A 57,671-nucleotide genomic window follows, 5' to 3' on the forward strand; every position below is an offset into this window, starting at 1 on the left:
TGAAAATCACCTCAATACATAGACTTCCGGCATCGATGGCCTGGTGGCTATGGCGAGGGGCCTGCACCCGATCCCATCCCGAACTCGGAAGTGAAAACCCTCAGCGCCAATGGTACTGCATCTTAAGGTGTGGGAGAGTAGGTCGCCGCCAGGCCTTCCATGTCGGAAGACTATGCAATGAGAGACAAGGGATACAGATCCCGTCACCACAACACTTGTCCAGGATACCTCTCTCTCCCCTATACATCACAGAGGTATCCAACCACCCAACGCGGGGTGGAGCAGCCCGGTAGCTCGTCAGGCTCATAACCTGAAGGTCGTAGGTTCAAATCCTACCCCCGCAACCAATACTATCAAGGCCTTAGCGCATTCCACGCTAGGGCCGTTTTTGCGTCTGGAAGCAGTTTGGAAGCAAGAAGAGGGTGAGACTTCTGAAGGTGATCAGATTTTGCTCAAGGAGGTTGAGCGCCATATCTATTTTCTGAACCGATCCCAACCAGATAACTATCAGAAGCATCTGACCTGAATAGAGCGTTGCTTGCATTTTGGGAAAAGCAACCTTGAAAACTTCTAGTCCAACAAGTTTTGCTTAATCTTCATTAGAAGTTTTTAATGCCTCATGATGGCAGCAATTCTTTTTGAAGGATGCATTTATGTTTTTATCAAATGATGATCTTTCCCGGAAGATAAAAAACCTTGTCGCTGAGGGCGGCAGTCGATGTGCGGTTGCTTTTGTCGGGAAGGAGGCTTTGGAGATTATCCCAAAATATCCGGCTAGGAATACACAGGTAATCTGCAATCTACTTAGCGGTGCTACCAACCCATATGCAATTGTAGAACTGATGAAACGCAGAAATTGTGAAGTCCGGCGGGTCGATGACCTTCACGCTAAGGTATATCTTGGCGATACAAGAGCCATAATCACGTCAGCTAATCTATCAGCTAATGGCCTTGGCTATGAGACAGTCAATGGAATTAGCGGTTGGCAAGAGGCTGGCTATGAGGTCACGGATGAGAACAAGCTTAAGGAAATCCGAGAGTGGTATAAGGCCTTGTGGAGCGATTCTTTAGAGATCAGTGATCGTGACATTGAAGAAGCGAAAGAGAGATGGTTTAAGCACCAAGGCTCTCGGCCAAGCAATAAGAGTTTTGAGGACTATGTGAGTAGTGGAGGGGGCAAGATCATGCTCGCCTGGGCAACCACAGAACGAGCATGGGAGGTTACAGCTTCAGGTCGGCTAGCTGCTAAAAAACTAGGTAAGCAGGAAGAGAAAATTAGCGCTTTTATTGATGATGCAATTGAAATAACGAAAGAAGATAAGGGGCTGTTTAAAACAGGAACATGGGTGCTTTGGTTTAGTATTGATGAAGGTGATAAACCTCAAGTCCGGGGTGAGACACTGGAATGGTTCCAATGCGGACAATACATTCATAATGCCTATAAATTTTCAGATGACGACTATGAAAGGCCTGTCGTGACTCGGCTGTCCTCGAAAGGAGCCCAACCTTTTATTCTCGATAAAAAATTCAAGAAGAAATTTGTCATTAAAATGAATAACAAGATCAAGGTGGACCATGCCAGAATGTGTGATGATTTCATTGGAGGTTTTTATAAAAAGTCAAAAGATGAATTTGAGCTTCTGAACTTTATGAAGGATGAATCCTGAATATTGTCACAAGAAGAGTATTGTAAAAAAATCTGTTTGTGTCTGAAAATATAGCAAGAAATTGGGAGTGGAAAGATGTAAGTATTTCTATTATTTGGGGTGATTATCTTCGTTGTTGTCGTGTTTTTAATATTGTCGAAATTTGGAAAAGACCCGTCTCGAAAAACAAACGCAATGTTGGAAAGAGAACTTGATCTCCATGATCGAGTTATAGCGAATTCCGATGTGGGGTCGTCTTCCTATTTTCGACAGTTGGAAGCACGAAAAAGGGTAGCGACGAATTGGAGCGACGTGGCGCTGCAGAACGTAAAAGCGGTGTTTCGGAAAATTCCGAACTGACGGATGACGAGATACGAAAGTTAGTAACAGCTGGATATGAAGAGGGGTGGCGGCGATCAAAACTCAAACTGAAGGATGATGAAGACGCCCATGAGACTGCGTTGTTATCTGGGTTACTGGGTCGAATTTCAGGACCTAATGAATGGTCCTCTATCCCACATGAGATAGCTCAAGCGATAATGATGGAGACCTTGCCATTTAAATTCTCCGGTTCTCACGCTGAGGGGCGTCTAGCTCTGATAGAATATGCTGTATGGCGTGAGGTCCCTTCTCAAGCTGATGCTGCGTTGGTTCAACGTTCTGTCACCGCCATGGTTGAAAATATGAAGAATTCTGGTGATACGGATTTCCTTTTATCAGTTAAAAAGATGCCGCTTCCTTGGATCAAGTTGTTGCCGGAGGGCGTGCTTAATTCTCAGTGAGTTATATTGAGAAATTATGTTTAAAACTGCGATTTCAAGAAAATGTCGAAGTCGTCCTTGCGGCCCGTGCGAGTACGAGATCAGCAAGTCTTATATTTAGTTAATGTGAGGCTTTGACCTGTGATCTGGCTATGAGCCGCTAAACAGTGACTGTATTATCCGAGACTGGTCCAAACACAATTGTCAGAGTTGTTCTGCGCAGTAATCTTTGACGTAATAAGAATGTACCTAGATCAACGATACATATCGTTTTGGGGCCAGCTTGAATGGATGATTTTACCATGGATCGTAGCCAGTTAGATGAATTTATCGAACGCTGGAAATCTTCTGGCGGAAGCGAGCATGCGAATTATCAGTTGTTCTTAGTTGAGTTGACCGAGCTACTCGGTTTGCCTCGACCAAATCCTGCTGCTGACAATAATGACAACGACGATTACAGGTTCGAACGTCCGGTAAAGTTCACGCATACAAGCCGAACGAGTGTAGGATTTATTGATCTGTATCGCAGTGGTTGCTTTATCCTCGAAACGAAACAGGGCGTAGATGCCAAAACCACGAAGCAGGCCGATTTGTCGAAGGGGACGCCGGCACCGAAACAAACACGTATCGGTCATGGTGTGAGAGGGACTGCTGCATGGGATGACACCATGCTCAAGGCGCGCAATCAGGCCGACAACTACGCTCGTGCAGTATCAAAAGAAGATGGCTGGCCCCCGTTCCTTATAGTTGTCGATGTCGGTCATGTTATTGAGCTTTATGCTGATTTCTCGGGGCAAGGACACGGCTACAACCAGTTCCCTGACGGCAACGGCTACCGCATATATCTGGATGACCTGAGTAAAGACGAAACCCTCAATTTACTACGGATTATCTGGACCGACCCCAAGAGTCTTGATCCCTCGCTCAGGGCAGCTGAGGTTACGAGAGATATCGCCGGTCATCTTGCAGAGCTGGGAAAGAGTTTCGAGGCACAGGGCCATGATAGTGAGGTTGTGGCCCGTTTTCTGATGCGCTGCCTGTTCTCCATGTTCGCGGAGGATGTGGAGTTGATTCCCAAGGACAGCTTTGTTGATCTTTTGCGGAAACTGAGCGGCCATCCTCAAGACGCTCAACCTGCTCTGGCGGGACTATGGGAAGCAATGGACAAGGGCAAATTTGCCCATGGCTTGATGACGAAAGTCAAGAAGTTCAACGGTGGGCTTTTCAAGGATTCCACGGCCTTACCGTTGAATGGTCTGCAACTTGACTTGCTGATAGAGGCTGCGGAAGCGGACTGGAAACTGGTTGAACCTGCAATATTTGGAACGCTGCTGGAACGCGCTCTCGATAAGCGTCAACGCCATAAGCTGGGCGCGCATTACACGCCCCGCGCCTATGTCGAACGCCTCATTACACCAACGGTTATGGAGCCGCTGCGTGAAGATTGGCGAGATGTACAGACGGCGGTTCAGCGTCTCACGGAAGATGGAAAAAAAGACGAAGCTCTTAAGCTTGTTCGCAGCTTCCATACCCAGTTGTGCGAAACCCGGGTGCTGGACCCGGCCTGTGGCTCTGGTAATTTTTTGTATGTTGCACTGGAGATGATGAAACGCCTTGAAGGCGAAGTGACTTCATTGCTTGCCGAACTGGGCGAGCAACAGATTAACTACCTTACCATAGATCCGCATCAGTTTCTGGGGATTGAGCTGAATCCCTGGGCCGCAAATGTGGCCGAGTTGGTGCTGTGGATTGGTTATCTGCAATGGCATTTCCGAACCCATGGCACCGCCGCTCCTTCTGAGCCTGTGTTACGCGACTTCAAGAATATCATCAATGCGGACGCCGTGCTGGAGTGGTCCGACCGTTTGCCCCGCATGGATGCGGAAGGCAAGCCTGTCACCCGTTGGGATGGTGTGACAACCCTGCGCCATCCCGTGACGGGCGAAGAGGTGCCAGACCCCGGCGCCCGCGTTCGGGTCTATGACTATGCTGAACCCAAGGCCACTCTGTGGCCCAAAGCCGACTTCATCGTGGGTAACCCTCCATTCATTGGCAATAAGAGGATGCGGGAACATCTTGGCGATGGCTATGTTGAAGCTCTTTGGAAAGCCTATCCGAAGGTGCCTCAAAGTGCTGACCTAGTTATGTTCTGGTGGGAAAAGGCTGCGTTAGCTGTTCGAACTTATGATTTAAAAAAGGGCAAGGGCACCCGCCGATTTGGCCTGATTACAACAAATTCTCTGCGACAGACCTTCAACCGTCGCGTGCTGGAGCCGCATCTTAACGACGCGAAAAAGCCACTCTCGCTTCTCTTTGCTATACCAGATCATCCTTGGGTCGATACACTTTATGGCGCCGCCGTGCGGATCGCTATGACCGTGGCGGCGGCGGGGAACCGGGCTGGGCGGCTGCTGATCGTGGCGACGGAGGATAAAAAGGAACTTCGAGAAGCTGACGGAATACCAGTGACTTTCGACCATCGTATCGGGAAAATCTTCGCTAATTTACAGATCGGGGCGGATGTTGCTGGAGCTTCAATTCTCTTGGCGAACAGTGAACTCGCATATCAGGGTGTTACTCCGTTGGGAGAAGGCTTTCGAGTTACATTGAGCGAGGGAAGCAAGCACGAGAAGGCTATTCAAGATGGTGTATTGAGGCGATACACTAACGGAAAGCAGTTCTTGGCAGCAGTTGAGCCTAGCTTGATCGTAGATTTCTGGGGCCTATCAAAACAGGAAGCAATGGTGGGTTATCCAGATTTGTTTCAACAGATATTGGACTTGGTGAAACCAAAGCGGGACGAACAGAAACGTCAGGCGTACAAAAATAATTTTTGGGTCTTCGCTGAACCACGTAGTAAATTGAGGCAGTCGCTTTCGGGGTTAGATCGATACATTGTTACATGCCGCACCGCGAAGCATAGGGTCTTTGGATTTTTAGAAGGCGATGTTCTTCCCGATGCAAAACTGATCGCGGTATGTTCAGATGATGCTGCGATTTTGGCGGTGCTTTCATCTCGAATTCACGTGACTTGGTCGATTGCAGCAGGGGCTTTCCTTGAAGACCGGCCTAACTACAATCATGCGGAATGCTTTAACCACTTTCCCTTCCCAGACCTAACCGCGGATCAGAAAACCCGCCTACGCTCATTGGGCGAGGAGTTGGATGCACACCGCAAACGCCAGCAGGCCGCCCACCCCAAGCTGACCCTAACCCATATGTACAACGTGCTGGAAAAGCTCCGCGCCGGAGAAACCATCGAAGGCAAGGACCGCGAGATTTACGATCAGGGCCTGATCGGCATCCTTCGTGAACTGCACGACCAGATCGACGCCGAGGTGGCGCGTACCTATGGCTGGCCTGTGGACCTAAGTGACGAAGACATCCTTTTGCGCCTTGTCGCGCTCAACAAGGAACGCGCCGAGGAAGAGGCGCGCGGCCATATTCGATGGCTCCGGCCAGAGTATCAAAACCCGAGCGGCCAACAGGCAGCCAAAGGCGAGCAAGCTGAACTCGATGTTGGCACTGCCGCCAAGATCGAACGGGCACCTTGGCCGAAAACCCTACCCGATCAGATCGCCGCTGTTCGGGAAACCTTGCAAGATTTGGGCGAGGCCACGCCCGATCAGATCGCCCGCCGCTTCATTCGTGCGCGCACGACCAGCATCCAGCCGTTGCTGGAAAGTCTAGCCGCCCTTGGGCAGGCAAAGCAGGTCGGAGAAGGAAGATATATTCCCTGATTTGATCATTGGAAACTGTTAGTAATCCCAGACGATTTTTGGAGATTTTGGTTTTTAGCTTAGTCGCTAAAGTGACTACTTGTTCACTCCAAGAAAACCAGCCGGTCGCGTGTCCGTTTTATCGCCTTATGTAGCCCATCGCTGTTTGCCCGGATACGCTCAGTGATTTCCTTGGCTACGAGTTGGGGCAATAAGCCTTCTATTTCCTCATCACTAAGGCCTTTGGAGACGCCAAGGCCGATAGCGTTTCCTGTGCATAGGGACAGATAGGTGTCTTGTGCGACCGTACGTTCGATTTCTTTCACCTGACCGGGTGTCAGGCCAGCGCGAAGCTCCGTGAGGTTCAGATCTGCTGTTTCCTGAGCCGCTTGCCATAGCGGGCTTAGGGTTTGTCGGGATACGTTACTGTCTCCCTGATGATCTGCCAGATAGCGGATGTTTGTCAGGGCGTTCATAATCACGTCGCCAATGGAAGCTTCAAAATCTTCAACCGTGCTCAACTGGTACTTGTCATTGAGTTCACGCTTTCCCGCACGAACTTCCACGCGAAAGACTTCCAAGTTTTTGTCATGCCGGTTTTTTCCCCAGGTCTCGAACCAGAAGAACTTCTGCCGTTCAATGGCTTCCCGGCGCTTGTCATAGATAATGATTTGACGGCCCGGTTGTTTACCGATTGTCACACTTTCGACGCGACGCCCCCGCATAACCATAGAAGGCTGGTTATCGTCTGTGTCGTCGCTTTCGGTTTGTTTGCTCCAGTGTGGAGAAATCTTCGTGTGGGAATGCGCCACCACCTGATCCGGGTGTAACTCGAAACCGCGTGTTTCAAAGTCCATTGCGAAGTCTACGCGGTTGATGGAGTGGCCGGTTATACGCCCGCCCATTCCTTCGACTTCGTCCAGTAGTCGTTTGAATGTCTCGCGATAGCCATAGGCGAGCAGGGTTGTCGCTCGGGGTGAGGCGAACAGATTCCATTGCGCGGCATCTTTGTTCCGCTTGATCCACCATTTTGAACCAAGCGGCCCGGTATCGAGAGAATATCGATATCCGCCCTTTTTACCGTGGCCTTTTATATGCGCCTGTACCTGATCTGGTCCGATGCGCACGAGGACGGGTTCTTGCTGTGCCTCTGCCTGCTCCCGAGCTTCGTCCAGTTCCTTCATGACTGCTTCCGGGAGTGCGCCCTGAAACGCGATATCCAGAGTGTCGAAACCTGCATAAAGTAATTTCACCATTTTCTACGCTCCATTACGCGGAAGTAATTCTAGAGGGGGGTGTTACAAAGACCCCCCTCTTGGTTTCCGAATGTCGATTAACGAAGGACGTGCGTGCGCCTTTGGCGCACGCTTTTTCGGCGCTGCGCGCCGATGCCGCTTTTGTTTTAGGGGCGGGAAGGGGGGATTGCGGAAACGCTTCTGTTCTACTTGCCCGGCAGGGCCTGCGGAGAGGTTTGGGAGACCTGGGGGGATGTGCAGCTACGTACGGAACGTTTACGTAGGTAGTGTCAGCCTGCCCTTTCCTTACGTAACGTAGGTAGGGCCGTGAGGAAGGTGCATTTCTATATATGTATATATAGAAACCGTCCTGACTGAGCGGGGTGAAGTGCATTCCTATATATAGATATATAGGAAAATAAGAGGTCTGGCCGGTCTGGCGCGTATCGCACCAGACTGCCCCTTGGAAGGAGAGCCGGAAGCTTTGCCTGTTACTACAGGCATTACACTCCCGGCCCCGCCCCCAAAAACCCAAACGGTGCGGCAAGCCCCGGTCGGGTAAAACTCTCTGTCTCACGGCTGATACTCGGAGGTGCTGTGAAACGTGTTTCCTGCGATCCACTCAAGTAAGTCGCCAACCCGATATCTGATTGCTCTTTTCGAGAATTTCACAAACTTCGGTCCGCCGCCGCGTAACCTCCAGCCTTGAAGGGTACGCTGAGAGTAATTGAGCAGCGCCGCTGCTTCTTTCTCCTTGATCAGCTTGTTATGGTCTAACTTGTAAGTACTGCCGTCCTGCATCTCTCGCTCCGAGTTACGTTTAATCTCGAAGCCCAAACCTATAGAAAAGTTGATGACGTAATAGACGGCACAATAACTTTAATTGGATAGCCTGTTATGCAGATAGATGGTTCAAATAAAATATAATAAAATCAATAATCTGAATGTTATAAGCAGAATTTGGATCGCTTGAATATCAACGCCGAACCAATTTCGGCAACCTTCCCTTGCGTTGCCATGAAGCAGGAACCGTCGCTCTCCAAACCCTTTTGGCTTCATTACGGCTTAACTGATAATCCCGAGTTCCGATTTCTAGATAGTGATCCCGTGGGTATCGCTTTTCTCCTGCGCTTACCTCCTTGGATAGTAAGTTTTGAAACTCGATCCTTGCCTGATCGAGTGCAGAAATCTCTCCCTCAAGGCTGGATTGAGTTGATAGCCATTTGTCGAATGCCACTTTCTCGATGCTGACGGCTCCCCAACGCTTACCAGCCATAAGCTCGTTCGTTCTCAGAATGGAAAGTTGCAAAACCACCTTGCACCCTTTCTGGCGCAACCAACCTGACCAATCGATCAGCATCGAACCATTGAAATGCGCCCGTATGGTTTCCTTCTCGAATGCCTCAAAAAGTCTGGTCTGAACGGTTTGGGAGCGTTGATATGCTGCATATCCGCGTTTGTATGATGCATCTGGTTTCGCGATCTGCTGGAGATCATCCTGCAACTGATTTCGACGGTTTTTAAGTTGCTCGATCCGTTGCTCCAGCTCTGCCCGTTCAGAATCGTCCAGTAATCTGTCATTGATTTCGGAGGCTACGGTGCCCCACTCCAGCTCAACACGCTTTATCTCATCTTCGATTGGTTTGCGTGTTTGCTCTACGGTTGCTGGCGAAGGTGTTTCTTCGCTCTGGTGCTCCCAGCCATTCCATGAATCAGGATAAAGCTTACGTCCGAACAGATCGAAGCCTTGGAGCAGGGAGTAGTAATCATTCCAATTCATTTATGCCCCTAATAGCCTGCCAAGCTCGCTTGATACCCTGTCAGCCGACGCCTGCATCGGATCATCCGCCAGATGAGCGTAACGCTGCGTTGTCTGTTGCTGAGTATGTCCGAGCAACTTACCGATCATAGGCAGGCTTTCACCCAAGCCAACCGCACTGGATGCGAATGTATGCCGTAAGTCATGGATACGGACATCTTCCAGACCCACTTCCTTACGGATACGACGCCACGGCTTTTGCATATCCGTCAGGTGACTGCCGGGTTTGATCCCGGTTATCACGTAAGGGTTTCCGTCTAGCTGTTCGATCCCGGCCAGCACCTCTAAAGCACCCTTGCCGAGATAGACACGCTTCGCGCCGGTCTTTGAATCCGGCAGATAGATGATGTTGCCCCTTACGTATTCCCATTTGAGCGTCTGGATTTCTCCGAGCCTGCATCCCGTAAGGATTAAAAGCCGTAAGGCATTCATAGCAGCCTGGCTTTCGGTGCCGGTCAATTCCAATTCCCGTAACGTATCGCCAAGCCGTCCGAGTTCTTCAGACGACAGATACCGCTCCCGTTTCTTCTCTTCGTACTTCCTTACGTGCAGGCAGGGATTAGTGCCGTCTTCCCGCAAGCCCCAAACCTCCGCCTGATTGAACATGACGGAGAGGACGCCAAGCGTTCGGTTGGCCTGATAGGGTTTGTCCCGGTGCGCATGATGCAACTCTGAAACATGAGAGCGCGTTACGTCCGTAACCTTCATGCGTCCGAGTGCGGGGATAATGAACAGATCAACATTGCGGCGATACTCTTTTTCGGTCGATTGCTTGCAACGCGCCGGGACATATTCAGACATGAACCGTTCACAAAGTTCGCTCACGGTCGGCGACGATTTATAGCGCCGCGTTTCCTCTGCCGGATTGCCGCCCCTTGCAGCATCAGAGAGCATGTTCCGGGCATCAGTCCGGGCTTCGTCAGGCGTTATCGTTCCGTGCCTCCCCAGCCGCTTGCGCCGCGTTCTTCCGGCAGTATCGCGATACTGAATGATATAGGTCTTGCGTCCGGTCGTCATAACGCGAACGCCAAAGCCGGGCAGGGTGTCATCCCAAACGAAGTAATCCGTTTCCTTCGGCTTTAATCCATCGACAGTGCGTTTAGTGATCTTTGGCATGCTTCCAACTCCAATCTGGAAGCAATATGGAAGCAGGAGACAGCGAATTGCAAGGTTGTTAAGAGTCTTGCAGCGTAGAAAGCATTCCAATAAACCGCATATAATCAGCGGAATAGCGTTGTTCTGCGGAGCATGGAGGGTGTGAGCGTAGGTAGGATAAGCTAACTCATAACCTGAAGGTCGTAGGTTCAAATCCTACCCCCGCAACCAAATTCTTACACCGCTACCTCAACAGGTCAGCGGCTTTTTTGTGCGCGCGATTTGGAGGCGAAGGGGTTAGCCGGACAATACAGACGTGATGCTGTCGAGGAAGGCTGTCGCCTCGTCGGTGCAGGCTTGCCGCTTCTCCGGTGACCATGTGGCGAGGTTGCGGTAAGGCATGGCCAGGCGGGGGTTGTCTTCAAGCGAGGCCTTGTTACGGATCAGAAAAGCCCAGTAGAGATAGTTGAACGGACAGGCTTGTGACCCGGTCTTCTGCTTTACGTCATAGCGGCAATCCTTGCAGAAGTCTGACATGCGGTTGATATAGGCGCCGGAGGCTGCGTATGGCTTCGATGCCATTTGTCCGCCATCCGCGAATACGGCCATGCCCAGGGTGTTGGGCATCTCGACCCATTCAAACGCATCCGCATAGACAGCCAGATACCAGCGTTCGATCTCCGGCGGGGAAACCCCTGCCAGAAGCGCGAAATTACCTGTCACCATGAGCCGCTGGATATGGTGCGAATAGGCATGCCGGCGGGTCGTGTCGATTGCCTGCCGGAGGCAGTGCATGTCGGTTTGTCCTGTCCAGTAGAACGCGGGTAGTGGTCTCTCTGCATTCAGCGAATTCGCCCGGGCATAATCAGGCATCAGCGTCCAGTAAACGCCGCGAACATATTCCCGCCAGCCCAGTATTTGTCGCACAAAGCCTTCTGTGGCATTCAGCGGCGCCTGCTCCGACCGCCAGGCTTTCTCTGCTGCGCTACAGACTTCCCGGGGCGACAGGAGACCGATATTGAGCGCCGGCGAGATCAGCGAATGATACAGAAAGGGTGCATCTGTCTTCATGGCATCCTGATAATCTCCGAAGGACGGCAGTGCTCCGGTGAGAAAATCGTCAAGTGCTTCCAGCGCTTGTGCCCGCGTCACTGGCCAGTCAAAGCCGTCGATACAGCCGAAATGTTCGCTGAAGCGTTCCTCAACCAGTGTCATCACATCTGCTGTGACAGGGTCCGGCTGAAATCGTCTGCGCTTCGGCGGGGCAGCACCTGCGGGCAGGCGTTTACGGTTTTCAGTATCATAGTTCCAGTCGCCCCCGGCCGGACGGGGGCCGTCCATCAGCAGTCCGTGTTCACGCCGCATCTCGCGATAGAAATGCTCCATGCGCCAGGTCTTCCGGCCGCGGGCCCAGTCCGCAAATCGTTCACGGCTGGCAAAGAAACGCGTATCGCTGCGTATCTCGACAGGTATGCCGAAATGTTCCTGCCAGCCTTCCATCATCAGCAGGACCCGCCACTCACCCGGTTCCGTCACGACAATCCGGTCTGGCCGCCGGATTTTCAGGATCTGCCCGACGGCGTCGGTGAAATTTCCGGGATTGTCGGGGTTGTCGAGTTGCAGGTAATCAACCTGTATTCCGCAGTCCCGCAAGTCCGCCGCGAAATGACGCATGGCAGACAGGATGAGGACAATCTTCTGGGGATGATGCGGGACGTAGCTGCATTCCTCAGCCACTTCCATCATCAGCACCGTGTCATCCGTTTTCTTCAGGCCGTCGAGCGCGGCAATGTCGTGCGACAGCTGGTCTCCCAGCACGAGGCGAAGGGTTTTCATGTCAGCTGAACCGGTCCCGGGGGAAGGCAGACGCAGAGGTCTGGTGGGTGAGTGCCATGAGGTTACACATGATCTGTATCACCAGGGCACCGGTTTGCCGCGCCAGTCGAAGAAGCCACCGTTATCCTTGCGGGTCAGCCTGTCCGTGACGTTCAGCAGATGCGCCGCTGCCGTGGCCGGGCTGTGCAGGTCAAGTCCGGTTCTGGCAAACGGTTCGGATAAGGCTGTATCGACAGTCCCCGGATGCAGGGCGACACAGATGGCCTCGGGTGCACGGCGCGCCAGTTCGATGGACGCGGTTCGTACGATCTGGTTAAGCGCCGCCTTTGATGCGCGGTAGCCATACCAGCCACCCAGATGATTGTCGCTGATTGAACCGACACGGGCAGACAGCGTGGCGAACACGGACTTGCCGGTGCGAGGCAGCTCTGGCAGCAGATGTTTGATCAGCAAGGCCGGCCCGATGGTGTTGATCGCAAAGGCGCGGGCCAGCCTGTCTGCGTCAAGTTCGCGCCATGATTTTTCGGGTCCCTGGTCCGTATCATGAAGAAATCCGGTTGCGTCGATGACAAGACGGATATCTCCCTCTGCCGCCGCCGTCTCAACGGCCTGTTTGAGGCTGGCTTCATCAGTCAGGTCGATGGGAACCGCCGTTTTACGGCTGAAGCCGCTTGCTGATCTGAAATGGTTGACCTCATCCAGGCTGGAGAGCAGCGCCGATCCGATGCCGCCGGATGAGCCGAATATCAGCGCGATCCCGTCAGGATCAAATGACCGGAGATCGATATCCGGACTCTGTTTCATGGGTGGCTCTGTCCCCGTCATCGTGATCTCCGCCCTGGAGGTGTGAGAGTTTTCACTGTCATGCAATGGTATACGCGATTGTCCGTCAGACAGATCATGGCTGTCGGCAATGCCGGGCGCTGTTCGTCACTGATGTGCCACCAGCCCCTCTATTCCGTTGTTTTGAAAGTTTGTTTCGATAACCTGTGCCTCCAATGAAAAGGAGGGACGGCTTTGCGGGTTATCAGGGTTGAAGGTACCGGTTTCGAGGCGGTTGATTACGCAGATGCGGTCGGGCCTGTGGTGCGGTCACTGCCTTATTCGTTGCGGGTGCTGGCGGAGAATGTGGTTCGCCAGGACAGCACGGGCGATCTGGTCCGGCATGTCGCCGGCCGGGATCGCGGGGCGGTGCCTTTCCGGCCGTCACGCCTGATTTTGCAGGATATGCTGGGTCTGCCCCTGATGGTCGATGTGATGGCGATGCGTTCTGCTGTGACCGACGCCGGTGGTGATCCGTCGCAGATCGACCTGACATTGCCGGTGGATCTGGTGATCGACCACGCCATGACCGTCAATCACTGGGCTGAGAAATTTGCCCTGACCAAGAATGAGGCCCGTGAATTTGAGATTAACCGGGAACGTTTTGCCTTTCTGAAAGCCTGCGAAGCCCGTTTCCCAAGCCTGCGGGTCATTCCGCCGGGCGGGGGGATCATGCATCAGGTCAATCTGGAATATCTGGGCCGGGTGGTGAATCCAACAGAGGCAGGCTCAAACCTGCTGGCACCGGATACCAATCTGGGAACCGACAGCCATACGACCATGATCAATGGTCTTGGCATTCTGGGCTGGGGCATTGGCGGGCTGGAAGCCGAGGCGATTATTTTTGGTGAATCCACATCCCTGAATGTCCCCCGCGTTATCGGGCTGGAGGTCTCCGGCAGCATGCCCGACGAAGCGACGGCAACGGATCTGGCCCTGACCGTGGCAGAGAAGCTGCGCGCTGTCGGGGTTGTCGACTGTTTCGTTGAAGTCTTTGGTTCCGGTTACAGCCGGTTGTCGGTGGCAGACCGGGCAACGGTTGCGAACATGTCGCCGGAATATGGCTCGACCTGTGTGTTCTGTCCGACAGACGCAAATACCATCCGCTTTCTGAAGGAAACCGGGCGTACCCCGGAACATGCGGCAATGGTTGAGGCCTATAACCGGACGCAGGGCCTATGGGTGGAGAAGCCGGATAGTGCCATAGACTATGACGAGGTCATACATCTCGACCTTGGCAGCATCCGCCGTTCTGTCGCCGGTCCGAGCCGGCCCGAACAGCGGATTGATCTGGATAAGGCAACCGGGACACTGTCACTGACCGGGGAAACCGGGGCGGCGCGCCGGGTCGCTGTTGCGGGGCAGGATCATGATATCGGCGATGGCGACGTGATTATTGCGGCCATCACAAGCTGCACGAATACGGCAAACCCCCGTAACATGGTGCTGGCCGGGCTGATTGCCCGCAATGCGGTGAACAGGGGGCTTGCCGTCAAACCTCATGTGAAAACCTCGCTGTCTCCCGGCTCGCGTGTTGTGGCCCGATATCTGGAGGCCAGCGGGTTGCAAGAGCCACTGGATCAGCTGGGCTTTCAGATCACCGGGTTCTCCTGCTCGACCTGCAACGGCATGTCGGGTCCGCTGACGCCGGAGAATGATGCAACGATCAGGGAAAATGATATCAGGGCTGTTGCGGTGCTCTCCGGTAACCGGAACTTTTCCGGGCGCATCCATCCGCTGGCATCCCGCAACGTGCTGGCGGCCCCGCCACTAGTTGTTGCCTATGCCCTGATGGGGACGATTCTGAAGGATATCACGTCAGAGCCGGTTGGCTTTGATCAGGATGGTGCCCCGGTCATGCTGTCGGATCTGTGGCCCTCGCCGGATGAGGTCAATGCGGTTCTGGATGCGTATTTGCTGCCGGGGGATTTCCAGTCCGTTTATCAGGCCATCCCGACCGTCAGTTCACACTGGAATGAACTGGAGGTGAACAGGAATAACTATGACTGGGCACCGTCTACCTACGTCACCTTCCCGCCTTTTCTGAAAGGGCTTTCGGTTCAGGTTCAGCCTGTCCGGGAGATGAAGCAACTGCGTCCTATCGTCATCCTGGGTGACTCCGTCACGACGGACCATATCTCGCCATCGGGTACCATTACGGTGGATACGGAAGCCGCGAAATTTCTGATGAGCCGGGGTGTCGAACAACGGGATTTCAATTCATTCGGAACCCGTCGCGGCTCTGCGGATGTGGTGATCCGCTCTACCTTCGCTGGGGGGCGGCTGATCAATGAAATGGCACCGGGAACAGAGGGCTCATGGACCCGGCTTGAACCGGAAGGAAAGATCGTCTCGGTCTATCAGGCTATCGAGACCTATAAGGAACGTGGTCAGGAACTGATCGTGATCGGCGGTCGGGAATATGGCTGTGGCTCGTCACGGGACACGGCGGCAAAGGCCCCCTGGCTGGCAGGTATCCGGGCGGTTGTCGTCGAGAGTTTTGAGCGAATTCACCGGTCTAATCTGGTCAATATGGGAATTGCGCCGCTGTGTTTCCCGGAAGGTGTCAGTCGCAAGACGCTGAAACTGGACGGCAGCGAGCTGTTTGATGTCGATATTTCCGGTGACCTCAAAACAGCCAGGCTGACAATCCATCGCAAGGACGGTTCGGTAGAAACAATCCCGCTTGATCTGCGGCTGTATAACGACGCGGAACGGGAGACTTTTCGTAACGGTGGTCTGCTGCCGAGGGCTTTCCGCAGCTTTGTTGGCAAGGCGGCATAACCTTGCCATGGCCGGTTAGCGGGTCTGAGATGTGCGGGTTGCTTTCTCACCGTTTACGACGAGCTTCAGCTCATCGCTCTTGATGACGATGATTTTCCGGCGTCCGCTTTTGATATAGCCGCTGGTTTCCCATGCGCTGACGAGGCGCGAAACCGTGTGAAGCGTGGTACCGGTCATTTCTGACAGATCCTGACGTGAAATGGGGAAGTCGATCTGGAGACCATCTTCGGTTTGTTTTCCGGTTTGGTTGGCCAGTTTCAGAATGGCTGCGGCCACGCGCTGTTCCACACGTTCTGTTGCCATCTCGACAATGCGATCCTGTGCTTCCTGAAGACGCTCGCCGATGGTGTGGTAGGTGTTGATTGCGAATGACGGATAGCGCTCAACCGTGGCCGGCCAGATTGAACTGGGCCAGGCCAGGGCAACGCAATCGACCGCAGCGATTGCGTTTGCGGGATAGACTGTCCGGCCGATCGCGGTAGCGATCCCGAAAAGCTCTCCGCTTGAAATGTAGCGTGCGATCACCTGCTCGCCAGTGGGGGTGATTTTTACGACGCGAATATGGCCATCAAGCAGGGCAAAGAAATATTCTGCATCTCCGCCCTGACGAAAAACGTGATCTCCTTTTGCAAAATACCGGGGACGGGCCTGTTGAAGCAATGCCTCCAGGTCGGTACGGGCCATACCTTCAAAAGGAGGCAGGCTCGCAATCAGGTCGGTGTCGAGCATACTGTCTATTCGAATCCTGTTTGATGTTTCGCAAACGGATGCGCTTCAGGTCAGGTAATATCCGCTTTCTGTTATATTTAATCGCATGGTTGTCTGTTCTCAACAATGCGAATGGGGTTTCCATGTCCACTTCATCAAGACGCAGTTATTCGGGGCCAGCTTTCCTGAGTTACGGATTTCGGCCGTTTTTCTTCCTCGGGGCTTTTTATTCCGGTCTTTCAGTCCTGCTCTGGATGCCGCAGTTTTATGGTGAACTGGAGTTATCAACCCGGTTTGCCCCGGTTGACTGGCACATACATGAACTCTATTTCGGTTTCCTGACCGCCGTCGTGACCGGTTTTCTGTTTACGGCGGTGCCGAACTGGACCGGGCGGATGCCGGTCAGCGGTAGCCCGTTGCTGTTGCTTGTCGTTCTGTGGCTGGCTGGCCGGGTAGCGGTGACGTTCTCCGTAGTGACAGGCTGGTTGCCGGCCATGCTGGTTGATGCGGGCTTTATGCTGGCTGTGGCCCTGATGATTGCCAACGAAATCATTGCCGGGAAGAACTGGCGGAATCTGAAAGTGCTGCTGCCGGTCCTGCTGCTGGTTGCTGCCAATATTCTGTTTCATCTGGAAGCAGAACTCGGCGACGGCGCAGATATCAGCCGCAGACTGGCGGCCACGGCGGCGATTGCCCTGATTATGATCGTTGGCGGCAGGGTTATTCCGAGTTTTACCCGCAACTGGCTTGCCCGGGAACGCCCGGGACGGTTGCCGGTCCCCTTTTCCCGGTTCGATGCTGCTTCAATCGCTGTAACGCTGGTTGCCATGACTGGCTGGACCGTAAGTCCGGACCATCTTGTTACGGGAGGGTTGTTAGGTGTGGCGGCGGTGCTGCAACTCATCCGCCTCGCCCGGTGGGCAGGATATCGCACCTGGGCTGATCCGCTGGTTGTTGTGATGCATGTCAGCTATCTGTTTATTCCGGTGGGACTTGGTCTGATTGCCCTGTCAGTGTTTCGTCCGGACCTGCTGACGCAGGTCGCCGGCATTCATGCCCTGTCTGTTGGCGCGATCGGCGGAATGACATTATCGATCATGGTCAGGGCGTCGCTGGGCCATACGGGCCGGAAGCTGGAGGCCAGTGCTGTCGTCTGCATTCTGTTTGCCAGCGTGTTTGTTGCTGCGGTACTGCGCATCGCAGCAGGGCTTGACCTGGGCGGGTATGATTTGTTGCTGCATATTGCGGCTTTCGCCTGGCTGCTGGCCTTCGCCGGTTTCAGCATTGTCTTTGCGAAACCGTTCTTTACCCGGCACTGAATTCAGGCTCTGTCTGCTGCAAACTGATTCCGCGTTAGCTGAATGGCAGGGATTCCAGATAGCCGGTTGTTTCTTCACGAACGATTTCGGCCAGCCGGAGGGCCTTGATAGTGCGTTCAGATCCGCGCCGGTAGAGGAAACCAAAACTGAACCCGAAACGTGGCTCGATCGGGATCATTCTGACCGAATCTCCCAGCGCGGAAGGGGCGAGGGAGTCGCAGATGGTGATGGCCTCCCCCGTGGAGGCAATGACGCAGGACATATGTGTCAGCGAGGCATTCATGGTGGGGATGAACGGAATGTTCTCACGTTCAAATATCTCTTCTGTTTTCTGGTAAATCAGCGTGTTCGGGTAGGTTGAGACAATCCGTTCACCAACAAGATCACGGACAGTCACACTTTTCCGGTCTGCAAGCCGGTGGTTCGGCGCGACGACAACCACCGCCGGCACGTCGCAGAGAGGTTCTGTGACAATTGAGGAATGTCGTGACGGCATGGCACCGATACCGATATCGAACTGCTGGCTGATGATCCTGCGCTCCAGAAACCGTCGTGCATGCACATCAAGGGTGATCTGGGTGTCGGGGTACTCGTTCGCCAGACGAACGACAGACTGAGCGACAATCACCGGGGCAATACGCGGCATGGCAATGACGCGCATCCGGTGAATGGGACTGGCTTTGATTTCTCTCACAATCTGGGGAATCTGCGCGATTGATTCCAGAATACGCTCGGCTTCATGGAAGAACGCTTCACCCTCCGGCGTTGCCACAAGCTGGCGTTTGTCGCGGGAGAACAGCTTAAGGTCGAGTTCGGTTTCCAGTATGGAGAGCTGCCGGCTGAGGGCCGACTCACTGATGTTCATCGCAGTTGCCGCAGCACTCAGTGTGCCGTTCGACATGATCTGGGTCAGCGCCTGAAGGCCTTTGATATTCATATCATGACTCTTCGAAAAATTCGCAGAATTGTTCCAACCATCGCAATAGACGGGAGATATCTCAAGCTGCACTATCATTCTGTGCAGTCTCGGCGCAGTTATGCGCGGATAAGCCCGACATCATTCTTTAATGACTGCTACAGGGAGGGGCGATGGAGGATGATTTGTCAGACAGGAAAATCAAAAATGCAGGGCATTATTCGACGTTTTGCGACTTCGGCGGTATGCGCAATTGCTGCGGCCTCGATACTTGGCGGCACGGCGGCACAGGCTGAATATCCGGACAAACCGGTTCAGCTGATGGTCGGTTTCTCCGCCGGTGGCGGTGTTGATACCTACGGCAGAACGCTGGCAAACCTTATCCAGGAAGAACTGGGCCAGCCGATGGTTGTCGTTAACAAGCCGGGTGCGGCAGGTATGATTGCTGCAAAAGGCACCGCTGACAGCGAGCCGGATGGCTATACGCTCTATATCACCAATGCGGGCAGCCTGCTGGCGAAGGCGCTGATGGACGGCGCGAAGTCAAAGCTTGATCCGCTGGCCGACCTGGAACCGCTTGGCGGTGTCGGGGTTCTTGTTTCATCACTGATTGTTCCGGCAGGCAGCCCGTTCAAGACATCTGCCGAGATGGTCGAATTTGCGAAGGCCAATCCGGGTAAACTGAAATGGTCGCATCCCGGTCGTGGCAGCCTGCATATGATTGCCGGTGCGGCTTTCCTGAAAGTAAATGATATCAAGGCGCAGGATATCCCGTTCAAGGGTGGCTCCAAGGCACGCAACGCTGTTGTGGGTGAGCAGGTCGATTTCGGTTTTACCGGAATTCAGACGATCAGCGGTTTTGAGTCCAAGGTGCGGGCGCTGGGCGTGACGATGGCCGAGCGTGATACGGTCAACAAGGATGTGCCGACCTTTGATGAAATGGGTCTTCAGGGGATCGATATCTCCGGTCCGATGATCGTGTTTGGCCCGAATGGCATGCCGGATGATGTGAAGGCCAGGTTGACCAAAGCTATCATGGCTGTTGCCAAGGGTGAGAAGTTCCGGGACCTGCTTGAAAAAGGCGGTCTTGCAACGGCATCCTACGATGGGGCGGCAGCAAAGAAGAAGCTCGTCAAGCTGAAGGCTGATCTTGAGCCGGTCATTGCCGAACTGAAATAATCCTCCTGACAGGCTTCCGGCTGATGGCGGTTATATGCCTGCTGTCAGCCGGGGCCTGTTCAGAGTGTTTTCTCAAAGGGGGAGGTTTCAGGATGTCACAGACGTTGCGTGATGCAGCCGTTGGCGGTTTTGTTATGGCCTGTGGGTTGTTCTTTCTGTTTCAGGCCCGGATCATTGATACAGATCCGGATGATCCGTTCGGACCAAAGCTGGCACCAACAATCATTGCCGGACTGATCATCGGAATGGGACTGTTGCAGTCGGCTGTTGCTGTTCTTCGCCCTGCTGTGACATCACCGGATGAGGGTTCTCCCGAGCCTTTTCGGCCTGTCCTGTTCTTCAGTGTGATCGCGGCCGGTGTGGCCTACATCTTCCTGTTCCAGCTTGTCGGTTATCTGATCTCGACGCTCGTTGTGCTGATCGGAATGCTGTTGCTGTTTCGCAACCGGTTCAGCGGCAGGCTGATGGTTACCGCAGTTATTGGAGCGCTTGTTTATCATGTTGTTTTCATTGAACTGATGAGTGTTCACGACCCGGCATCCCTGCTGAATTTTCGCAGTCTCATGAATTGGGTGGGATGACGGACCATGGATATTCTTGATGGTTTTGCCTTTCTGTTCAGCAATCCGGTCGCCCTGCTGTTTGTCGGCCTCGCCGCCGTCATTGGTATTATTGTTGGTGCCCTGCCAGGTCTGACGGCTGCTGCAGCAATTGCGATGCTGCTTCCGATTACCTTCTATCTTGATCCGTTGTCAGCACTGGCTTTTCTGTATGTCATCGGGAAATCAGGCCGGTTCGGCGGGTCGATTGCGGCAATTCTGTTCAACACGCCGGGGACGGCGGCCTCTGCTGCGACAATGATCGACGGCTATCCGATGGCGCAGGCAGGCAAGTCGGGGAAAGCCCTGAAGATCGCAACCGTTGCCTCCGTGGTTGGTGACTTCTGTGGCGAGATGATTCTTATTTTCGGGGCAGCTTTTATTGCCTCCTACACGGTTCGGTTCGGACCGCCGGAATATTTTTCGATCTACATCATGGCCTTTGTCGTCATCGGCAGTGTTATCGGGAAGTCGATCATCCGGGGGATTCTGAGCACGCTGTTTGGTGCTTTCATTGCGCTGATCGGCCTTGATCCGATAACTGGTGAAAGCCGGATGACGATGGATTTTCTTGAACTGGAGTCGGGGCTGTCGCTGGTGCCGCTGCTGATCGGGATTTTTGTTGTCAGCGAAGTGCTGGTTCAGATCGAGGCAAAGGCTGCGGCAACCTTCTCGCGGTTAGAGGACGGCTCAAAACGGGATCTGGATGCAAACCGGCTTACCCTGTCGGAATTCAGACGCTGCATTCCCGTCATGCTGCGCTCCTCAGCTGTTGGTTCCTTTATCGGGATGATGCCGGGACTGGGGTCATCGGTTGCCTGTTTCGTGGCTTATGGCGAAGAAAAACGCCGCGCAAAGAACAAGTCAGAATGGGGCACCGGAATTGTTGAAGGGATCGCGGCACCGGAATCGGCAAACAATGCGGTTTCAGGCCCCAGCATGATCCCGCTGCTGACCCTTGGGGTTCCGGGCAGCACCATCGCCGCCATTCTGGTCGGGGTTTTCCTGATCCATGGTATTCAGGTCGGTCCCAATATTTTCACCACATCGCATGATCTGGTTTTCGGGTTGTTTGCGGCGGGGCTGCTGGGCATCGTTCTTTATGGCCTGATCGGTTATTTCGGCGCCCCGTTCATCGGCCGTCTGATTGGGCATGTGTCTCCGTCCGTCATCTATCCGTTTATCTTCCTGACAGCCTTCATCGCGGCCTATTCGGCACGGTCCAGCCTGTTTGATGTCGGGGTTGCCCTGGCATTTGGTGTGGTCGGATATCTTATGCGGCGGTTCGATTTCTCGGCACCGGCGTTCATCATCGCCTTCGTTCTTGCAAAGGGGGCTGAGGAAGCATTCCGGCAATCCCTGCTGCTGTCGGACAACGGCATGCTGATCTTTGTCGAGCGACCGGTGTCCGTAGCTTTCCTGCTGGTCGGTGCGGTCGTCGTTGGCGTGCGGATGATTGGCGTATTACGTAAACCAAAGACGGAACTCTGATATGACCAGCCCAAAAACACCGAATCTGCTGATCCTGATGTCTGATGAGCATTCCCGCAAGGCGCTGGGCTGTTACGGCAATCCGTTGCTTAAGACGCCGAACCTTGACCGGCTTGCTGCCCGGGGGACCCTGTTCAGCAACGCCTATACACCCTGTCCGATCTGCGTGCCGGCCCGTGCCGCCTTTGCGACCGGGCAATATGGTCATGCAAGCGGGCACTGGGATAATGCAACGCCCTATATCGGTGAACCGAAGTCATGGGGGCACGCCCTGCAACAGGCCGGCGTGACGGTGGGGTCTATCGGCAAGCTTCATTACCGAAATGCCGAAGATGATACCGGTTTTGATTTTCAGCAATTACCGATGCATCTGGTTGGCGGCGTTGGTGATGTTCTGGGCTGTGTGCGCGAACCCTTGCCGGTACGCTGGAAGACCCGGACCATGGCTGAAAAGATTGGACCGGGTGAGACATCCTATACCGCCTATGACCGTTCGATTACGGAAGCCGCGACAAGCTGGATTTCTGACCGTTCAGCGGCTGAAAACGATAAGCCCTGGGCTTTGTTCGTGTCGATGGTGGCACCGCATTTTCCGCTGATTGCGCCGGAAGAATTTTACGAACTCTATGAGGCAGCCGGGACAATGCCGTCAAAGCTGGCGGATGATCCGGACCATCCGTGGCTGGTCGCTTTCCGGAAATGCTACCCTTATGACAACTTTACTGACGAGACGACGCGGATTGCGCTGGCATCCTATTTTGGTCTGGTGAGTTTCCTCGACAATAATGTCGGCAAAATCCTGGACAGCCTGGATGCTGCAGGCCTGACCGACAACACCCGTATTCTGTATGTCAGCGACCATGGCGACAATATGGGAGAGCGGGGGCTTTGGGGTAAATCAACGCTGTATGAGGAATCCGCCGGCATTCCGATGATTGCTGCCGGTCCGGGTATTCCGTCAGGGCGTGTTTCAGCAACGCCTGTCAGTCTGGTCGATGTCTACCCGACCGTCATTGACGCGATGGGGCTGGTGCCTGACGGAACAGATCGTCAGGGTCGGTCGCTGCTCGAAATTGCAAATAACCCGGATGATCCGGAGCGGGTTGTCTATACAGAATATCATGCGGCGGGGGCGTCCGGCGGTGCCTTCATGGTCCGTCGCGGCCAGTGGAAGCTTTGCTATTATATTGATATGCCGCCGCAACTGTTCGATCTGGCGGCAGATCCGGAGGAACTCCGTGATCTCGGCAAATCTCCGGATTACGCCGATATTCGCGCCAGTCTCGAAGCTGACCTGCGGGCGATCTGCGATCCGGAAGAGGTGGATCGCTGCGCCCATCGTGATCAGGCAGCCATCATCGCGGCCAATGGCGGCCGTGAAAAGGTTGTCGAGCGTGGTGGTTTTGGCGCCACGCCAGCCCCCGGTGAAGCACCCCAGTTTACGGCCTCCGGCTAACCGGAACAGCGATAACATCTGGCGTATCAGGCCATGCCTGACAGGACAACTGCGCCCGAATTCACTCTGTCGACAAGATTAAGGATATTACGAAATGACCCGACGTCCGAACATTCTTCTCATCACTTCCGACATGCAGCGCGCCGATTGTTTCGGACGGTTTGAGAAACGCGGGGTGCGGGCGCCACATGTTGAAATGCTGGCTGAAGCCGGCACCCGGTTTTCCTCCTGCATCACGCCGAGCCCGATCTGCATGCCGGCACGGGCTTCCATTCTGACCGGGTTGCTGCCGCTGACGCATGGTCTTTATGACAACGGGATCGATCTCAGCCCGGAGATGTCTGACCGGGGTTTTGCCGGGACGCTGGGACGTGCCGGCTACCGGACCGGTTTTATCGGCAAGGCACATTTCTCGACCTTTGAAACCTTCAAGCCGACAGGCTCGCCGGAATGCCGGTTCAGTTCTGCGGATTATCCGGAAGACTGGACCGGTCCCTATGGTGGCTTCGACCATGTTGAGCTGATGACCGTCGGGCATCTGCACCGCAAGCGGGCACCGGAGCGCCCGCCGCATGGTCAGCATTATGAACGCTGGTTCTGGTCGCGGGCAGAAGGTGACCGACCGTTTGAGATGCATACGACCAGCATGAGCCCGGAAACGGGAGCGGCAAATACCTGGGATTCCGCCTTGCCGGAAGCCTGGCACACCAGCACCTGGACGGCTGACCGGGCAATTGATTTTCTCTCGAAACAGGACGGCGATACCCCGTTCTGTGCCTGGGTCTCGTTCCCGGATCCGCATCAGCCCTATTCACCGCCTGATCCGTGGCACAGAATGTATGACCCGGACGAAGTCACAATTCCCGAACATCGCACGATGGACCTTGAACGGCGTCCCTGGTGGCACCGCGCCGCGCTGGAAGGTGAGCCGCAGATCAAGGATGCGCGGCTGGCCAATCACCGCAAGACCGTCTCCCGTGTCCCGCCGCAGACGGACGAGCAGCTTCGCCATATGACGGCGAATTATTTCGGCATGATCTCGCTGGTCGATCACAATGTCGGCCGCATTCTGAATGCGCTGGCCGATCAGGGACTGAAGGAAGATACGCTGATTATCTATACCAGTGACCATGGCGAGTTCCTCGGCGATCACGGCCTATATCTCAAAGGGCCGATGCTTTATGATTCACTGCTGCGGGTCGGGCTTGTCATGTCCGGTCCGGGTATCCCGGCCGGACAGGTTGTCGATGCGCCGGTATCGACAATGGATCTGCCGGCAACTTTCTATGATATCGCCGGGGTTGAGGCACCGATGCCGCTGCAAAGCGAAAGCCTGTTGCCGGTCATGAAAGACGGCAAGGGCCGTGCCGCGGCCTACAATGAATGGTCCCTGCAGGCTGTTCGCTGTGGTGTGGCGCTGGACCTGCGAACCGTCCGGACGACGACACACCGCCTGACCCTGGAACTGGGGTCGAATGAAGGCGAAATGTATGACCTGGTGAACGACCCGGACGAGATGGACAACATCTATGCCGACCCGGCGCACTCGGAAATCCGTCAGCATCTCGAAGAACTGATCCGCAACCGCCCGGGTGAAGTTCTGGAAAACCTGCCGGAAGCGGTTGGTATTTACTGATCCCCTTTTGACCCCCATTCGCTGACTGGAAAACCAGATGCCTTACAATACCTATCGCCGTGATCTTATGGGGACTGCGGTTATCAGCCCGGAGGGACAGTTTGAAGCCGGTTCCTGGCAATCGCTGACGCTGGTTTATACGGCGGGCAAGTTTGGCATTGATGATCAGGGAGGGCTGCGTATCGGGTTTCGCGGCCACTTCGATGGCTCTGCCCTGCAGACCAGCGACCCCGAAGCGCCGGGCTTCACATCCGTGGAGGCATCAAACGGGGTTCCGCTGAATGTGGTCTATGACATTCGCCGGAACATCCGGCCCTGGAACAAAAGCCTGTTTATCCGCTGCCTGCGTTTTCTGAAGGAAGGTGACCAGATCACCATCCGGTTTGGCGACCAGCGTCAGGGGTCTCCGGGTATGCGGATGCAGACTTTCTGTGAGTCCTGCTTCATGTTTCAGGTCACGGTTGACCCGTTTGCGACCCAGGATTTCATTGCCCTGCCAGCCGAGCGGCAGCCAACGATTGCCATCGTCTCTGGTCCGCCGGTCAACTGGAAAGTTGTTGCGCCGACATTGCGCCGTCCGGGTGAGGCTTTCCGGCTGTCGCTTAAGGCAGAAGATGTCTGGGGGAATCCGTCCAATCAGGTTGACCGGACAGTATCTCTGTCTGCGACCGGGCCGGTTACCGGATTGCCGGAGACGGTGACATTCCGGTCCGGTGACTTCGCACAGGTTGCAGAAGGTCTGTCGATTGATAAGCCGGGAACTTATCGCTTCAGTGTTCTGGACGAGGCCGGAGAGCTGTTATGCCAGAGCAATCCGCTGGTCATCCGGGATATGCCCTTTGCCCATTTCTGGAGCGATATGCACGGGCAGAGTGAAGAGACCATCGGAATCAATACGGCGCGGGAGTATTTTGAATTCGCCCGTGAAAAATCCTTTCTCGATATCTGCGGGCATCAGGGTAATGATTTTCAGATCACCGATGCCTTCTGGGCAGAACTGAACAGTCTGACAGCCGAGTTCCAGATTCCCGGCAAGTTCGTGACGCTGCCGGGATATGAATGGTCGGGGAATACCGGGCTGGGCGGTGATCATAATGTCTGGTACCGCACGGAAGGCCGCCCGATCTACCGGTCCAGCCGTGCGCTGGTTGAAGATCGCACCGCACCGGAAACCGATGCCCATTCAGCGATTGACCTGATTGAGCGTCTGAAAGATGAGGATGCGCTGGTTGTTGCCCATGTCGGCGGGCGCTATGCCGATATCAAATATGCCCATGACGCCAAGCTGGAACCGTCGGTCGAAGTCCATTCAGCATGGGGTACTTTTGAATGGATTCTGAAAGATGCTTTCGAGGCCGGTTATCGCATCGGCATCGTCGCCTCCAGTGATGGTCACAAGGGCCGTCCGGGAGCCAGCTATCCCGGTGACAGTGCCTTTGGTTCCTATGGCGGGCTGACATGCCATCTGCTGTCGGAACTGGACCGGGACGAAGTGTTCCGGGAGTTCCGCAAGCGCCATCATTATGCAACGACCGGTGCCCGTATCTATCTGGATGTCACGGCTGGTTTCGATACGGACACACCATCCTGCCGGATGGGCGATATTGTCGGGACAGACAGTGCGGGGCTGGATCTGCAGATTGATGTTGAGGCTGCGGCCCCCATCGAACGGATAGACATTTTTGACGGGCTCGACAATCTGGCGACCCTGCGTCCCTGGTCACTCGACGACCGGCAGGGACGACTGCGGATTACCTGTGCCGGACAACATTACCGTGGGCGGGGGCGTCTGGTGCGCTGGACGGGAACGGCGCAGACCACAGAAGGGTCGATCAGGCGGATCGGGGCGGTGAATTTCTGGAATCCGCATCATCAGCCGCAACAAACCAGTGATAACAGGGTCGACTGGCGGGTCGTTACAACCGGTGGTGCAGCCTCGGTGGATGTCTGGCTGGATGACGATGCCTGGAAAGGTGAGATGGAGATTGAAACCAGCGAGACCACAGTGACCGTCAGTCTGACGGACCTGACGGCAGAGGGTGAAACGCATTCCTGCGGCGGAATGGATATCCGGCTGATGGCATCGCGCTTGCCGGACAGCCTGACAGAGACAGGGTTTTCCCAGTCCCGACGAATTGAACTGGCTGCGGGCCGTGAGGCCCGGCTGTTTGTCCGGGTGACACAGGAAGATGGTCATCAGGCCTGGTCCAGTCCGATTTACGTTACCCGGACCTGAAGGAGTAACGACCTTGTTTATCGCCGCTGATGCGACGGAACTTATTGGCAAGACGCCGATGTTACAGCTGAATCGCGTATTCCCGGACAGCCCGGCCCGGATCCTTGCCAAGTTTGAAGCGGCGAACCCGACTTCGATCAAGGACCGGGGAATGCTCAGCATCATTCGCAAGGCGATGGCGGAAGGCCGGGTTCGCGACGGAACCGAGGTGGTTGAAGCGACCAGCGGAAATTCCGGTATCGCCATTGCCAGCCTGGCTGCAATCATGGGCTTTCGTGCCCGGTTGTATATGAGTGAGGCCTGCAGTGTCGAACGCCAGAAGCTGATGTGTGCTTATGGGGCAACGGTTGTTCTGACCCCAGCGGCAGAACATACCAAGGGAGCCCGTGACCGGGCGCTGGCCTATTGCGCAGCAAACCCGGAAACAACCTTCTTTGCCAATCAGCATTCCAATCCGGATAACGGGCTTTCTCATTGCAAGACGACAGGCCCTGAAATCTGGGAACAGACGGGTGGCGATATCGGGGCTGTTGTTATCGGGCTCGGCACCTGCGGGACTTTTGAAGGCCTGTCGCGCTATTTCAGGAATGCTGACCCGTCAATCCGGATCGTTGGTGTTGAACCTTCTGCCAGTCCCGTCTTTTCAGGCGGGTTGCAGGGTCAGCACAAGATCAACGGTATCGGGCCGGGAATGATTACCGAGAATTTCAGGCGGGGCGCAGATCGCCTCGACGAGATACTGCTGGTCGAGGATGATGTCGCGTTTGAATGGTCCCGTCTGGTAACCCGCAGGGAAGGGATCATCGTTGGCCCGACCTCCGGAGCGACAATCTGGGGTGCCGGGGAACTGGCCAGACGTCCTGAATTCTCCGGCAAGACAATCGTCTGCTTCATCTATGACACGGGGGAGCGTTATCTGTCGGTGCCGGAACTGTTCAGCCTTGATGGCGTTGAGCAGGCGGACTGAGCCTGCCTGTCAGCTTCCGACAAGTCGGGGGGCGGTGTCTTCCACATATGAGGCATCGCATTTCTTTGCGAAGGACTCGCGCCAGCCTTCGGCCAGTGCGGGCAGGCGGGCCAGTGTGGCGGCGGTTTCAGGGTCCAGCCGGGCATTGAAACGGGCTGCAATGACCCGGATCAGGGCCCAGTCAGGGTTCAGGCGTTCCAGCAGGGTGAATTCATCACCGACTTCCACAGTGCCGGCTTCCAGTACCCGGTAATACCAGCCCGTTCTGACCGTCTTCTGAAACCGGGCGGCCATCGTCTTTTCACCGATATGATTGTTGAGCTTCCAGCAAGGCTGGCGGCCCTGGCTGACCTGAACACGGGCCGTACCGAGAGCGAAGATATCACCGATGCAGAGTGTCTCTTCGGTCATGCCTTCTGTTGAGATATTCTCCCCGAAGCCACCGGGATGAAACTTGTCGGCCAGTTGGGGGAACTCGGCCCGCCATTTTGCATAATGTTCTGCCGCATAATGATGTACGGCCTTGTCTGGTCCGCCATGGACCGTCAGGTCGGCCTGCGCATCCATCTCAAACCCCAGGGTCTCAAGCCGTTGAGGGCCGGGTGCAGGCTGTTTGCCGATGGCGCTTGGTGGTCTTCCCGGCCAGCGGTTTTCAATCCTGCCGGTGAATAATCCTGATACTTTCATCACTGAGATTCCTTAAAGTCTAACTGGCGAGTTCGTGTTCGTGGCATATCTGGTCTGTTTCTGCAGGCAGCAATGGTTCATTCAGCAGCAGACAAAAGGCTCCGGCTGTGTCGGCACGATGGTGGCGACAGGTCCGGCAGATGCCAAAGCTCCGCCCTCCGCGGGCTAAGAGTGCCTGCCGGATCACTTCGGTGAGCTGGTCGGAAAGACTGTTCAGTCTGGTCTCGGATAACTGGCCGAGAGCATTGTCTATCGTGGTTTTGACATTCAGTGCAGCATGCCCTGCTTCCGTCACATCGTAGGAAATGGTCCGCTTGTCGAATGCAGACCGCACTTCCTGCACGAGGCCTTTCCGGGCCAGAGCCTTCAGGGTCTGTGACACGGTGCCGCGTGTGGCGCTGAGATAATCCGCTACCTGTGACGGTGACCGCGAGAAGCGGTTGGCATTGGTGAGATAGGACAGTGCTGCCCGCTGGGTTGGATTGATATCACCCGCCCAATCGCCGGAGGCCGTGATTCTGGCAATCCGGTCAAGCATCTCCCGTACTGTGTCGCGGGAGGATGAGGGAGGTGTTTTGTGAGCAGGTGACGTCATTCAGATATGATAGCGACTCAATATTATTGATGCAATTATAGCGACTCGCTATTATATGTCGATCATGTTTCATCAAATGGAGGCTCCCATGAGAACCCTGTTACTCACATCTGCGCTCGTTATGGCTGCTGCTTATCCTGCTCTGGGGGATGGCGGGCAGGCGGTCGACATGACAACGGCAGTACGCTCAGCCGCCGACCCGTCAAAGGTTGCGTCCTTTGATATTCTCGCTGCTCACGTTCATCGCGGTGGTCGCAATGTCACTTTCCATATGACGACCAAGGGTGTCGCTGGCGCAGACATTCCGGAGCCGGTGGGTAAGCTGGCCGGTGCCACGGTTCACTCCTATGTCTGGCCGACATCGCTGGATCCGTCGGCGGTCGGCTTTGAGGGCAAGACCGGTATTCTGGCTCTGGCGGCGACCAGTCATCCGGATTTCGATGACACCCCCCTGTATGATGAAGATGGTGATGGTAATCCGGCCAATGACGGCAGCAGGTGGCATTCGCACTGGGTTGTGCTGACGCCGACCAAAGCCTGTGGTGAAGGGGCGCTGGGTGTACGTGATATTGCGAAAGGTGAAAGTCCCGCGATGCCGGCAACATGGCCGGGCTTGCCGATCTTTATCGACAGCCCCGGGTTTTCGCCGCTGTTTGACGGTCCGGAAATCAAGATCAATGTTTCCTTCCGGAATGCTGAAGCCATTGCCGGTGCGTCCTATGACGGGGTGACATCTGCATTGCGGGTAAATGCGAATGTCCATGCGCCGCTGTTATGCGTTGTGGATGTCTTTGACGTTGCCTCGGGTGATCTCAGTCTGCCGGGGAAAATAAAGTAAACCACCACTTGGCGGGGCGGATGCCGGAGACTGTACCGGCTTTCAGCCCCGCCTTTTCAGGAAAAAATCATGACTGCTAACCGGTATGGGAGGGGGGGCGTAATGAGACAGGAAGCAATACAGCTGGCACCGGAGCTTTCCGTGTCTCAATGGTTCAACACGGCGGAAGACCTGACGCTTGCCAAACTGCGCGGCAAGATTGTCGTTATCGAGGCATTCCAGATGCTCTGCCCGGGATGTGTTGCGCATGGTCTGCCACAGGCAAAGGCGGTTCATGAGACCTTTTCCCGCGAACAGGTTGCGGTGATTGGCCTGCACACCGTCTTCGAACATCATGCGGCGATGACACCGGTCTCGCTGGAGGCCTTTCTGTCTGAATATGGGATTTCGTTTCCGGTCGGTGTCGACGCGCGGGGTACAACGGACATTCCGAAGACCATGCAGGCCTATGCCATGCGGGGGACGCCGTCGCTTATCCTGATCGATGGGGATGGTCACCTTCGGGCACAGTATTTTGGTCAGGTTCCGGATCTGCGTCTGGGGGCCGAAATCGCAACCCTGATTGCTGAAGTGATGTAACGCTGACGGGCGATGGCCCCCCCCTGTTTCCGGACAATTTTAGACAAATTCCGGTTAAATGGTCGGCATGTGATGATTATCACATGCATCGCAGGGAAGGGCGGCCTAGGTTGGCTGATCGACGGGGGCAATATGAGGCCCTCCACCCGGCCCGGGGAGCATTTGCTCCGGGGGCACGGCAAAAACAAAAACAAGTCCAAAAAACAAGAAAAACAAACGATCAATTGTCATGACACAGGAGACATAACATGACCGAACTCAATTTCGCTGAACTCAGCATTTCCGTAGCAGATCTTCCCGTCCGTGCCTCGTCACTGAGCGACGAAGCACAGGGCGATGTCCTTGGTGGCTTCAGTTGGTCAAGACGCAAATCTGCCTTCGGTCGCGCCTCGCTGCGCCGTAAACTGGCTGCCCGCAAAGCGAAGCGCTATTCGTCGAAGAGGAGGGCTTTCGCTTTCAAGGCAATGCAACAGAAGAAGCAGAAGATGAAGCGCAGCAAGCGCAGCTCTTACCTTGCCAAGGCTGCTTTCCATGGTCGTCTGGCATCGAAGTACAAAGCCATGGCTCGCGGCTGATCTTCAGCCGGCCTGACTTGTCTGAAGGGGGATGTCTTTGGCATCCCCCTTTTTGCTTGTCTGGAAGTTATTCGACGCTGAGCTGGCGGGCGGTCAGCTGATAATAAAGCGCGCGCTTCTCGATCAGCTCATCATGGCTGCCGACCTCTGCGACGATGCCATTATTCAGTACGACAATCTTGTCTGCATTGCGGATCGTGGATAGCCGGTGCGCAATCATCAGAACCGTCTTGTCCTTATAGTTTGCCATGATGGCATTCATGATTGTGCGCTCGGTTTCGTTATCGAGTGCAGATGTCGCTTCATCCATGACCAGCATGCCGGCCGGTTGCAGCAACGCACGGGCGATCGCCAGGCGCTGGCGCTGGCCACCGGACAGGTTTGACCCTTCCTCAGCCAGTTTCGCATCATACCCGCCAGGCATCTTCATGATGAAGTCATGGGCTTCCGCCATTCTGCTGGCTTCGCGTATTTCATCCATCGTGGCGGTGGGGCGGGCCAGCGCAATATTGTCGCGTATGGTGCCGCTGAAGATGAGCGAGTTCTGCGGAATCATGGCGATCTGCCGGCGCAGGGACGGCACTGAAACTTCCGAAATTTTGAAGCCATCAACGAGGATTTCCCCGCTGCTTAGCGGATAGAAGCCATAGAGCAGTTTGATCAGGGTGGATTTTCCACAGCCGCTGGCGCCGACAAAGGCGACTTTTTCGCCCGGTTCGATTTTCAGATTTACGTTCTGTACGACATTGTCCGGGTCATCCGGCTCATACCGGAAGGCGACGCCCCGGAACTCGATATCACCGCGAATGGTGGGCAGGCTGACCTTGTCCTGTTCGTCTTCCTCGCTGGCGATTTCCGGTTCCTTGTCGAGGATATCGTTCAGCCGTTCAATGGCGACATAGGTTTCCTGCAACTCGTCCCACTTGCCGAGAACAGAGCCTATCGGCCCCTGAACACCATTGGCGAAAACCGTGAAGGCGATCAGCTCGCCTATCGTCATATCCCCCCAGATGACGTAGGCGCCGCCCAGAAACAGAACCGCGATGTCGCCAAGAGAATCCAGCGTGCCGGAGAGCAGTCCGGCAAACTGGCTCAGTTTTGCCTGCCTGAATTCCATATTGGCGACAGCGGCGAAATTGTTCTCGTATTTCCAGCGGGCCATGAAGTCGGAGCCAGTGGTCTTCAGGGTCTGTGAGCCCCGGATGGATTCGATCAGATGACTTTCCTGTTCGGCCTCTTTGACAAATGATTCCCGGCCAAGTTGCCGCAGTCTGGGTGAAATATATTTGATGATGAAGACATCAAAGAACATGAATCCGATGGCAGCAAAGGTCAGCCAGGCATTGAAATAGAGCATGAAACAGAGGTAGGTGATTGCCGTCATCAGGCTGAGGAAAGTTTCCAGTCCGTCTTCAGTGATGAAGTTCGTGACCTCTTCATGCTGTTCCAGCCGGTTGGTGATATCACCGGTCTTGCGGGCTTCAAAGAAGCCGATGGGCAGGCGGAGCATCCGGTCATAGATGTGCCCGATCAGCTCCAGATTGCAGCGCATGGTCAGACGCAGCGTCATCTCGTCGCGTATGTAACTGAGCAGCATGTTGATGAGTGATACGGAAGACATAACGACGATGGCTGCCATCAGCCATTGCTGGTCCCCCTTCATGATGACGTCATCGACGACAAACTTCGAGAACAGGGGAACCAGCACGGCAAGCACTTGAAGGAACAGGGCGGCGACGAAAATTTCCCCGATCAGCCGCTTGTGCGGTTTGTAGAAATGCCAGAACGCCCCGAGTGTCGGCTTTGATTCGACGATATCGTTGAACCGTTCCGTCGGTTCCATAAAAATCGTGTAGCGCGACCAGCCTGCCTCGAATTCCGCATGACTGTAGGTCACGATTCCCTGAGCCGGGTCGGCGATGATGACGGAGTCATCGGTGATTTCATGGACCACGACCCAGTGGTAGCCACGCCAGTTCGCGATGGCTGGCAGCGTTTCCTCGCGCAACTGATCGAAGGTGCTGGTATAGGCGCGGGTCACAAAACCGAATTCCTCGGCAGCACGGATGACATTGGCCATCGACGCACCGTCCTGACGGACCCGGGCGACCTCACGCGCTGAATTGATGCTGATGGTCTTGCCATAATGCTTGATGACCGTGCAGAGACAGGCTGCTGAACAATCCATCTCACTGTGCTGGAGGACAGATGCCGGTTTGCGATAGCGACGGGCTATCCAGTCGCGCCAGCCGCCCGGTTTCACATCGATGGTACGGTTCTGTTCCTCTGCTTTCGCAGCGGCCTCGGCAATGCGTTGTTTCCGGAGGTCATCCTTCCGCTTGGCTTCTTCAAGCCGGCGCCGGCGTTTCTCCTCGCGGTCTGTCGTATCGGTGATCCGGACCTTCATCAGGTCACCAAGGCGACTGGCAACTTCGTTCTCTTCGGCCAGCACCCGACGCATGTCGGCGCCTTCGATTTCGTAGACAACGGCCTCGCTTTCGGCGACGACATTTGCGGTCCGGGGATCACCGCTGATGACGGCCATTTCGCCGACTATGTCGCTCGGGCCAAGCGTGGCCAGCCGATGCGAAGGGGCTTCTGTCCGGTTCACCACAAACCGGCCGGACTTGATCATGTAGAGATGATCTTCAACCTTGCCCTGTTCAATCAGGGTGGCGCCCGGCTCCAGTTTATGTGCGCCTGCCTTTGCCGACAGGGACATGATGGTCTCGCGCGGGATCCCGGCCAGCGCCGGGCATTCGCTGAGGAAGCTGGCAACTTCCTTCAGACGCAGGGCGGTGGCGATATTATCGGCGACTTCCGGATTCTGTTCGAGATACTGGTTCAGCTGATCCCGGGGGATAACGAACAGCACGGTCTCCTCCTCGCCGGACCAGACCGCGTGGAGAAGAGGAATTGCCTCCTGAAAGGATTCATCACCGAAGTAAGTGCCTTCATGCAGGGTGTCGAGAACGGTTGGATTCCCCGATGCAGACTTCAGCAGCAGTTTCACCTGCCCTGACAGCACAAAGCTGATTCCCCTTGCGGGAGCGCCTTTCTCACAGATCAGATGTGACGGTCTGATGGTTTCGACATCACCGATCGCGGCGATCTGCTGTCGTGCTGTCACCGGCAGAGAGGCGAACATCGGTGCAGATGCGAGGCGGTCTGATGCAGTTACCGACATGATATCAGACCGTTCATCTGGCGGGGCCGGAATGACATCATCAGTTCATCTTCTTCAGGATCAGCTCAATGATCCGGCGTTTGTCAGTCAGCAGGTCCACTTCAACGGTCAGTCCGGGTTGCAGGGCAACCGGCTGGCCTCTCACCTTCAGGGTCGCTTTTTCGAGTTCCAGCCGGACGGCAAATTCCGGGCGGTCGGGCTTCGGATAGATTTTGAGAACCTTCGCCGGAATGCTGCCGAACTGACGGAACGGATAGGCATCAACCTTCACCCGGGCTTCGATGTCCTTGCGGACAAAGGCGACATCCTTGTTGGCGATGATGGCGACGACGATTGGCCGGGCATTATCGGGAACAATCGTGGCGATCATGTTGCCGGTCGACACGATGCGCCCGGTCGTCTGAAAGCCGAGTGCGGTAATGGTGCCGTTTACCGGGCTGGTGATCTTCAGATGGTCGATCTGCATCTGCTGGAGATTCAGTTTGTTCTGAAAATTCACGATCTCTGCATTCACGGCATTTGCCGTATTCGCAAAAGTGGTGACAGAACTGGAGAGGTCGGCAAGTGCCTGACTGACGGCGGCCTTTTCCCGCTCCAGCGAATCCCGAAGCTCCTTCTCGCGTTTTGCAAGGTCGCTGCGGAGATTGGCGACGGCCAGCCGGGCGCGCGAGATTTCGAGCTCCGCTTCGTTTATGGCCTGACGCTGGGAGATGACGTTGCCCTGGGCGGTAATCATGCTGTCGCGTGCAACATTGACCTGGGTAATCGGGACAATCCGTTGTTCGGCAAGGTCTTCCGTCTGTTTCAGATCCTTGCGTCGCCGTTCGAGAACCCGCAGCCGCGTATCCAGCATCTGCCGTGATGTCGCCAGCGATTTTTGCTGGCTGGCGATGCTGTCCAGATTTACCTGAATCTGCGACTTCGCCAGGGCAGCACCGCTGCGTTCAAATTCCGCTATGTTGAACTCTGCGGTCTCCAGCTGTTTCTGGCTTGTCCGCAATGTGTGAATATAGACGAGTGCGGCACCGGCATCGACAAAGCTTGATACCGGACGCTGATTGACGATTGCCGGGTTTTCGACAATTTCGCGGGCGATCCTGCTTGATAACTCAAGCTGCCTCTTCTTTTCGATCTGCAGGGCCAGCGCATTTTCGATGCCTTTCAGGTCAACATCGGACTGCGATCTCTGAAGAAGCATGATGACGTCGCCTTCGCGGACTGAATCACCTTCAGCAACATTCATCGACAGCACGACACCGCCTTCCCGTGCTTCGACGGTGATGTTCTGCCCCTGCGGAACAATTTCCCCCTTGGCCTGAACCTTCACATGAATTTTGGTGAAATAGGACACCATGCCGGCGATCAGGATTGCCGCGATAAAAGCATAAAGCGCGCCCCGCATCAGAACGGGAGGCACGGCCTGAATGATCTCTGATCGCTCGTCCTGCTTGCGATTTTGCTCCGCATAGCGGTTGAGAGCGGCCTGCTGATCGTCGTCCATTGATTCGGGTGCTGACTCTTTCTCAGAATCTGCCATTGGTGGCCCCTGTTGCTGCCGGATCAGATGCGTTTTGCATGGCTGTTTTCCGTTGCCTGTCAGTGTGTCGCGCGGTTGACGAGATAATGATACATGCCGCCTTGCTGGATCAGTTCATCATGGGTGCCGGTCTCGACGATCTTGCCTTCGTCCAGCACGACAATCATGTCGGCATTTCGAATGGTTGATAGCCGATGGGCGATAACAAGGCTGGTTCGGCCTTCGACAATCCGGTCGAGATTCTGCTGAATGATGCGTTCGCTCTCATTATCCAGCGCGGATGTGGCTTCATCGAGAATCAGCAGATTCGGGCTGGCGGCCAATGCCCGGGCGATGATCAGCCGTTGTTGCTGACCGCCGGACAGGCTGCGCCCCCCCTCACCGATCCGGGTGTCAAACTTCATGGGGAAGGAATCGACGAAGCTGCTGACGCCTGCCAGAGACGCCGCCGAAATAATGCTTTCAAAAGGCAGGGCGGGATTTGAGAGAGCAATGTTCTCGCGGACAGTACCGCTGAAAATGAAGGGTGTCTGTTCGACCACGCCGATTTGCTTGCGCAGGGAGGTTATCTCCAGGCACCGCACATCGAGATCGTCGATATAGACAGCCCCTTCTGACTGAACCAGCATCCGGTTGACCAGATTGACCAGTGTGGATTTTCCGGAGCCGCTGCGGCCGACAAAAGCCACTTTCTGGCCGGCCTGAATGGTCAGGTTAATATCCTGAAGCACCCAGGGCCCGTCGTCTGTATAGCGGAAGTTGACGTTTTCGAACCGGATCGCGCCTTTAAGGGGCGGGCAGATATTTCCGCCGTCTTCGGCTTCCCGCGGACAGGAAAGAACATCATTGATGCGTTCCAGCGCGATCTTCAGTTCAAGATATTCGTCGTAGAAATCGGCAAGATCCTCCACGGGGTCCGTGACCTGGTTGGCGATCCCGGAAAACGCGATCAGCAGGCCGGGTGAGAGGGTGCCGTCGAGTACCATATAGGCACCAATCCCCAGAATCAGAATGTCGGAGAGCTGGTCGATGAATTCGATGGCCAGTTCCATCTTGTTGTCGAAACGCTCGCTGCGATAGCTGACACCCTGTTCATCGGCGAACATCCGGATGCCGCGCTTGCGGAAGTCATCTTCCTGGGCCAGCGCCTTGATCGTGTAGATGCCTTTGACGACTTCGATGATATGCGAGTCTTTTTTCGCCCCTATACTGAAGGATTCCTGCTCATAGCGCCGAATTTTCGGGGCACAGAAGATGGTGATCGCGGCGATGCTGAGTGAGGCGAGGATCACAATGATGGCCAGCTTTGGCTGCATGGCGATCACGATCGGGGTGAAGATGATGATGTTCACCGTATTCATGATGATCCGCATGCCGCCGCTGGAGACGGTGCCGAGAATTTTCTCGTTCTCGGCAAAGCGGGCCATGATCTCGCCGGTTTCCCATTTCTTCAGAGTCTGAAGTGGCAGGGCGAGCACATGACCGAAGAACCGGACGAACAGAGTTCCGGTAAGGCGGCGCATCAGATGCAGGGTCAGAAACTCGCGAATGGCTCCGGTGACCATTGCAACAACCGTCGCGCCCAGAATCACGGCAAGCAGGATCGCCAGCAGATTCCAGTCGCCGACTACCAGCACATCATCAATCAGAATTTTCGTGAAGAACGGCGGCATCATTGCCAGTGCGGCCAGCAGCACGGACACCAGCATGATCCGGGATACCAGCGGCATGAAAGGGCGAAGCAGCGGCAGGAACTGTTTGTAGATCTTGGGAACACTGGCACCGACCGCGCCAAAGTCCGGAACATAGGAAATCACCAGGACATTGCCGTCCCAGACTTCCAGGAAGCTGTCCAGTGTCACGCGGCTGATGCCGTGAATCGGGTCGGCAATCAGCGCTTCACCGGATTTGACTTCATAGAGGACAGCAAGCCCGCCATCGATGTTCCGGACAATGGCAGGCAGCGTGACAGCCGGAAGCTCGGCCCCGTCGATCATCATCAGCCGGCTGAGATATCCGGCAGCTTCGGCCTTGCGACTGAGCGAGTACATATCATCCGGTTCACCATGTGCCAGTTGCGCCTCTTCAAGATCTATCGTCTCAAAGGGACGCCGAAAGAAAGCGGCGACCATGGCCAGGCAGGCGACACCGGCCAGCACGGGTGAGTCCGTCCTGGCATGCCAGGCTTTGGTGCGAAATGGCCAGCGACCGGCTCTGAAACTTTCAAGATGAATCTGCTGCACATGGGCTGCGGCTGGGCTGTCGGCGTCATCCGGCGCTGCCGTTATCAGCGTCTGTTGCTGGCGAAGATGCCGGGATGCCTGATCGGCGAGCAGTTCCTGAATGGCGCTTTCCGAACCCAGTGACTGTTCGAAGTCCTGGCGGTTGAGTGACAGCACGCGGGTTGGCCCGTCGGCGGCAGCACCTGCCGACCGGGGTTCATCATAGACCAGTGCCATTTCACCGAGAAAGGTGCCGGTTTCCTTGAAGCCGAGCAGTTTGCTGCCCGCAGTTTCCTTGATGATCCGCAGCCGGCCTTCGCGGACAAAGTAGATAGCGTCACCCGGGTCACCCTCGTGAAACAGTATTTCGCCGTCTGACAGATCGGTGGTGACGATACATTCAGCCAGTTTCCTGATGACCGGCGGTTTCAGGCCGGAAAGCAGGTTCTGGGTCTTGAGGAAATTGAATTCGTCGTTTCGGGCAGATGCTTCTTCAATGCGCGTACGCATTTCCGGATGGCGGTCCATGGCCGACTTGAAGGCATCAATGGAAAGCTGCAACACGGTTGTGCTGCCGGTTGCTCGGATCGTTGCGGAGGAGGGGCCGCCATGCAGCAGACCGCGCTCACCGAACCCGTCCCCTTTCTTCAGGACAGCCAGCGTGATTGGCTTGCCGTCAGCACTGTCATCTACGACGCGGACCTTGCCGGTCTGAATCAGACAGAAGCCGCCGCCCGTCTCGCCTGTCCGGCGCAGTACTTCGCCCAAGGCAAAGCTTTCGACAACGGCTCCTTCAAGCAGTTCGTCGAGAACATCGTCTGGCAAGGTCGCAAAAAAGGGATGTGCCCCAAGCAGGGCACGCGTATCCGCAGTCATGGCCGTTCACGGGTCATAGGTGTGCAGAACAGGAGGATGGCAAGGTGTGCCCTGACCATCCCCTGATCTGTCATAACCTATTCGTCGTCGTCATCATCTGCCGGGATCTCTTCGACGATCCCAAGAAGCGGATGACCAACCTCGGCGGCAGCAGCGATGTCTTCAATCAGAGCTTCGAACAGTTCATCCCGGATCGATTCTTTGATCACATCCAGCTCTGGCCGGATGATGTTGCGGACCATGTAAATGGTATAGCCGTCACTTTCCTTGATCGGACCGATCAGATCGCCGGGGCTGGCGGCAAAAACGGCTGCTTCGATTTCACCGGTAACCGTCGCACGTGTGACTTCGCCAACAAAACCGCCCTGCCGGAATGTATCACCGTCGATGGAATGCTCGACTGCCAGCGACTGAAAGCTTTCCTCGCCTTCTTCGAGCTGTGAATACAGCTCGTCTGCCATATCTTCTTCAGCAACGGTGATCGAGTAGAGTTCAGCAACGTCATATGCGTCTTTGTTGACGGCAAAATACTCGGCAATATCCGTATCGGAAATCGTCGTCCGCAGCTTGTTGCGCACGACCCCGATTTCAAAAACCGCCTGAAGGGTTTTCAGGTCGATATTGTTCTCGGCCATCCAGGCGTTAAATGTGTCTGCTTTCTCAAGCTCAAGTTCATAGCGATATTCGTCGAAAAAAGCCTGCAATTCGTCGGCGCTGGCTGAAATCCCATTTTTACTGGCGTGCTGTACAACAGCTGCATTTTTCACGGTTTCATTAATAAGGGCCGTGTTTCCGAGAATTAGCTGCCACTGCAAAGCCGATTTCACGTCAATTGCTGCGCCATTTACGGTGATGAAGGCTGTCATTTCGTCCCCTTGGTATTTCTTGTTGCGGAAGTTTCCCCGGAAAGACCGCTGACCTGTTAAGTCAGGCAGGCTTCCACCCCTCCGTTGTCTTTATCGTCGACCGGGGAGGTCCTGTATAGAACGAAATGACAATTTTTACGCCGTATATGTATTGTTCATATTACCAAGGGCTGTGATTCCGGCGCTGTCTGGTGATGGATTCAGGCCTGCCGGTCCGTCGTTAGTTCCCGGTCATCACGACCGCCTGTCTGGCCAGTATGCCGAGTTGTTCTGCAAGCAGCGATTGGCGGATTTCCGGTTCGACCTCGCCGATCGGCGGTTTCTGAAAACCGCTGACCAGATAGATGTCATACTCGGTCCCGTTTTTCAGTGGCCCGACGATATCTCCGGGGTCCACGCTGAATACTGAAATCGCGACTGTTTCCGGCAGGTCTGCCCGTGTCACCTCGCCGAGATACCCTGCTGCCGGACGGGTCGTTTCGTCCGTTGAATGTTCCAGCGCAGCGAGATGAAAGTTCAGTGTCCCGTTTCGTAACTGGTCTGCCATTTTCTCTGCTTCCCGGCGGGTGGGAAGTGTTATGGCGTACAGGCTGGCGGTTTCCAGTTCGGTTGCAAGCTGCTGATAGGTCTCGGCGATCTGTGTGTCTTCGATGGCGAGTAACAGTTTGCTCCGCAGGGCCCGCAGGCGGCAGGCATCGGCCATCGCCCTTTCATCCATATGATTGGCCTTGAGCCAGCGCCGTGTTTCATCCGCTGAGTCGATACCCATTTCATAACGAAACTCGTTCACGGCCTGCTGGAGGTCGTCGGCGGTCAGTTCAATTCCCGAATGAATCGAATACTGAACAAGTACAGCCCGTTCTACGGTCAGATCGAGAAAAGGTTCGGGGTCTTCAACGGATGACCAGGCCAGTGCGCGGCTTAAACTTACCTCGTCACCATTTACAGAAAAGGTTGTCATATTTGTTCCCGATGATGTTGATGAGGAGATAATACTGTGCGATGCCATAAATGTTGAAACAATTCCGGTTTCTTGTATCTCTCGAATTCCGGGGCTGTTTTCCGAGATTGTCAGGTTGGTCAAAAAATATCTGATCTGACGGGTTTTGCTGGAATGGCTGGGAGGGTCATGAAGCGTTTTTCTGGACTGTTTTTTGCGACGGTTATGCTTTGTCTGCCCGCCTCGGCAAAGCTGTCAGCGGAGACGCTGACGGATATGCTTGTTCTCGCTTATGACAGTAATCCCAAGATGTTAGCCGGTCGTCAGGCGTTGCGTGTGGTGAACGAGCAGTTCCCGCAGGCGGTTGCGAACTGGCTGCCGACCCTGTCAACGGCGATGAGTGCTGACCGGTCACTGAGCGCCAGTGAGAGTACGGCACCCTCCAACTCCAGAACGGACACTTACAAGAATACGCTGAGCTATGCCCAGACAGTCTTTGATGGTGGCCGGAACTTTGCGCGACTCGACAAGGCGGTGGCCTCGATCCGGTCCCAGCAGGAGACATTGCGACTGACCGAACAGGGCGTTTTGCTGGATGTCGTGAAGGCCTATATGAATGTCATCAGGGACCGGCAGACACTCGCTCTGCGCGAAGCCAACAAAATTCTTCTGGAGCAGCAGCTTGCCAGCACCCAGGTTCAGTTCAACCTGCAACAGCGAACCATTGCCGATCTGTCACAGGCGCAGGCGCGATTGCGTGCTGCCGAAGCCACGGTGATTGGTGCGGATAATAACCTGAAGACGTCCGAGGCGAGTTATCTCGAACTGACCGGGCTGGCTCCGGGAGAACTGGAAATGCCGGGAAGGCCCGTGAATCTTCCGGTCGATTTAGAAGAAACGATCATTCTGGCGGAAACATTTCTGCCTACCGTCGAAATTGCCCAGTATGCGATTGATCTGGCCGAATATGATGCCTCAATTGAAAACCGTTCCCGGCTTCCAACTCTCGGGCTGGCGGCCAGTCTGACGCATCAGCGCAGCAAGGAAGCCGGTGCCGGCCCTGCGACAGACCAGCGCGATATCAGCGCGACAGTTACGCTGACCGTGCCCTTGTATCAGTCCGGGGCAGAGCTTTCCCGTCTGCGGGCTGCCCGGATACTTGTCGGCCAGCGCCGTACAGAACTGGAAGATGCCAAGCGCTCGGCCCGAAGTGCGGCAGTGACCGCCTGGCGCACCCATGTCAGCGCCAACGCGCAGATTGAATCGCTCCGGGAAGCTGCGAAGGCGGCGGAAACGGCCCGCGACGGCATCGCACGTGAACTGAGCGTCGGCCGTCGCTCCGTGATTGATCTTCTGGATGCCGAGGCGGAGCTTCTGACAGCGCAGGTCAACCTCGCGGCCGGCGAGCGTGATGCACTTGTTGCGGCCTTTGAGGTGCTGAATGCGACAGGTCAGCTGACGGCTCGTGATCTCAATCTCCCGGCTGATATCTATCGGCCCGTTGATGATTTCGAACGCACGAAATGGAAACTCTACACAACCAGTGAGTGACTTCCCGTCAGCCGTTTACGGACGGTCTGACAAGGCTTCAATGCTGCCGGATATGACGGAAAGAATTGATTTTCCGGAAGCTGTTCGCATGGTGACAAAGATACCGGCAAAAAGCGCAGACCCTTCAGAACAGGACGAAATTTCGGCTGGTCGACGCGCTGTCAGAGGAGATTTCCATGGATGTTATCGGTGCGATTGCCGAGACATTGCGTCTCAAAGGCGAACAGCAATATGGCAACGAAAATGTCAGCCAGCTTGCCCATGCCCTGCAATCGGCGGCACTGGCAGAATCTGAGGAGGCATCATCTTCGCTGATTGCCGCATCATTGCTGCATGATATCGGACATCTGGTCGACAAGCGGTTTGAGATCGGACAGCAGAAAGATGTTGATCGGCATCACGAAGATATTGGTGCGGCTTACCTGTCCCGGTTCTTCCCTGCCGGAGTGACGGAACCGATCCGGCTGCATGTTCCGGCAAAACGCTATCTTTGCTATGTGGAGCAGGGCTATTTCCAGAGCCTGTCCCCGGCATCGGTCCGCAGCCTGGGTTTGCAGGGCGGCGCTTTCTCGGCCAGCGAAGCGGCTGACTTCATCGGCCAGCCTCAGGCAGCGGAAGCTGTGCGTCTGCGCCGGTGGGACGATCTGGCAAAGGTCCAGGGGCTTGAGACGCCTCCGCTCGAACATTTCATGTCTTATGTCGCGCAGGTACATACGCCTGCCGATGTCTGATCCGGGCCGACTGTTTCTGGTCGTCGGACCCTCAGGGGTCGGCAAGGATTCGCTGCTGGATGCCGCGCGCAATCACTTCAGGCATGATGCAGGAACAATCTTCCCCAGACGCGTGATAACCCGCCCGGCAGAGGCGGGTGGCGAAGATCACTGTTCCGTTGATGACGCCATGTTCACGAAACAACTGAAAGACGGGGCCTTTGCCCTGCACTGGGTTGCGTATGGTCTGCGTTATGGCGTGCCGGTGACTGTTGTAAATGATCTGGACGCTGGCCGAAATGTCGTCGTCAATGTTTCGCGTACGGTGATTGAGGATGCACGGGCCCGCTTCCGGCATGTTACCGTACTGTCCGTTATGGCGGACCCGGAGATACTGGCGGCCCGTCTGGCAGGGCGGCAACGCTCAAGCGATGGCAATCTGACGGCCCGGCTGGCACGGGGCGCACTGATGATCCCGGCCGGTCCTGATGTTGTAACCATTGATAATTCAGGGGCGCTGGATGATGCGGTCTCCGCTTTTGTGAGCGCGATCGCCGGTTAACAGAAACCGGCAGTTCTGTTCAGGTTTTCCGAGAGTTCAGCGTTCAGACCATCCGTCAGTTTCTATCGCTGACCGCTAGCCATTGTTTCGACCCGTTCGGCAACGGCGATGATGCGCTGCATGTCACGCAGGACCGGTTTCTCGATCAGTTTGCCATCCACCACCACAAGGCCGGTATCTGCTGCCTCAAATTCGGCAATGATCCGGCGTGCGCGTTCAACGGTGTCGCTGTCGGGTGTGAATACATCGTTCAGGACAGGTATCTGTTTCGGATGGATTGACCCTTTGCCGCTGAAGCCCAGATCGCGAACCAGTTCGGCTTCACGGCGCATGCCATCCGGGTCTTCGAGGTCAAGATAGGGCACATCAATGACATCCAGCCCGGCGCTGGCGGCGGCATGGGCAGTTCGTGACCGGGCATAGAGCAGGGGCTCCCAGGCATTTCGGCAACGCAGTTCTGCCGCCATATCAACTCCACCAAAGAACAGGGCATCAATACGCGGACTGGCACGGGCGATGTCATGAACGGCCTCCAGCCCGGCATTGGTTTCAATGATGACATGCAGACGTGTGGCATGGCCGCGTTCAGTCAGCAGGGTGTCGAGCCAGACTATTTCATCCGGCGTTCTGACTTTCGGCAGCATCAGCGCCGGCGGCGGGGTATCGGTCGCCAGCACAGCCTGTACATCGGCCAGGCCGAAGGCCTCGCGCAGACAATTGATCCGGACGATCCGCTCGACGCCATCATCTGCCTGCGGTTTGGCAAACAGGTCCATGGTCAGGGACCGGGCCAGGTCCTTGTCTTTGGGTGCGATGCCGTCTTCCAGTTCAACACAGACAATATCGGCGCCGGATGCGAGAGCCTTGGGATACATGTCCGGTTTCAGGCCGGGGGCGAAGATGAAACTGCGCCGGGGTCTGATCTGGCGGTCGGTTGAGGCTGTCATTTCTGAATATCCGTCTGGTCGTGACTGAGAGAAAAGGGAGGAGCATTTCACCAATGCAGTCTGCATTATGGAAATTCTGTCGGGGCGGGTGCAAGCCGGATTGCCGGAAATCAAACGGCTGACTGGTCTTGCCGGACAGGATAAGCGATACCAAGTGCCAGCAGAACAGGATGACTGGTCGCCTGTTTCAGGCGATGACATGGAAGGATATCATATGATCGAGAAACGCGAATTTTATATTGATGGCAAATGGGTCGCCCCCGCAAAAGCGGCTGACCTTGAGGTCATTGATCCCTCGACCGAGGAAGCCTGTGCGGTGATTTCTCTGGGTGATCAGGCAGATACGGACAAGGCGGTTGCTGCGGCAAAAGCCGCTTTCCCGGTCTGGTCAAAGACACCGAAGGCAGAACGCATCGCGCTCGTTGAGAAAATCCTCGAAATCTATATGGCCCGCTCCGATGAGATGGCGGCGGCGATCAGTCTGGAAATGGGCGCGCCAATCGATATGGCGAAGGCACAGCAGGCCTCTGCCGGGGCCTGGCATATCAAGAATTTCCTCCGCGCAGCCAAGGGGTTCGAGTTCGAACGGATGCTCGGCAGCCATGCACCGAATGACCGTATTCTCTATGAGCCAGTCGGTGTCTGCGGTCTGATCACGCCATGGAACTGGCCGATGAATCAGGTGACACTGAAGGTCACTCCTGCCCTGCTGGCGGGCTGCACCATGGTTCTGAAGCCGTCGGAGATCGCACCCCTGTCTTCGTTGCTGTTCGCTGATATCCTGCATGAGGCGGGTGTGCCGGCGGGCGTGTTCAACATGGTCAATGGCGACGGTGCGGGCGTTGGTACCCAGCTGTCTGTTCATCCCGATGTGGACATGATCTCGTTTACCGGGTCAACACGTGCCGGTATTGCCATCTCAAAGAATGCTGCCGAAAGCCTGAAGCGGGTTCATCTGGAACTGGGTGGCAAGGGCGCGAATATCATCTTTGCTGATGCCGACGAGAAGGCGGTTAAGCGTGGCACCCTGCATTGCTTCAGCAATACAGGTCAGTCCTGTAATGCGCCGACCCGGATGCTGGTACAGCGTGATATCTATGATAGCGCCGTTACGACAGCGACGGCAGTGGCCGAAGCCTCCACTGTTGGTCCGGCCAGTGAGAGTGGCCGGCATATCGGCCCGGCAGTGAGCGCTGCCCAGTTCGAGAAAATTCAGGGGCTGATCCAGAAGGGCATCGACGAGGGCGCCCGTCTGGTTGCCGGTGGAACGGGGCGACCGGAAGGAGTGAACCGGGGATATTTCGTGCGTCCGACCGTGTTTGCGGATGTTTCCAACGATATGACGATTGCCCGGGAAGAGATTTTTGGCCCGGTACTGTCGATCATTCCGTTCGACACGGAAGATGAAGCGATTGCCATCGCCAACGACACACCCTACGGCCTGACCAACTATGTACAGAGCGAAGATGGCGAGAAGCGGGCGCGTGTCGCACGTCAGCTGCGATCCGGCATGGTGGAAATGAATGGTCAGTCCCGCGGCGCAGGAAGTCCGTTCGGAGGTATGAAAGCCTCTGGTAATGGCCGCGAAGGCGGCGTCTGGGGACTGGAAGACTTTCTTGAAGTCAAAGCTGTCAGCGGCTGGCCAGACTGATGTTTTTACTCTCTCGTTCCCCGTCCGCGAGGGCGGGGACGGGAGAGGCCTGATTTAGAATATTACATCTGAAATTCCGACTCGATATCCGGCTTCTACGGGTAGAATGGCACCCGCCGGTTGCTGGCGGGCAATAGCCGCAGACTTTCCGGGTTTCTGATATCTGTTTGTTTTCACGATAATTTTTTAACCGTGAATTCAATATTACAAATATTACATGACCGTTTTGATAAACGCCGATACTGTTTCTACAGGGGTTGTGTAAGCTAATAATAATAGTCGCCGTCTGTTCCTTATTCCGGTCGCGCAAGACAACCGCAAAGCTACCCCTGACTGACGAGGTCGGACGGCGGTTGCCAGAAAAGGAACCGCGTATGTCTCAAACATACATCGTTGGCTTCGATGGAACGCCGCAATCGCGGCGTGCAGTCGAGCATGCCGCTGCTGCGGCAAAGAAGGCGGGGGGCAAGCTCCACCTCGTTTTCGTGATCGAATGGTCGCCCTACAGCTTTCATACAGCACAGGAACTGGCGGAACGGCATGGTCGCCGCGAGCAGGAACTCGACCGGGCGAGGGAATCCCTTCAGCCGGTGGTCGATGAGCTCAAGGGGCAGGGTATTGCAACAGAGTTTGAGGTTCGGCATGGCAATGCGGCTGAACTGCTCTGTGAAATTGCCGTAGCTGCCGGTAACGCCACCATTGTGATTGGCCGCACGGGCGGTTCAGGACTGGCACAGCGTCTGCTGGGTGGTCTTGCCATGACCTTGGCGCAGGCGTCGCCGGTACCGATCACCATCGTGCCCTGACCGGCACGTAATCCTATCCACACAGACGTTCTCTTCAGGGGAGAGTTACTGATGTTTAGACGTATTTATCTGGCCATGATGGCCATTGTGGCGACAGTCTCGCCAGCCATGGCGCAGGAAAGCAGCATTGATCAGATGATCAGCGATGCGGTTGCGCCGATTGTGAATCCGATTGTCAGCACGGTTTTTTATTCTGTGCCTGTCTTCGGTACACAGTTTCCATTAATTGTCGGCTGGCTCGTACTGGCTGCTGTTGTATTTACCCTTTACTTCGGCTTCATCCAGTTCCGGGGTTTCAAGCATTCGATCGAGCTGGTCAGGGGTGACTATCTCGATCCGAAGGATGCTGGTGAAGTTACACCTTTTCAGGCTCTGGCAACGGCGCTTTCGGGAACGGTTGGTCTCGGTAATATCGCCGGGGTTGGTGTCGCCGTGTATCTTGGTGGTCCGGGTGCGACCTTCTGGATGATTCTTGCCGGTCTGCTCGGCATGGCGTCGAAATTCACCGAATGTATTCTTGGTGTTCATTATCGTAATGAATACAGCAACGGCACCGTTTCCGGTGGCCCGATGTATTACCTGTCAAAAGGCCTGTCGGAAGACGGCAAGGCGTCGCTGGGTAAGGTTCTCGCCATTTTCTTCTCGATCTGCTGTATCGGCGGCGCGCTTGGTGGCGGCAACATGTTCCAGGCAAACCAGTCCTACGCTCAGGTTTCCAGCCTGTTTCCGTTCTTTGAGGGCAAGGGATGGCTGTTCGGTCTGATCATGGCCGGTCTGGTTGGCATTGTGATCATCGGCGGGATCAAATCCATCGCCCGGGTAACGGAAAAGATCGTTCCCGGCATGGCTGTCCTGTATGTCGGTGCTGCGCTGATCATTATCATCATGAATATCGGTTCAGTTCCGCAGGCGGTTTCGGACATCATCACGGGTGCCTTTGCCCCGACGGCCGTTGCCGGCGGTATTGTCGGTGCCCTGATTCAGGGCTTCAAGCGGGCTGCCTTCTCGAACGAAGCCGGTATCGGTTCGGCCTCCATCGCGCATTCCGCGGTGCAGACAAAGCATCCGGTAACGGAAGGTTATGTGGCGTTGCTGGAGCCGTTCATTGATACGGTCGTGATCTGCACCATGACCTCGCTGGTCATCGTGATCACCGGCTCATGGGTTCCGGACAGCGGTGTCACCGGCATTGCCCTGACATCTCAGGCTTTTGAATCGAGCTTCACGGGAGCCGGTTATGTGCTGGCGATTGCCGCGGTTCTGTTCGCCTTTTCGACCATGATTTCCTGGTCCTATTACGGCCTCAAGGCCTGGACCTACATGTTCGGTGAAGGAGAGGGCAAGGAGATCGTCTTCAAGATTATCTTCTGCATCTTTGTGGTGATCGGTTCCTCCATGAGCCTGGGTCCGGTCATCGACTTCTCGGATGCGATGATCTTTGCCATGGCCATTGCCAACATCATCGGCCTCTACATGCTGATGCCGAAGGTGAAGGCTCTGCTGGCGGATTATCACCAGAAGCTGGCCAGCGGCGAGATCAAAAAGATCAAGTAACCGCAGCTGACCAACCGGTCCCGGCAACGGGGCCGGGCTGAGATGGATCAGGGGAGCGTCAGTCAGGCGCTCCCCTTTTTCCTGTCCGGGTTTTGTCAGGCGATATTACGAATGGCGGATTCCTTCAGCAGTTCATCGGTCAGGAAACTTATGAAGCGTTCTCCAGCGGCGCCGACATTTTTCCGGATGAATGCCACGACCTGATGCGGGGGAAGGAGAGGGAGCCGACTGTCATCCAGGATGATCATATCTTCAGGGACGGCACAGACCGGCAGGACAGCAATGCCGAGGCCGGCGCGCAGTCCTTCATGGACGCCGGAGATGCTGTTTGCGGTCAGGTTGATGCGCCAGGCCGTTCCCATTTCATCAAGACGTTGAATGGCTGACTGGCGGAAGACGCAACTGCCGGGAAGGCTGACCAGATCAACCGGTGTCTGGCCGTCAGCCGAAATCCGGTTTTTGCCGGCCCAGACCAGTTTTTCACTGAATAGCGGCCGACCCTTGCCGAGGGATTCGTTGGTCCCGGCAATGATCAGATCCAGCTCACCCCGTTCATAGAGTGGCCCCAGATCATCGCCCAGCCCGGTCACGACTTCGAGCCGCAGGTTGGGGTAATGGCGCCGCAGCCGGTCCAGAATCCGGCCAAGGCTTAGAGGTGCCAGATAGTCAGCAAGTCCAACCCGAAGCCGTCCGTTCACATCCGGGTCCCGTAACCGGCTGACCACTTCGTCATTCAGTTCCAGCAGACGACGGGCATAGCCCAGCAGGATTTCCCCTTCCGCTGTCAGTTCGAACCGGCGGCTGGTCCGGAGGATGAGCCTGACTCCAAGTCTTTCTTCCAGCTTTCGTAACCGCAGACTGATACCGGATTGCGTCAGGTTGAGACGGTCAGCCGCTGCGGTAAAGCCACCGGCCTCAGCGACCGCGACAAAACTGCGCAAATGGGAGATGTCGATGTCAGTTGGTACAATCATTTCAGTTTGTCATCACAATAATATCAAAAACTCTCTTCTGTTATAGATAGCCTTGGCGTATCACTCTGTCACCAGCAAATTCTCAATGGAGATAAAGATGCGCGCCATAGGTTATGCAAAAAGCCTCACCAGCGATCAGGAAAAGTCGCTCGAAGATATCACCATACCAGAACCTGTTGCTGGCCCCCGTGACCTGCTGGTTCGCGTTGCGGCGGTTTCGGTCAACCCGGTTGATGTGAAGGTCCGTATGCGGGCAGAACCGGAACAGGGCCATACAGTGCTTGGTTTCGATGCGGTTGGTGTGGTCGAGGCTGTTGGCTCTGACGTGACCCTGTTCGGGGTCGGGGATGAAGTCTTCTATGCGGGAGATATCACCCGTCCTGGCAGCTATGCCGAATTGCAGGCCGTGGATGAACGTATTGTCGGGCGCAAGCCGTCCTCGCTTTCCGTGGCTGAGGCGGCGGCATTGCCGCTTACGGGCATCACTGCCTGGGAAATCCTGTTTGATTCCTTTCGCCTGAAGGAAGGCGAAGGGGCGGGCAAGGTGTTACTGATCATCGGTGCTGCCGGCGGTGTCGGCTCCATGCTGATGCAGCTGGCGAAGGCAGTGACGGGATTGACGGTCGTTGCGACCGCGTCCCGGGCAGAGACCACGGACTGGTGCCGAAAGCTTGGGGCGGATCATATCATTGATCATTCAAAAGCTCTCAAGCCGCAGCTTGAGGGGCTGGGCCTGACGGTTGATTACGTTGCCGCCCTGACGGCATCCGATCAGCATCTTCCGGCAATTGTGGACCTCATTCGTCCCCGGGGACAGATTGCGATGATTGATGACCCGGTGGGCCTGGACTTCACGATCATGAAGAAGAAAGCACTGAGCCTGCACTGGGAACTCATGTTTACGCGCTCGATGTTTGGTACTGACGACATGATTGCACAGCATGAACTGCTGAACCGGATAGCTGATCTGGTTGATGGCGGGCGCCTGCAGACCACGATGACATCGGTGGCCGGGAAAATGGATGCTGCCAATATGAGGCAGGCCCATGCGGCGCAGGAGTCGGGTCGGACAATCGGCAAGACAGTGCTGACCGCCGTCTGAGCAGGGACCTCCCGGCTGACTGATGATCCTGTCGGCCGGGGGACAAAACAACAGCTCCGGGTTTCAGGTTGCAGCCAATAATATTGTCGCGTCTGGGGCGTACGTGATATCACGTACTGCTCCCAGCGGTCATGAGGACTGCTTGATGACCGTCAGATCGGGATGACCTTGGATCCAGATTCAAAACAGAAACCGGCAACGAACAGGAAGCCGGCTGCTGGCCGCGCTGCGCAGGCTGAACATCTGGAAGAGGACCGGCTTGCCCATCTGGTGCGCTATGTCGCCCGTGGCCTGACCCGGTCTCTGCAGATCAGACTGGCGGAACATGACGTACAGTTCGGTAGCTGGGTGTTCCTGCGCATTCTGTGGGAGGATGACGGCCTGACCCAGCGAGAGCTGGCGGAACGGGCCGGACTGATGCAGTCGACTACCCACACGGCATTGCTGAAGCTTGAGGGGCAGGGATATCTGACCCGGCGTCATCCGGAAGGTGATCGCAAGAAGCTGCTGGTTTTCCTGACAGAGCAGGGACATGCCGCCCGCGATGTTCTTCAGCCTCTCGCTGAAGAGGTCAATCATGCTTCGGTTGAAGGCCTGTCAGAGGATGCTGTTCAGCAACTGCGTCAGGCTCTGCTGACCATGGCGCGCAATCTTGATGCGGACGAACAGCGGGCGCTGGAAGACGGGCAGGGTGTGCCCGCAACCCGTGGGCGCAGCAGCCATATCTGATCTGCCGGTCTCAGAATATTCCCCCAAACCTGACAGATAAGACGGCCTGCCTGGTTCTGTCGACCCCCAATCCATAACGCGGCTTTGAGAACGTCTCCGCATTTTCAGGGCACCTCACTTCTATTGAATTTATTAAAGAGATATCTTTTTATTGAATTCTGATCGGCTCTGTGATTTCCTTCGTTCCAATGGGAGAAAAACGGGAAGGCCATCTGGCGGGGTCGATAAGAATAGCCGGATAGCAATAATCCATAATGGTTTGACGATGGTTTTATGTTCGGACGGAAAGGTCTGAATGTGGCTGAACAAACATGGATACTGAAAAGAAAGGGGCTTCTGATGACTAAGATAGTAACTCTTTTAACAATCCTTCTGGGGCTGGCACAGATTGCACCGGCACAGGCTGACTATCCGGAACGGGCAATTACCTTCATCGTGCCATTCTCTGTTGGCGGCGGTAGTGACCAGACGGCACGGGCACTGATTCCGTTCCTTGAAAAACATCTGGGCAATGGTGCGAAGATTGCGGTGGTCAACAAGCCCGGTGCGGGCGGAAGTGTTGCCTATGCGGAAATGGCGGGAACCAAGCCTGATGGATATACCATCGGCATGGTCAATCTGCCGGATGCGGTTACTGGTCCGATGCTGAATGCGAATGTGGGCTACACAACTTCAAGCTTCAATTATATCGGTGGCATCAACAAGGAACCGTCGACCATTACCGTCAAGGCTGACAGTCCGGTGAAAACCCTTGAGGAATTCATCACTCTGGCGCGTGCCAAGGCAGGCGGGCTGACTGTCGGCGTGCCGTCTCTCAGCAATGTGCATAGTGTCGGGATGACAGAATTTGCTGCAGAAGCGGGCCTCGAAGTGAACAAGATTCCGCTCAATGGCGGCGGGCCAACCATGAACGCCCTGCTCGGTGGTCATATTGATTCGGCATCGGTTTCCGTCGGCGCGGCGATGAAGAAAAAAGACAAGATCCGGGTCATTGCGCAGATGTCTGACGAACGGGCAGAGACGGCCCCGAACGTCCCGACGACCGTTGAACTGGGTTACAAGACGACCAGTTACGTCATCCGTTCCTTTGCTGCTCCGTCGGGAACGCCGGCACCGGTGATGGAAAAGCTTCGTGCTGCCTTCCGTCTGGCAATGGATGACCCGGAGTTTCAGGCAACAGCCAGGAAACAGCGGATCGCTCTGACCTTCGTCCCGGGTGACAAGCTGGTTGAGACTGCTGCTGAACTGGATACGAGGTTGTCGAAGCTGTGGAAGACAAATCCCTGGATGTCCAAAGGTAACTGAACATGCAGGTGAATAGCCGGTCCGGCATTCAGGATATCGCGACGGGATCTGTATTCCTCGCGATCTCCGGCGGGCTGCTGGTTTCCTCCTCATCCCTGCCTGCAGGTGCCGCGATGCTTCCCCGCGCGGCATTATGGGCGCTGTGCCTGTTGTCCGTTGCGCTCATGATCCGCGGGATCAGGGCGCGATGGGTGGCGGGGACAGCGGATGATGCTGGTGAGGTTCAGCCGTTCATGGAAAACCCCGGTCGTCTGTTGCTGGGTATTGTCGCAATGGCCCTCTATATCGCCGGGATTGAGATCGTCGGATTTTACATTTCTACGGCTCTCTTTATCCCGGTAACGGCGTTTGTTCTGGGTGCCCGGAACAAGATGTCAATTTTTATGGCCGGGGCAGGTTTTGTTCTGTTCTGCTATGCCGTGTTCAGCGTTCTGTTTGAGCGGGTTTTGCCGGAGGGGCTGCTGTTTACCGCTCTCCGGCCGGTTCTGACCGGGGCGGGTGTTCATGTTTGACGCACTGTTCCTGGGTCTCTCGGCAATTCTGGAATGGCAGAATATTCTCGCGATGGCGGCGGGTGTGATCGGCGGTGTTCTGGCCGGTGCAGTGCCGGGTCTCTCTGCAACGATGGCGGTGGCCCTGCTGTTACCGTTGACCTATGGCCTGTCCCCCCTGTTTGCCCTCGGTCTGATGGCCGGGATGCATAACGGGGCGGCATATGGTGGCTCGATCCCGGCAATTCTGCTGCGCATACCCGGCACGCCGGCAGCGGTAGCGACGACATTTGATGGCTATCCGCTTGCCCGGTCGGGACGGGTTGCTCATGCGCTGAAAGTGTCGGTTCTGTCTTCGGCTGTGGGTGGTGTCGTCAGTGCGATTGCGCTGATGCTGATTGCGCCACCACTGGCGGATATTGCGCTGCGGTTTGGCCCGCCCGAGATTTTCTGGGTCAGTGTCTTCGGGGTTGCGAGTACAGCAGTGCTGATGGGTAAAGACCCGGTAAAGGGAATGATGGCGGGGTGTATCGGTCTGTTTCTCGGTATGATTGGTCTCGATCATGTCACCGGAGTTGACCGTTTCACATTTGGCCTGATCGAGTTGTCCGGCGGGTTGCCCCTGCCAATCGTCTTGATGGCGCTGTTTGGTGTTCCTGCGGCCTGGATGATGGCGGAAAAGGCACCGGGAGCGGGTCTCGATGTTGGTGGTCTTGACCTGAAACGGGAAGGCGACCGGCTGCGGGACTGGCCGTGGCGGGATATTCTGCCGGCCTGGCTGCGGGGAAGCTCAATCGGTGTCTTCATCGGTATTCTGCCCGGACTTGGCGGTGCCGTGTCCAGCATCGTTGCCTATGGCTCCCAGAAACAGGCATCGAAAGATCCGGACAGTTTCGGGAAAGGCAATACATCCGGTGTCGCGGTCGCAGAATGCGCCAACAATGCAGATAATGCGGCCTCCATGATCCCGGCTCTGACCCTGGGTATCCCGGGAAGTGGTGTGGCGGCTATCGTGCTTGCCGGGCTGCTGATTCACGGATTTGAATCCGGGCCGCAATTATTCACTGACCATGCGGAAACGGTGTTCGGTTATATCTGGGCGATGATGTTCACATCCATCATGCTGATTCTGATCGGTGGCGGACTTGCGACCAGACTGTTTGCGCAGGTACTGCGCACACCACCGATGATCATGATGCCGATTGTCGTGGGGCTCGCCGTTATCGGCACCTACACCTATGAAAACAATATCTTCAACGTCTACCTGCTGTTTGGGCTGGGCTTTCTGGGGTATGCGCTGGACCGGCTCTCGTTTCCGGTGGCGCCGGTTATCCTCGGCCTGTTTCTGGGGCCAAAGATTGAATACAACCTGCGGGTCTCTCTGCTGATCTCACAGGATGATCCTTCAATCTTCTGGACGCGCCCGATTTCCATCGGGTTTGCGCTGGCTACCATTCTGGTCATCTTTTATCCGCTGTTTCGTAATGGTGCGGCTTCTCTCTGCCGGTCATGGAAAGCAGGGCGCGCAGCCCGCCAGCCGAGATAGTTCAGATGGATGGACAGGAAATGAAAGATAACAAGGTGAAAAAGAGCGTTGCCAGACCACCCCGGAAATCGGGCCGGGGGCGTACCGCTGCCTTGTCTGAGGAGCGTCGGGATCAGCTGAACCGTTATCTTCACCGGCAGCTTGCCCGTGACAGCAAGAGCGGGCCGAAACATCAGCGTCTGCAGACAGCAGTTGTCGCTGCCATATCCGAAGGCGTTCTGACCGCCGGGGATCAGCTGCCGTCGGAACCTGAGATTGCGACCGGTGTCGGGCTTAGCCTCGGGACGGTAAGACGCTGTCTGACGCAGCTTGCGAATGACGGCGTGGTGTCACGGGAACATGGCCGGGGGACATTCATTTCCGGTGTGACGCTGACGGAGAACGAAGTCTGGCATATGCGCTTTCTCGAAGATGACCTGGTGACGGTAAGACCGATTTATCAGCGTATTCTCGGGCGTGAGATTCTTCGGGAGACCGGGCCCTGGAGTGAGCATCTCGGCCAGAGCGAAGAGGGTTATGTTCGTGTCCGGCGGGCCGTCAATGTCGACAGCCTGTTCGTCTGCCACAGTGATTTTTATCTCCGGGGTGACCATTACAGCCGCGTTCTCGACCTTGATCCCCACGAGATTGAGAGCGTTGGTCTGAAACATGTACTGCGGCTTTATTTCAATGTGTCGATCACGCGGGTGCAGAAGATATCGCAGATTCTGCCAACCCCTGATGATGTGACGCCGGTGATTGGCGTTCAGCCGGGACATCCGGCGCAGCGCGTTGAGATTCGCGGGTTTGCTCATGACAATCAGCCCGTTTCCTATCAGGTCATCTGGATACCGCCAACTGCGGTGCCGCTTGACCTGTCCGGACCTGTCTCCATGCCGTCTGCGGTCAAAGCATGATGGTCTGAAGTCTGATCGCCCGGCATTTCATGTCGTTGTCTTGTTATCTGGAGGATATTTCTGATGCCTAAACAATTCCGTCTCTGGGGTACCTGCTGTGCCCATGTTGCCTCTGACTTGCAGTTTGGCCGGGAAAGTCTGGCGGATGCTTTCCGGCAATCTGAACAGGGTGGCGATGAGGGCGGCCCGGCTTTTGACTGGGATATCGCGGTTAATCTCGGCGATTTCAGCGGCGCACGCTACAATACGCCGGTGGATGAGGAAGGCGAAGAGATTGTCCGTCAGTTCTCTGCCCTGCAAAAGCATAAGCGTGAACAGATTTACACAGTCTGCGGCAACCATGACCGCAATGCCCCGGATGACGATGAAGCCTGGTGGTTTCAGAAGTGGATTGATCCGATGGGCGAGAATACGGCGTTCTCAGGTGTTGACCGGTCTGCCTATCCTTATCCGGTTGAGGGGACCTGGGAGCGATACAGCTTCCGGGCGGGAAACCTGCTGTTTCTGATGATGAGTGACATCAATGAAAGTTCGCTGCCGAAAGGCCGGGGTGAGCTTGGGGGCTGTCCGTCCGGTGTGGTGCGTCAGGAAACCTTCGACTGGTGGAAGGACATGGTTGAGAAGCATCGTGATGACTGCATCATCATTACGTCGCATCACTATGTGCTGAAAAATACCACGGTTGCATCCGGCCCCTGGGAAGGGTTCCGGAAGGATGAGGATGGCAACTGGGCGATGGAATATCACCGTTACTACAAGGAAGCCTCACCCGAGGGGGCGTCCTATCTTCACTGGGTTGGTCATAAACCGGATTCCGGACAGTTTGAAACTGTCCTTGAGAAACATCCCGGTTCTTCAGACCTGTGGCTTGGCGGACATACCCATTCAGACCCGGATGACCGGCGGGGCGGCAAATCGCATGTCGAGCGGAGATGGAATACAAATTTCGTCAATGTCTCGGCACTGACCCGGTATCATGCAGAACTGCATTCACGCCCCATTAGCCGTCTTTTCACCTTTACCGAAGGCAGCGACGAGGTGCGTGTTCAGTGCTATCTGCATACATCTGAACACGCTCCTCAGGGCTGGTATGACAAGGTTGAGCAGACGCTGAAACTGTCGAAACCCTTCATCGCGCCATAATACGGGTGTGACTATTCCGCTGCCTGACTGTGGCTGACCTTGGTTCGCCAGTCGACTTCCTTCGGTAAGACTTCCTGATAGGAGGCGATGCTGGTATGGGCCGGGACATCCGGCCCGACACCGAGTGCCTTGCCGGTTTCGGCGAACTCGCGGGCGGCATCAACCATCAGGCGGCGAAATTCGACGATCGCCATGTCCGAGGCACCAAGTGTGTCATGGCTGCGATCAACAATCGGGCCCATACCGACCCACATCGAGATATCCTGATTGGGAATCCCCATGATGCCGGTGGTGCTGTCACCCTTCATGGCTTCGCGGTCCTGCCGGAAGTTGTTCTGCAGGTTGCGGACCGGGGTCCAGTCTTCATGCAGATCGACACCCGGTTCGGCATGGCAGAATTTGCGCCAGTCATCGGTCTTGATGCAGGTTTCCGGATTTCCCCAGGCGATGAAATAGAACATCGTGTTCTCGTCATCCATCGGCACATTGATACTGGTGATGTTGTAGAGATTGTTCGGGGGAATCAGCGAGATGAAGGGGGCGACATACTGCGTGACCCGGATGTAGTTATGAGTTGC

The 57,671-nt window shown here is 55.6% G+C and carries 46 protein-coding genes, 1 tRNA gene and 1 rRNA gene (1 of these 48 running past the window's edge); 30 read left to right on the forward strand and 18 right to left on the reverse strand.

Annotated features, from left to right (window positions below; translation table 11 throughout):
* Positions 1–39 precede the first annotated feature (39 nt).
* The 5 genes from rrf to GH722_20150 all read left to right on the forward strand — a co-directional run bounded on the left by rrf (position 40) and on the right by GH722_20150 (position 6,147).
* Positions 40–154, forward strand: a 5S ribosomal RNA gene (rrf, locus tag GH722_20130).
* A 116-nt stretch (positions 155–270) separates the two neighbouring features.
* Positions 271–347: transfer RNA gene (locus GH722_20135), tRNA-Met, on the forward strand.
* Between the two features lie 306 nt (positions 348–653).
* On the forward strand, positions 654–1,667 hold the full coding sequence (locus tag GH722_20140) for a hypothetical protein (protein ID MRG74075.1): 1,014 nt from the start codon (positions 654–656) through the stop codon (positions 1,665–1,667).
* A 281-nt stretch (positions 1,668–1,948) separates the two neighbouring features.
* On the forward strand, positions 1,949–2,428 hold the full coding sequence (locus tag GH722_20145; protein ID MRG74076.1) for a hypothetical protein: 480 nt from the start codon (positions 1,949–1,951) through the stop codon (positions 2,426–2,428).
* Positions 2,429–2,709: 281 nt separating this feature from the next.
* Positions 2,710–6,147: a class I SAM-dependent DNA methyltransferase gene (locus tag GH722_20150; protein MRG74077.1), complete on the forward strand. Its 3,438-nt coding sequence runs from the start codon at positions 2,710–2,712 to the stop codon at positions 6,145–6,147.
* An 83-nt stretch (positions 6,148–6,230) separates the two neighbouring features.
* On the opposite strand, the gene GH722_20155 is transcribed toward GH722_20150, so the two are convergent.
* The 6 genes from GH722_20155 to GH722_20180 form a co-directional block, all read right to left on the reverse strand.
* Entirely contained in the window at positions 6,231–7,382 is a 1,152-nt protein-coding gene (locus GH722_20155; GenBank protein MRG74078.1) for a hypothetical protein, read from the reverse strand.
* Between the two features lie 552 nt (positions 7,383–7,934).
* Positions 7,935–8,123 carry a helix-turn-helix domain-containing protein gene (locus GH722_20160; GenBank protein ID MRG74079.1) on the reverse strand — a complete coding sequence of 63 codons (189 nt, stop codon included), beginning with the start codon at positions 8,121–8,123 and terminating at the stop codon, positions 7,935–7,937.
* A gap of 214 nt (positions 8,124–8,337) precedes the next feature.
* On the reverse strand, positions 8,338–9,141 hold the full coding sequence (locus GH722_20165; protein MRG74080.1) for a hypothetical protein: 804 nt from the start codon (positions 9,139–9,141) through the stop codon (positions 8,338–8,340).
* Positions 9,142–10,296 (reverse strand): tyrosine-type recombinase/integrase, encoded by a 1,155-nt coding sequence (locus tag GH722_20170; protein MRG74081.1) that lies wholly within the window; start codon positions 10,294–10,296, stop codon positions 9,142–9,144.
* 276 nt (positions 10,297–10,572) lie between these two features.
* Complete coding sequence (locus GH722_20175) at positions 10,573–12,111, reverse strand: cryptochrome/photolyase family protein (GenBank protein MRG74082.1); 1,539 nt, start codon at positions 12,109–12,111, stop codon at positions 10,573–10,575.
* Between the two features lie 78 nt (positions 12,112–12,189).
* Entirely contained in the window at positions 12,190–12,915 is a 726-nt protein-coding gene (locus tag GH722_20180) for an SDR family oxidoreductase (GenBank protein MRG74083.1), read from the reverse strand.
* A 213-nt stretch (positions 12,916–13,128) separates the two neighbouring features.
* Between GH722_20180 and acnA the strand changes: the two genes are divergently transcribed.
* Positions 13,129–15,717 carry an aconitate hydratase AcnA gene (gene acnA, locus GH722_20185; protein MRG74084.1) on the forward strand — a complete coding sequence of 863 codons (2,589 nt, stop codon included), beginning with the start codon at positions 13,129–13,131 and terminating at the stop codon, positions 15,715–15,717.
* A 15-nt stretch (positions 15,718–15,732) separates the two neighbouring features.
* Here the strand turns inward: acnA and GH722_20190 are convergent, their stop codons facing one another.
* On the reverse strand, positions 15,733–16,446 hold the full coding sequence (locus GH722_20190) for a helix-turn-helix domain-containing protein (GenBank protein MRG74085.1): 714 nt from the start codon (positions 16,444–16,446) through the stop codon (positions 15,733–15,735).
* A 122-nt stretch (positions 16,447–16,568) separates the two neighbouring features.
* Between GH722_20190 and GH722_20195 the strand changes: the two genes are divergently transcribed.
* Entirely contained in the window at positions 16,569–17,744 is a 1,176-nt protein-coding gene (locus tag GH722_20195; GenBank protein ID MRG74086.1) for a short-chain dehydrogenase, read from the forward strand.
* A gap of 34 nt (positions 17,745–17,778) precedes the next feature.
* Here GH722_20195 and GH722_20200 read toward each other — a convergent pair whose 3' ends face one another.
* Positions 17,779–18,759, reverse strand: coding sequence for a LysR family transcriptional regulator (locus GH722_20200; GenBank protein MRG74087.1), 981 nt, complete (start codon positions 18,757–18,759; stop codon positions 17,779–17,781).
* Here GH722_20200 and GH722_20205 point away from each other — a divergent pair.
* The 7 genes from GH722_20205 to GH722_20235 all read left to right on the forward strand — a co-directional run bounded on the left by GH722_20205 (position 18,685) and on the right by GH722_20235 (position 28,224).
* Positions 18,685–19,839, forward strand: coding sequence for a hypothetical protein (locus GH722_20205; GenBank protein ID MRG74088.1), 1,155 nt, complete (start codon positions 18,685–18,687; stop codon positions 19,837–19,839). The two genes, GH722_20200 and GH722_20205, sit on opposite strands and share 75 nt — an antisense overlap.
* 23 nt (positions 19,840–19,862) lie before the next feature.
* Positions 19,863–20,420 (forward strand): hypothetical protein, encoded by a 558-nt coding sequence (locus GH722_20210; GenBank protein MRG74089.1) that lies wholly within the window; start codon positions 19,863–19,865, stop codon positions 20,418–20,420.
* A gap of 6 nt (positions 20,421–20,426) precedes the next feature.
* Complete coding sequence (locus tag GH722_20215; GenBank protein ID MRG74090.1) at positions 20,427–21,929, forward strand: hypothetical protein; 1,503 nt, start codon at positions 20,427–20,429, stop codon at positions 21,927–21,929.
* A 1-nt stretch (position 21,930) separates the two neighbouring features.
* The gene (locus GH722_20220) at positions 21,931–23,385 is read left to right on the forward strand and encodes a sulfatase-like hydrolase/transferase (GenBank protein ID MRG74091.1); all 1,455 of its coding nucleotides are present in this window, start codon (positions 21,931–21,933) and stop codon (positions 23,383–23,385) included.
* 94 nt (positions 23,386–23,479) lie between these two features.
* Entirely contained in the window at positions 23,480–25,021 is a 1,542-nt protein-coding gene (locus GH722_20225) for a sulfatase-like hydrolase/transferase (GenBank protein ID MRG74092.1), read from the forward strand.
* Between the two features lie 37 nt (positions 25,022–25,058).
* Complete coding sequence (locus GH722_20230; protein ID MRG74093.1) at positions 25,059–27,257, forward strand: DUF3604 domain-containing protein; 2,199 nt, start codon at positions 25,059–25,061, stop codon at positions 27,255–27,257.
* Entirely contained in the window at positions 27,211–28,224 is a 1,014-nt protein-coding gene (locus tag GH722_20235) for a pyridoxal-phosphate dependent enzyme (GenBank protein ID MRG74094.1), read from the forward strand. The genes GH722_20230 and GH722_20235 overlap by 47 nt, the downstream gene beginning before the upstream one ends.
* Before the next feature lie 9 nt (positions 28,225–28,233).
* Here the strand turns inward: GH722_20235 and GH722_20240 are convergent, their stop codons facing one another.
* Together GH722_20240 and GH722_20245 are read right to left on the reverse strand one after the other, a co-directional pair.
* Positions 28,234–28,911 (reverse strand): MOSC domain-containing protein, encoded by a 678-nt coding sequence (locus GH722_20240; protein MRG74095.1) that lies wholly within the window; start codon positions 28,909–28,911, stop codon positions 28,234–28,236.
* A gap of 19 nt (positions 28,912–28,930) precedes the next feature.
* A complete protein-coding gene (locus GH722_20245) occupies positions 28,931–29,506 on the reverse strand; it encodes a MarR family transcriptional regulator (GenBank protein ID MRG74096.1) in 576 nt (191 codons plus the stop codon).
* Between the two features lie 88 nt (positions 29,507–29,594).
* On the opposite strand from GH722_20245, the gene GH722_20250 reads away from it, so the two are divergent.
* The 3 genes from GH722_20250 to GH722_20260 all read left to right on the forward strand — a co-directional run bounded on the left by GH722_20250 (position 29,595) and on the right by GH722_20260 (position 31,498).
* Complete coding sequence (locus GH722_20250; GenBank protein ID MRG74097.1) at positions 29,595–30,344, forward strand: hypothetical protein; 750 nt, start codon at positions 29,595–29,597, stop codon at positions 30,342–30,344.
* Positions 30,345–30,461: 117 nt separating this feature from the next.
* Positions 30,462–30,923, forward strand: coding sequence for a redoxin domain-containing protein (locus tag GH722_20255; protein MRG74098.1), 462 nt, complete (start codon positions 30,462–30,464; stop codon positions 30,921–30,923).
* 248 nt (positions 30,924–31,171) lie between these two features.
* Positions 31,172–31,498 (forward strand): hypothetical protein, encoded by a 327-nt coding sequence (locus tag GH722_20260; protein ID MRG74099.1) that lies wholly within the window; start codon positions 31,172–31,174, stop codon positions 31,496–31,498.
* Between the two features lie 67 nt (positions 31,499–31,565).
* Here GH722_20260 and GH722_20265 read toward each other — a convergent pair whose 3' ends face one another.
* From GH722_20265 to GH722_20285, 5 genes are all read right to left on the reverse strand, one after another.
* Positions 31,566–34,685: an ATP-binding cassette domain-containing protein gene (locus GH722_20265; GenBank protein MRG74100.1), complete on the reverse strand. Its 3,120-nt coding sequence runs from the start codon at positions 34,683–34,685 to the stop codon at positions 31,566–31,568.
* A 40-nt stretch (positions 34,686–34,725) separates the two neighbouring features.
* Positions 34,726–36,222 carry an HlyD family efflux transporter periplasmic adaptor subunit gene (locus tag GH722_20270; GenBank protein ID MRG74101.1) on the reverse strand — a complete coding sequence of 499 codons (1,497 nt, stop codon included), beginning with the start codon at positions 36,220–36,222 and terminating at the stop codon, positions 34,726–34,728.
* Between the two features lie 59 nt (positions 36,223–36,281).
* A complete protein-coding gene (locus GH722_20275) occupies positions 36,282–39,320 on the reverse strand; it encodes a cyclic nucleotide-binding domain-containing protein (protein ID MRG74102.1) in 3,039 nt (1,012 codons plus the stop codon).
* Between the two features lie 77 nt (positions 39,321–39,397).
* A complete protein-coding gene (locus GH722_20280) occupies positions 39,398–40,186 on the reverse strand; it encodes a hypothetical protein (protein MRG74103.1) in 789 nt (262 codons plus the stop codon).
* Positions 40,187–40,406: 220 nt separating this feature from the next.
* Complete coding sequence (locus tag GH722_20285; GenBank protein MRG74104.1) at positions 40,407–41,195, reverse strand: hypothetical protein; 789 nt, start codon at positions 41,193–41,195, stop codon at positions 40,407–40,409.
* A 105-nt stretch (positions 41,196–41,300) separates the two neighbouring features.
* On the opposite strand from GH722_20285, the gene GH722_20290 reads away from it, so the two are divergent.
* The 3 genes from GH722_20290 (at position 41,301) to phnN (ending at position 43,949) form a co-directional block, all read left to right on the forward strand.
* The gene (locus GH722_20290) at positions 41,301–42,677 is read left to right on the forward strand and encodes a TolC family outer membrane protein (GenBank protein ID MRG74105.1); all 1,377 of its coding nucleotides are present in this window, start codon (positions 41,301–41,303) and stop codon (positions 42,675–42,677) included.
* A 176-nt stretch (positions 42,678–42,853) separates the two neighbouring features.
* Entirely contained in the window at positions 42,854–43,408 is a 555-nt protein-coding gene (locus GH722_20295) for an HD domain-containing protein (protein MRG74106.1), read from the forward strand.
* A complete protein-coding gene (gene phnN, locus GH722_20300) occupies positions 43,401–43,949 on the forward strand; it encodes a phosphonate metabolism protein/1,5-bisphosphokinase (PRPP-forming) PhnN (GenBank protein ID MRG74107.1) in 549 nt (182 codons plus the stop codon). Before GH722_20295 ends, phnN begins: the two co-directional genes overlap by 8 nt.
* Before the next feature lie 62 nt (positions 43,950–44,011).
* On the opposite strand, the gene GH722_20305 is transcribed toward phnN, so the two are convergent.
* Positions 44,012–44,896 (reverse strand): CoA ester lyase, encoded by an 885-nt coding sequence (locus GH722_20305; protein ID MRG74108.1) that lies wholly within the window; start codon positions 44,894–44,896, stop codon positions 44,012–44,014.
* 214 nt (positions 44,897–45,110) lie between these two features.
* On the opposite strand from GH722_20305, the gene GH722_20310 reads away from it, so the two are divergent.
* From GH722_20310 to GH722_20320, 3 genes are all read left to right on the forward strand, one after another.
* Complete coding sequence (locus GH722_20310) at positions 45,111–46,547, forward strand: aldehyde dehydrogenase family protein (GenBank protein MRG74109.1); 1,437 nt, start codon at positions 45,111–45,113, stop codon at positions 46,545–46,547.
* 374 nt (positions 46,548–46,921) lie between these two features.
* A complete protein-coding gene (locus GH722_20315; protein ID MRG74110.1) occupies positions 46,922–47,353 on the forward strand; it encodes a universal stress protein in 432 nt (143 codons plus the stop codon).
* Positions 47,354–47,404: 51 nt separating this feature from the next.
* Entirely contained in the window at positions 47,405–48,907 is a 1,503-nt protein-coding gene (locus tag GH722_20320; GenBank protein ID MRG74111.1) for an amino acid carrier protein, read from the forward strand.
* Between the two features lie 95 nt (positions 48,908–49,002).
* Here GH722_20320 and GH722_20325 read toward each other — a convergent pair whose 3' ends face one another.
* The gene (locus GH722_20325; protein MRG74112.1) at positions 49,003–49,881 is read right to left on the reverse strand and encodes a LysR family transcriptional regulator; all 879 of its coding nucleotides are present in this window, start codon (positions 49,879–49,881) and stop codon (positions 49,003–49,005) included.
* A gap of 97 nt (positions 49,882–49,978) precedes the next feature.
* Here GH722_20325 and GH722_20330 point away from each other — a divergent pair, with 97 nt between their 5' ends.
* The 7 genes from GH722_20330 (at position 49,979) to GH722_20360 (ending at position 57,093) form a co-directional block, all read left to right on the forward strand.
* Positions 49,979–50,983, forward strand: coding sequence for a zinc-binding alcohol dehydrogenase family protein (locus GH722_20330; protein ID MRG74113.1), 1,005 nt, complete (start codon positions 49,979–49,981; stop codon positions 50,981–50,983).
* A gap of 162 nt (positions 50,984–51,145) precedes the next feature.
* Complete coding sequence (locus GH722_20335; protein MRG74114.1) at positions 51,146–51,712, forward strand: MarR family transcriptional regulator; 567 nt, start codon at positions 51,146–51,148, stop codon at positions 51,710–51,712.
* Between the two features lie 273 nt (positions 51,713–51,985).
* Positions 51,986–53,017, forward strand: coding sequence for a hypothetical protein (locus tag GH722_20340; protein MRG74115.1), 1,032 nt, complete (start codon positions 51,986–51,988; stop codon positions 53,015–53,017).
* A gap of 2 nt (positions 53,018–53,019) precedes the next feature.
* Entirely contained in the window at positions 53,020–53,529 is a 510-nt protein-coding gene (locus GH722_20345; protein MRG74116.1) for a hypothetical protein, read from the forward strand.
* Positions 53,522–55,054 carry a C4-dicarboxylate ABC transporter permease gene (locus GH722_20350; protein MRG74117.1) on the forward strand — a complete coding sequence of 511 codons (1,533 nt, stop codon included), beginning with the start codon at positions 53,522–53,524 and terminating at the stop codon, positions 55,052–55,054. Before GH722_20345 ends, GH722_20350 begins: the two co-directional genes overlap by 8 nt.
* The gene (locus GH722_20355) at positions 55,018–55,950 is read left to right on the forward strand and encodes a GntR family transcriptional regulator (protein ID MRG74118.1); all 933 of its coding nucleotides are present in this window, start codon (positions 55,018–55,020) and stop codon (positions 55,948–55,950) included. The genes GH722_20350 and GH722_20355 overlap by 37 nt, the downstream gene beginning before the upstream one ends.
* A 63-nt stretch (positions 55,951–56,013) precedes the next feature.
* Complete coding sequence (locus GH722_20360; protein MRG74119.1) at positions 56,014–57,093, forward strand: hypothetical protein; 1,080 nt, start codon at positions 56,014–56,016, stop codon at positions 57,091–57,093.
* An 11-nt stretch (positions 57,094–57,104) separates the two neighbouring features.
* On the opposite strand, the gene GH722_20365 is transcribed toward GH722_20360, so the two are convergent.
* Positions 57,105–57,671, reverse strand: partial view of a Rieske 2Fe-2S domain-containing protein gene (locus GH722_20365; protein MRG74120.1) — the final stretch only. Its footprint extends 711 nt past the window's final position; the window shows 567 of its 1,278 coding nt (coding positions 712–1,278); its start codon lies off the right edge, out of view — the gene reads right to left on this strand; it ends in the stop codon at positions 57,105–57,107.

The sequence above is a fragment of the Alphaproteobacteria bacterium HT1-32 genome (assembly GCA_009649675.1).
GTDB lineage: Bacteria > Pseudomonadota > Alphaproteobacteria > Rhodospirillales > HT1-32 > HT1-32.

Excerpts from the sequence above, each read along its gene's own strand:
- GH722_20140 (MRG74075.1), top strand. The coding sequence starts at position 654 with ATGTTTTTATCAAATGATGATCTTTCCCGGAAGATAAAAAACCTTGTC.
- GH722_20150 (MRG74077.1), top strand. The coding sequence starts at position 2,710 with ATGGATCGTAGCCAGTTAGATGAATTTATCGAACGCTGGAAATCTTCT.
- GH722_20155 (MRG74078.1), bottom strand. The coding sequence starts at position 7,382 with ATGGTGAAATTACTTTATGCAGGTTTCGACACTCTGGATATCGCGTTT.
- GH722_20165 (MRG74080.1), bottom strand. The coding sequence starts at position 9,141 with ATGAATTGGAATGATTACTACTCCCTGCTCCAAGGCTTCGATCTGTTC.
- GH722_20170 (MRG74081.1), bottom strand. The coding sequence starts at position 10,296 with ATGCCAAAGATCACTAAACGCACTGTCGATGGATTAAAGCCGAAGGAA.
- GH722_20175 (MRG74082.1), bottom strand. The coding sequence starts at position 12,111 with ATGAAAACCCTTCGCCTCGTGCTGGGAGACCAGCTGTCGCACGACATT.
- GH722_20180 (MRG74083.1), bottom strand. The coding sequence starts at position 12,915 with ATGAAACAGAGTCCGGATATCGATCTCCGGTCATTTGATCCTGACGGG.
- GH722_20190 (MRG74085.1), bottom strand. The coding sequence starts at position 16,446 with ATGCTCGACACCGACCTGATTGCGAGCCTGCCTCCTTTTGAAGGTATG.
- GH722_20195 (MRG74086.1), top strand. The coding sequence starts at position 16,569 with ATGTCCACTTCATCAAGACGCAGTTATTCGGGGCCAGCTTTCCTGAGT.
- GH722_20205 (MRG74088.1), top strand. The coding sequence starts at position 18,685 with ATGACTCTTCGAAAAATTCGCAGAATTGTTCCAACCATCGCAATAGAC.
- GH722_20200 (MRG74087.1), bottom strand. The coding sequence starts at position 18,759 with ATGATAGTGCAGCTTGAGATATCTCCCGTCTATTGCGATGGTTGGAAC.
- GH722_20210 (MRG74089.1), top strand. The coding sequence starts at position 19,863 with ATGGCGGTTATATGCCTGCTGTCAGCCGGGGCCTGTTCAGAGTGTTTT.
- GH722_20215 (MRG74090.1), top strand. The coding sequence starts at position 20,427 with ATGGATATTCTTGATGGTTTTGCCTTTCTGTTCAGCAATCCGGTCGCC.
- GH722_20220 (MRG74091.1), top strand. The coding sequence starts at position 21,931 with ATGACCAGCCCAAAAACACCGAATCTGCTGATCCTGATGTCTGATGAG.
- GH722_20225 (MRG74092.1), top strand. The coding sequence starts at position 23,480 with ATGACCCGACGTCCGAACATTCTTCTCATCACTTCCGACATGCAGCGC.
- GH722_20230 (MRG74093.1), top strand. The coding sequence starts at position 25,059 with ATGCCTTACAATACCTATCGCCGTGATCTTATGGGGACTGCGGTTATC.
- GH722_20235 (MRG74094.1), top strand. The coding sequence starts at position 27,211 with ATGGTCATCAGGCCTGGTCCAGTCCGATTTACGTTACCCGGACCTGAA.
- GH722_20240 (MRG74095.1), bottom strand. The coding sequence starts at position 28,911 with ATGAAAGTATCAGGATTATTCACCGGCAGGATTGAAAACCGCTGGCCG.
- GH722_20245 (MRG74096.1), bottom strand. The coding sequence starts at position 29,506 with ATGACGTCACCTGCTCACAAAACACCTCCCTCATCCTCCCGCGACACA.
- GH722_20250 (MRG74097.1), top strand. The coding sequence starts at position 29,595 with ATGAGAACCCTGTTACTCACATCTGCGCTCGTTATGGCTGCTGCTTAT.
- GH722_20260 (MRG74099.1), top strand. The coding sequence starts at position 31,172 with ATGACCGAACTCAATTTCGCTGAACTCAGCATTTCCGTAGCAGATCTT.
- GH722_20265 (MRG74100.1), bottom strand. The coding sequence starts at position 34,685 with ATGTCGGTAACTGCATCAGACCGCCTCGCATCTGCACCGATGTTCGCC.
- GH722_20270 (MRG74101.1), bottom strand. The coding sequence starts at position 36,222 with ATGGCAGATTCTGAGAAAGAGTCAGCACCCGAATCAATGGACGACGAT.
- GH722_20275 (MRG74102.1), bottom strand. The coding sequence starts at position 39,320 with ATGACTGCGGATACGCGTGCCCTGCTTGGGGCACATCCCTTTTTTGCG.
- GH722_20280 (MRG74103.1), bottom strand. The coding sequence starts at position 40,186 with ATGACAGCCTTCATCACCGTAAATGGCGCAGCAATTGACGTGAAATCG.
- GH722_20285 (MRG74104.1), bottom strand. The coding sequence starts at position 41,195 with ATGGCATCGCACAGTATTATCTCCTCATCAACATCATCGGGAACAAAT.
- GH722_20290 (MRG74105.1), top strand. The coding sequence starts at position 41,301 with ATGGCTGGGAGGGTCATGAAGCGTTTTTCTGGACTGTTTTTTGCGACG.
- GH722_20295 (MRG74106.1), top strand. The coding sequence starts at position 42,854 with ATGGATGTTATCGGTGCGATTGCCGAGACATTGCGTCTCAAAGGCGAA.
- phnN (MRG74107.1), top strand. The coding sequence starts at position 43,401 with ATGTCTGATCCGGGCCGACTGTTTCTGGTCGTCGGACCCTCAGGGGTC.
- GH722_20305 (MRG74108.1), bottom strand. The coding sequence starts at position 44,896 with ATGACAGCCTCAACCGACCGCCAGATCAGACCCCGGCGCAGTTTCATC.
- GH722_20310 (MRG74109.1), top strand. The coding sequence starts at position 45,111 with ATGATCGAGAAACGCGAATTTTATATTGATGGCAAATGGGTCGCCCCC.
- GH722_20315 (MRG74110.1), top strand. The coding sequence starts at position 46,922 with ATGTCTCAAACATACATCGTTGGCTTCGATGGAACGCCGCAATCGCGG.
- GH722_20320 (MRG74111.1), top strand. The coding sequence starts at position 47,405 with ATGTTTAGACGTATTTATCTGGCCATGATGGCCATTGTGGCGACAGTC.
- GH722_20325 (MRG74112.1), bottom strand. The coding sequence starts at position 49,881 with ATGATTGTACCAACTGACATCGACATCTCCCATTTGCGCAGTTTTGTC.
- GH722_20330 (MRG74113.1), top strand. The coding sequence starts at position 49,979 with ATGCGCGCCATAGGTTATGCAAAAAGCCTCACCAGCGATCAGGAAAAG.
- GH722_20335 (MRG74114.1), top strand. The coding sequence starts at position 51,146 with ATGACCTTGGATCCAGATTCAAAACAGAAACCGGCAACGAACAGGAAG.
- GH722_20340 (MRG74115.1), top strand. The coding sequence starts at position 51,986 with ATGTTCGGACGGAAAGGTCTGAATGTGGCTGAACAAACATGGATACTG.
- GH722_20345 (MRG74116.1), top strand. The coding sequence starts at position 53,020 with ATGCAGGTGAATAGCCGGTCCGGCATTCAGGATATCGCGACGGGATCT.
- GH722_20350 (MRG74117.1), top strand. The coding sequence starts at position 53,522 with ATGTTTGACGCACTGTTCCTGGGTCTCTCGGCAATTCTGGAATGGCAG.
- GH722_20355 (MRG74118.1), top strand. The coding sequence starts at position 55,018 with ATGGAAAGCAGGGCGCGCAGCCCGCCAGCCGAGATAGTTCAGATGGAT.
- GH722_20360 (MRG74119.1), top strand. The coding sequence starts at position 56,014 with ATGCCTAAACAATTCCGTCTCTGGGGTACCTGCTGTGCCCATGTTGCC.